This window comes from Actinoplanes sp. NPDC000266 (assembly GCF_042899005.1).
Taxonomy (GTDB): Bacteria; Actinomycetota; Actinomycetes; order Mycobacteriales; family Micromonosporaceae; genus Actinoplanes.
In genome coordinates, this window is the sequence record NZ_JBIAZI010000007.1 from 477,411 (window position 1) to 531,252 (window position 53,842).

General features: G+C 70.3%; 56 protein-coding genes and 3 tRNA genes (1 of these 59 running past the window's edge). 33 read left to right on the forward strand and 26 right to left on the reverse strand.

Annotated features, from left to right (window positions below; all coding sequences use genetic code 11):
• Positions 1 to 190: 190 nt before the first annotated feature.
• Positions 191 to 949: a GNAT family N-acetyltransferase gene (locus ACFY36_RS29765; protein WP_499749197.1), complete on the reverse strand. Its 759-nt coding sequence runs from the start codon at positions 947 to 949 to the stop codon at positions 191 to 193.
• A 181-nt stretch (positions 950 to 1,130) separates the two neighbouring features.
• Positions 1,131 to 1,526, reverse strand: coding sequence for a nuclear transport factor 2 family protein (locus ACFY36_RS29770; protein ID WP_499749198.1), 396 nt, complete (start codon positions 1,524 to 1,526; stop codon positions 1,131 to 1,133).
• Positions 1,527 to 1,573: 47 nt separating this feature from the next.
• On the opposite strand from ACFY36_RS29770, the gene ACFY36_RS29775 reads away from it, so the two are divergent.
• From ACFY36_RS29775 to ACFY36_RS29785, 3 genes are all read left to right on the forward strand, one after another.
• The gene (locus ACFY36_RS29775; protein WP_499749199.1) at positions 1,574 to 2,281 is read left to right on the forward strand and encodes a class I SAM-dependent methyltransferase; all 708 of its coding nucleotides are present in this window, start codon (positions 1,574 to 1,576) and stop codon (positions 2,279 to 2,281) included.
• A gap of 225 nt (positions 2,282 to 2,506) precedes the next feature.
• Positions 2,507 to 3,001 (forward strand): metalloregulator ArsR/SmtB family transcription factor, encoded by a 495-nt coding sequence (locus ACFY36_RS29780; RefSeq protein ID WP_499749200.1) that lies wholly within the window; start codon positions 2,507 to 2,509, stop codon positions 2,999 to 3,001.
• Entirely contained in the window at positions 2,998 to 3,477 is a 480-nt protein-coding gene (locus ACFY36_RS29785) for an SRPBCC family protein (RefSeq protein WP_499749201.1), read from the forward strand. Before ACFY36_RS29780 ends, ACFY36_RS29785 begins: the two co-directional genes overlap by 4 nt.
• On the opposite strand, the gene ACFY36_RS29790 is transcribed toward ACFY36_RS29785, so the two are convergent.
• Entirely contained in the window at positions 3,474 to 3,863 is a 390-nt protein-coding gene (locus ACFY36_RS29790; RefSeq protein ID WP_499749202.1) for a hypothetical protein, read from the reverse strand. The genes ACFY36_RS29785 and ACFY36_RS29790 overlap by 4 nt on opposite strands.
• A gap of 71 nt (positions 3,864 to 3,934) precedes the next feature.
• Here ACFY36_RS29790 and ACFY36_RS29795 point away from each other — a divergent pair, with 71 nt between their 5' ends.
• Entirely contained in the window at positions 3,935 to 5,713 is a 1,779-nt protein-coding gene (locus ACFY36_RS29795; RefSeq protein WP_499749203.1) for a penicillin acylase family protein, read from the forward strand.
• 4 nt (positions 5,714 to 5,717) lie between these two features.
• Positions 5,718 to 6,167 (forward strand): YdeI/OmpD-associated family protein, encoded by a 450-nt coding sequence (locus ACFY36_RS29800; protein ID WP_499749204.1) that lies wholly within the window; start codon positions 5,718 to 5,720, stop codon positions 6,165 to 6,167.
• Here ACFY36_RS29800 and ACFY36_RS29805 read toward each other — a convergent pair.
• Positions 6,164 to 7,375, reverse strand: a complete 1,212-nt coding sequence (locus ACFY36_RS29805; protein ID WP_499749205.1) for a hypothetical protein — start codon at positions 7,373 to 7,375, stop codon at positions 6,164 to 6,166. The two genes, ACFY36_RS29800 and ACFY36_RS29805, sit on opposite strands and share 4 nt — an antisense overlap.
• A gap of 153 nt (positions 7,376 to 7,528) precedes the next feature.
• Here ACFY36_RS29805 and ACFY36_RS29810 point away from each other — a divergent pair, with 153 nt between their 5' ends.
• From ACFY36_RS29810 to ACFY36_RS29835, 6 genes are all read left to right on the forward strand, one after another.
• Positions 7,529 to 9,196, forward strand: coding sequence for an alpha/beta hydrolase (locus ACFY36_RS29810; RefSeq protein ID WP_499749206.1), 1,668 nt, complete (start codon positions 7,529 to 7,531; stop codon positions 9,194 to 9,196).
• A 229-nt stretch (positions 9,197 to 9,425) separates the two neighbouring features.
• Complete coding sequence (locus ACFY36_RS29815; RefSeq protein WP_499749207.1) at positions 9,426 to 10,385, forward strand: GlxA family transcriptional regulator; 960 nt, start codon at positions 9,426 to 9,428, stop codon at positions 10,383 to 10,385.
• Between the two features lie 29 nt (positions 10,386 to 10,414).
• A complete protein-coding gene (locus tag ACFY36_RS29820) occupies positions 10,415 to 11,806 on the forward strand; it encodes a glucose-6-phosphate dehydrogenase (protein ID WP_499749208.1) in 1,392 nt (463 codons plus the stop codon).
• A 173-nt stretch (positions 11,807 to 11,979) separates the two neighbouring features.
• Positions 11,980 to 12,417, forward strand: coding sequence for a MarR family winged helix-turn-helix transcriptional regulator (locus ACFY36_RS29825; protein ID WP_499749209.1), 438 nt, complete (start codon positions 11,980 to 11,982; stop codon positions 12,415 to 12,417).
• The gene (locus ACFY36_RS29830; protein WP_499749210.1) at positions 12,414 to 13,790 is read left to right on the forward strand and encodes an MFS transporter; all 1,377 of its coding nucleotides are present in this window, start codon (positions 12,414 to 12,416) and stop codon (positions 13,788 to 13,790) included. Before ACFY36_RS29825 ends, ACFY36_RS29830 begins: the two co-directional genes overlap by 4 nt.
• A gap of 11 nt (positions 13,791 to 13,801) precedes the next feature.
• Entirely contained in the window at positions 13,802 to 14,374 is a 573-nt protein-coding gene (locus ACFY36_RS29835; protein WP_499749211.1) for a hydrolase, read from the forward strand.
• A 182-nt stretch (positions 14,375 to 14,556) separates the two neighbouring features.
• On the opposite strand, the gene ACFY36_RS29840 is transcribed toward ACFY36_RS29835, so the two are convergent.
• The 4 genes from ACFY36_RS29840 to cbiE are packed head-to-tail and all read right to left on the reverse strand — an operon-like array spanning position 14,557 to position 17,615.
• A complete protein-coding gene (locus ACFY36_RS29840; protein ID WP_499749212.1) occupies positions 14,557 to 14,802 on the reverse strand; it encodes a pentapeptide repeat-containing protein in 246 nt (81 codons plus the stop codon).
• Positions 14,803 to 14,836: 34 nt separating this feature from the next.
• Complete coding sequence (locus ACFY36_RS29845) at positions 14,837 to 15,562, reverse strand: cobalt-precorrin-6A reductase (RefSeq protein WP_499749213.1); 726 nt, start codon at positions 15,560 to 15,562, stop codon at positions 14,837 to 14,839.
• On the reverse strand, positions 15,547 to 16,332 hold the full coding sequence (gene cobM, locus ACFY36_RS29850; RefSeq protein WP_499749214.1) for a precorrin-4 C(11)-methyltransferase: 786 nt from the start codon (positions 16,330 to 16,332) through the stop codon (positions 15,547 to 15,549). Before cobM ends, ACFY36_RS29845 begins: the two co-directional genes overlap by 16 nt.
• Positions 16,287 to 17,615, reverse strand: a complete 1,329-nt coding sequence (cbiE, locus tag ACFY36_RS29855; RefSeq protein ID WP_499749215.1) for a precorrin-6y C5,15-methyltransferase (decarboxylating) subunit CbiE — start codon at positions 17,613 to 17,615, stop codon at positions 16,287 to 16,289. Before cbiE ends, cobM begins: the two co-directional genes overlap by 46 nt.
• A 117-nt stretch (positions 17,616 to 17,732) precedes the next feature.
• Here cbiE and ACFY36_RS29860 point away from each other — a divergent pair, with 117 nt between their 5' ends.
• Genes ACFY36_RS29860 through ACFY36_RS29870 form a run of 3 tightly spaced genes read left to right on the forward strand, consistent with a single transcriptional unit; the run spans position 17,733 to position 20,593 of the window.
• On the forward strand, positions 17,733 to 19,331 hold the full coding sequence (locus ACFY36_RS29860; protein WP_499749216.1) for a ferredoxin reductase family protein: 1,599 nt from the start codon (positions 17,733 to 17,735) through the stop codon (positions 19,329 to 19,331).
• A gap of 12 nt (positions 19,332 to 19,343) precedes the next feature.
• Positions 19,344 to 19,832, forward strand: a complete 489-nt coding sequence (locus tag ACFY36_RS29865) for an FMN-binding protein (protein WP_499749217.1) — start codon at positions 19,344 to 19,346, stop codon at positions 19,830 to 19,832.
• A 32-nt stretch (positions 19,833 to 19,864) separates the two neighbouring features.
• Complete coding sequence (locus ACFY36_RS29870) at positions 19,865 to 20,593, forward strand: FAD:protein FMN transferase (protein WP_499749330.1); 729 nt, start codon at positions 19,865 to 19,867, stop codon at positions 20,591 to 20,593.
• A 4-nt stretch (positions 20,594 to 20,597) separates the two neighbouring features.
• On the opposite strand, the gene ACFY36_RS29875 is transcribed toward ACFY36_RS29870, so the two are convergent.
• From ACFY36_RS29875 to ACFY36_RS29885, 3 genes are all read right to left on the reverse strand, one after another.
• On the reverse strand, positions 20,598 to 21,104 hold the full coding sequence (locus ACFY36_RS29875) for a Uma2 family endonuclease (protein ID WP_499749218.1): 507 nt from the start codon (positions 21,102 to 21,104) through the stop codon (positions 20,598 to 20,600).
• A gap of 126 nt (positions 21,105 to 21,230) precedes the next feature.
• The gene (locus tag ACFY36_RS29880; protein WP_499749219.1) at positions 21,231 to 22,076 is read right to left on the reverse strand and encodes an enoyl-CoA hydratase/isomerase family protein; all 846 of its coding nucleotides are present in this window, start codon (positions 22,074 to 22,076) and stop codon (positions 21,231 to 21,233) included.
• Between the two features lie 38 nt (positions 22,077 to 22,114).
• Positions 22,115 to 24,601 carry a helix-turn-helix transcriptional regulator gene (locus ACFY36_RS29885; RefSeq protein ID WP_499749220.1) on the reverse strand — a complete coding sequence of 829 codons (2,487 nt, stop codon included), beginning with the start codon at positions 24,599 to 24,601 and terminating at the stop codon, positions 22,115 to 22,117.
• A gap of 90 nt (positions 24,602 to 24,691) precedes the next feature.
• On the opposite strand from ACFY36_RS29885, the gene ACFY36_RS29890 reads away from it, so the two are divergent.
• Positions 24,692 to 25,576 (forward strand): NADP-dependent oxidoreductase, encoded by an 885-nt coding sequence (locus ACFY36_RS29890; protein WP_499749221.1) that lies wholly within the window; start codon positions 24,692 to 24,694, stop codon positions 25,574 to 25,576.
• Here ACFY36_RS29890 and ACFY36_RS29895 read toward each other — a convergent pair.
• Positions 25,573 to 26,169 carry a TetR/AcrR family transcriptional regulator gene (locus ACFY36_RS29895; protein WP_499749222.1) on the reverse strand — a complete coding sequence of 199 codons (597 nt, stop codon included), beginning with the start codon at positions 26,167 to 26,169 and terminating at the stop codon, positions 25,573 to 25,575. The genes ACFY36_RS29890 and ACFY36_RS29895 overlap by 4 nt on opposite strands.
• A gap of 84 nt (positions 26,170 to 26,253) precedes the next feature.
• Between ACFY36_RS29895 and ACFY36_RS29900 the strand changes: the two genes are divergently transcribed.
• The 3 genes from ACFY36_RS29900 to ACFY36_RS29910 all read left to right on the forward strand — a co-directional run bounded on the left by ACFY36_RS29900 (position 26,254) and on the right by ACFY36_RS29910 (position 28,540).
• Positions 26,254 to 27,039 carry a TIGR03620 family F420-dependent LLM class oxidoreductase gene (locus ACFY36_RS29900; protein ID WP_499749223.1) on the forward strand — a complete coding sequence of 262 codons (786 nt, stop codon included), beginning with the start codon at positions 26,254 to 26,256 and terminating at the stop codon, positions 27,037 to 27,039.
• Positions 27,040 to 27,041: 2 nt separating this feature from the next.
• Positions 27,042 to 27,779 carry an SDR family NAD(P)-dependent oxidoreductase gene (locus tag ACFY36_RS29905; RefSeq protein ID WP_499749224.1) on the forward strand — a complete coding sequence of 246 codons (738 nt, stop codon included), beginning with the start codon at positions 27,042 to 27,044 and terminating at the stop codon, positions 27,777 to 27,779.
• 221 nt (positions 27,780 to 28,000) lie between these two features.
• Complete coding sequence (locus ACFY36_RS29910; RefSeq protein WP_499749225.1) at positions 28,001 to 28,540, forward strand: DUF6232 family protein; 540 nt, start codon at positions 28,001 to 28,003, stop codon at positions 28,538 to 28,540.
• Here the strand turns inward: ACFY36_RS29910 and ACFY36_RS29915 are convergent.
• Positions 28,467 to 29,360 (reverse strand): helix-turn-helix domain-containing protein, encoded by an 894-nt coding sequence (locus tag ACFY36_RS29915; protein WP_499749226.1) that lies wholly within the window; start codon positions 29,358 to 29,360, stop codon positions 28,467 to 28,469. The two genes, ACFY36_RS29910 and ACFY36_RS29915, sit on opposite strands and share 74 nt — an antisense overlap.
• A 301-nt stretch (positions 29,361 to 29,661) precedes the next feature.
• On the opposite strand from ACFY36_RS29915, the gene ACFY36_RS29920 reads away from it, so the two are divergent.
• Positions 29,662 to 29,865 carry a DUF397 domain-containing protein gene (locus ACFY36_RS29920; protein ID WP_499749227.1) on the forward strand — a complete coding sequence of 68 codons (204 nt, stop codon included), beginning with the start codon at positions 29,662 to 29,664 and terminating at the stop codon, positions 29,863 to 29,865.
• Between the two features lie 8 nt (positions 29,866 to 29,873).
• On the opposite strand, the gene ACFY36_RS29925 is transcribed toward ACFY36_RS29920, so the two are convergent.
• From ACFY36_RS29925 to ACFY36_RS29945, 5 genes are all read right to left on the reverse strand, one after another.
• Positions 29,874 to 30,479: a DUF5753 domain-containing protein gene (locus ACFY36_RS29925; RefSeq protein ID WP_499749228.1), complete on the reverse strand. Its 606-nt coding sequence runs from the start codon at positions 30,477 to 30,479 to the stop codon at positions 29,874 to 29,876.
• Positions 30,480 to 30,701: 222 nt separating this feature from the next.
• A complete protein-coding gene (locus ACFY36_RS29930; RefSeq protein ID WP_499749229.1) occupies positions 30,702 to 31,322 on the reverse strand; it encodes a hypothetical protein in 621 nt (206 codons plus the stop codon).
• Between the two features lie 128 nt (positions 31,323 to 31,450).
• Positions 31,451 to 31,522 (reverse strand) — tRNA-Val (locus tag ACFY36_RS29935).
• Between the two features lie 20 nt (positions 31,523 to 31,542).
• A tRNA-Cys gene (locus ACFY36_RS29940) sits at positions 31,543 to 31,613 on the reverse strand.
• A gap of 37 nt (positions 31,614 to 31,650) precedes the next feature.
• Positions 31,651 to 31,723: transfer RNA gene (locus tag ACFY36_RS29945), tRNA-Gly, on the reverse strand.
• Positions 31,724 to 31,900: 177 nt separating this feature from the next.
• On the opposite strand from ACFY36_RS29945, the gene ACFY36_RS29950 reads away from it, so the two are divergent.
• From ACFY36_RS29950 to ACFY36_RS29960, 3 genes are all read left to right on the forward strand, one after another.
• A complete protein-coding gene (locus ACFY36_RS29950; protein WP_499749230.1) occupies positions 31,901 to 33,082 on the forward strand; it encodes a GNAT family N-acetyltransferase in 1,182 nt (393 codons plus the stop codon).
• A gap of 53 nt (positions 33,083 to 33,135) precedes the next feature.
• Complete coding sequence (locus ACFY36_RS29955; RefSeq protein ID WP_499749231.1) at positions 33,136 to 33,339, forward strand: hypothetical protein; 204 nt, start codon at positions 33,136 to 33,138, stop codon at positions 33,337 to 33,339.
• A 934-nt stretch (positions 33,340 to 34,273) separates the two neighbouring features.
• The gene (locus tag ACFY36_RS29960) at positions 34,274 to 34,846 is read left to right on the forward strand and encodes a TetR/AcrR family transcriptional regulator (RefSeq protein WP_499749232.1); all 573 of its coding nucleotides are present in this window, start codon (positions 34,274 to 34,276) and stop codon (positions 34,844 to 34,846) included.
• On the opposite strand, the gene ACFY36_RS29965 is transcribed toward ACFY36_RS29960, so the two are convergent.
• Positions 34,820 to 36,535 (reverse strand): ABC transporter ATP-binding protein, encoded by a 1,716-nt coding sequence (locus tag ACFY36_RS29965; RefSeq protein ID WP_499749233.1) that lies wholly within the window; start codon positions 36,533 to 36,535, stop codon positions 34,820 to 34,822. The genes ACFY36_RS29960 and ACFY36_RS29965 overlap by 27 nt on opposite strands.
• A complete protein-coding gene (locus ACFY36_RS29970) occupies positions 36,532 to 38,121 on the reverse strand; it encodes an ABC transporter transmembrane domain-containing protein (protein ID WP_499749331.1) in 1,590 nt (529 codons plus the stop codon). Before ACFY36_RS29970 ends, ACFY36_RS29965 begins: the two co-directional genes overlap by 4 nt.
• A 275-nt stretch (positions 38,122 to 38,396) precedes the next feature.
• Between ACFY36_RS29970 and ACFY36_RS29975 the strand changes: the two genes are divergently transcribed.
• The 3 genes from ACFY36_RS29975 to ybiA are packed head-to-tail and all read left to right on the forward strand — an operon-like array spanning position 38,397 to position 40,553.
• Positions 38,397 to 39,368, forward strand: coding sequence for an NAD-dependent epimerase/dehydratase family protein (locus ACFY36_RS29975; protein ID WP_499749234.1), 972 nt, complete (start codon positions 38,397 to 38,399; stop codon positions 39,366 to 39,368).
• Between the two features lie 2 nt (positions 39,369 to 39,370).
• On the forward strand, positions 39,371 to 39,973 hold the full coding sequence (locus tag ACFY36_RS29980; protein WP_499749235.1) for a YdcF family protein: 603 nt from the start codon (positions 39,371 to 39,373) through the stop codon (positions 39,971 to 39,973).
• A gap of 25 nt (positions 39,974 to 39,998) precedes the next feature.
• Entirely contained in the window at positions 39,999 to 40,553 is a 555-nt protein-coding gene (gene ybiA, locus ACFY36_RS29985) for a riboflavin biosynthesis intermediates N-glycosidase (RefSeq protein WP_499749236.1), read from the forward strand.
• Here the strand turns inward: ybiA and ACFY36_RS29990 are convergent.
• Positions 40,477 to 40,857 carry a DUF1801 domain-containing protein gene (locus tag ACFY36_RS29990; RefSeq protein ID WP_499749237.1) on the reverse strand — a complete coding sequence of 127 codons (381 nt, stop codon included), beginning with the start codon at positions 40,855 to 40,857 and terminating at the stop codon, positions 40,477 to 40,479. The genes ybiA and ACFY36_RS29990 overlap by 77 nt on opposite strands.
• Before the next feature lie 92 nt (positions 40,858 to 40,949).
• Here ACFY36_RS29990 and ACFY36_RS29995 point away from each other — a divergent pair, with 92 nt between their 5' ends.
• The 3 genes from ACFY36_RS29995 to ACFY36_RS30005 all read left to right on the forward strand — a co-directional run bounded on the left by ACFY36_RS29995 (position 40,950) and on the right by ACFY36_RS30005 (position 43,771).
• The gene (locus ACFY36_RS29995) at positions 40,950 to 41,480 is read left to right on the forward strand and encodes a hypothetical protein (protein WP_499749238.1); all 531 of its coding nucleotides are present in this window, start codon (positions 40,950 to 40,952) and stop codon (positions 41,478 to 41,480) included.
• Between the two features lie 38 nt (positions 41,481 to 41,518).
• Positions 41,519 to 42,130 carry an NADPH-dependent FMN reductase gene (locus ACFY36_RS30000; RefSeq protein ID WP_499749239.1) on the forward strand — a complete coding sequence of 204 codons (612 nt, stop codon included), beginning with the start codon at positions 41,519 to 41,521 and terminating at the stop codon, positions 42,128 to 42,130.
• A 141-nt stretch (positions 42,131 to 42,271) separates the two neighbouring features.
• Positions 42,272 to 43,771 (forward strand): protein kinase domain-containing protein, encoded by a 1,500-nt coding sequence (locus ACFY36_RS30005; RefSeq protein ID WP_499749240.1) that lies wholly within the window; start codon positions 42,272 to 42,274, stop codon positions 43,769 to 43,771.
• Here the strand turns inward: ACFY36_RS30005 and ACFY36_RS30010 are convergent.
• Positions 43,768 to 45,603, reverse strand: coding sequence for an alpha-keto acid decarboxylase family protein (locus tag ACFY36_RS30010; RefSeq protein ID WP_499749241.1), 1,836 nt, complete (start codon positions 45,601 to 45,603; stop codon positions 43,768 to 43,770). The genes ACFY36_RS30005 and ACFY36_RS30010 overlap by 4 nt on opposite strands.
• A gap of 103 nt (positions 45,604 to 45,706) precedes the next feature.
• Between ACFY36_RS30010 and ACFY36_RS30015 the strand changes: the two genes are divergently transcribed.
• Both ACFY36_RS30015 and ACFY36_RS30020 read left to right on the forward strand, forming a co-directional pair.
• Complete coding sequence (locus ACFY36_RS30015; RefSeq protein ID WP_499749242.1) at positions 45,707 to 46,189, forward strand: Lrp/AsnC family transcriptional regulator; 483 nt, start codon at positions 45,707 to 45,709, stop codon at positions 46,187 to 46,189.
• Between the two features lie 360 nt (positions 46,190 to 46,549).
• A complete protein-coding gene (locus ACFY36_RS30020) occupies positions 46,550 to 47,101 on the forward strand; it encodes a GNAT family N-acetyltransferase (protein WP_498654484.1) in 552 nt (183 codons plus the stop codon).
• 23 nt (positions 47,102 to 47,124) lie between these two features.
• On the opposite strand, the gene ACFY36_RS30025 is transcribed toward ACFY36_RS30020, so the two are convergent.
• The 3 genes from ACFY36_RS30025 to ACFY36_RS30035 all read right to left on the reverse strand — a co-directional run bounded on the left by ACFY36_RS30025 (position 47,125) and on the right by ACFY36_RS30035 (position 50,020).
• Positions 47,125 to 47,739 carry a GNAT family N-acetyltransferase gene (locus ACFY36_RS30025; RefSeq protein ID WP_499749243.1) on the reverse strand — a complete coding sequence of 205 codons (615 nt, stop codon included), beginning with the start codon at positions 47,737 to 47,739 and terminating at the stop codon, positions 47,125 to 47,127.
• Positions 47,740 to 47,780: 41 nt separating this feature from the next.
• Positions 47,781 to 49,319, reverse strand: coding sequence for an APC family permease (locus ACFY36_RS30030; RefSeq protein WP_499749244.1), 1,539 nt, complete (start codon positions 49,317 to 49,319; stop codon positions 47,781 to 47,783).
• Between the two features lie 62 nt (positions 49,320 to 49,381).
• On the reverse strand, positions 49,382 to 50,020 hold the full coding sequence (locus ACFY36_RS30035) for a GOLPH3/VPS74 family protein (protein WP_097322305.1): 639 nt from the start codon (positions 50,018 to 50,020) through the stop codon (positions 49,382 to 49,384).
• Positions 50,021 to 50,241: 221 nt separating this feature from the next.
• Here ACFY36_RS30035 and ACFY36_RS30040 point away from each other — a divergent pair, with 221 nt between their 5' ends.
• The 3 genes from ACFY36_RS30040 (at position 50,242) to ACFY36_RS30050 (ending at position 52,381) form a co-directional block, all read left to right on the forward strand.
• Complete coding sequence (locus ACFY36_RS30040; RefSeq protein ID WP_499749245.1) at positions 50,242 to 51,090, forward strand: helix-turn-helix domain-containing protein; 849 nt, start codon at positions 50,242 to 50,244, stop codon at positions 51,088 to 51,090.
• 42 nt (positions 51,091 to 51,132) lie between these two features.
• On the forward strand, positions 51,133 to 51,366 hold the full coding sequence (locus ACFY36_RS30045) for a DUF397 domain-containing protein (protein ID WP_498701172.1): 234 nt from the start codon (positions 51,133 to 51,135) through the stop codon (positions 51,364 to 51,366).
• An 859-nt stretch (positions 51,367 to 52,225) separates the two neighbouring features.
• On the forward strand, positions 52,226 to 52,381 hold the full coding sequence (locus ACFY36_RS30050; RefSeq protein WP_499749246.1) for a hypothetical protein: 156 nt from the start codon (positions 52,226 to 52,228) through the stop codon (positions 52,379 to 52,381).
• Between the two features lie 408 nt (positions 52,382 to 52,789).
• Here ACFY36_RS30050 and ACFY36_RS30055 read toward each other — a convergent pair whose 3' ends face one another.
• On the reverse strand, positions 52,790 to 53,842 hold the 3' end of the coding sequence (locus ACFY36_RS30055; protein WP_499749247.1) for a CLIPPER-2 domain-containing protein. 1,758 nt of this gene lie beyond the right edge of the window; only the last 1,053 of its 2,811 coding nucleotides appear in the window; its start codon lies off the right edge, out of view; it ends in the stop codon at positions 52,790 to 52,792.

Sequence of the window (53,842 nt, forward strand, 5' to 3'; positions counted from 1 at the left end):
CAGAGCCGGCCCACGGAGCCGGCCCACGGAGCCGGCCCACGGAGCCCGCCCACCCGGGGGAACCGCCCGGGAAGAATTCTTCCAAAGCGGCGAAGATCGTGTGGGCGGGCTGTGGACAACCCCGGCGATGTGGATAACCCGCGGCTGATCGGCGGCGAGTGCTAGCCGAGCGCTGTGGCGGCGGAAAGTGCTAGTCGAGCGCTATGTAAAGGCGCCGGCCCGTAGGCCGGTAGCCGACCCGCTCGTAGACGCGCCACGAATCCTCGCCCGAAGCCTCCAGCCAAGCGATCTCGACGCCGGCCGTGAAGAGGCGTCTGGTGATCTCGGCGGTCATGGCGCCGGCTATGCCCCGGCGGCGATGGTTCTTGGGCACGGCTATGCCCGCCACCTCGCTGACGCCGTCGTTCGGTGGGACCGCCACGCCGCCGCCGGCGCACGTGCCGTCGGGGGCCACCACCATGACGGCTATGCCGCCTCTGGACTGTAGGCCTTCGATCCGGGCTGTGTCGGCCTCGGTGACGATGGGGTCACCGCCGAAGGCGACGTTCTGGGCGGCGATCATCGCGGCCCGGTCGGCGTCCGTGATCGGCTCGTGCAGCGCGTAGCCGTCGGGTGCCGGCCGGGGCTGGATCGAGTCGGGGGTGCAGACCAGGTATTCGTGGCGTTCCTCGACGGTGAAGCCGGCGTCGAGCAGCAGCCGCTCCAGGCCGGGCGCCGTGGACACCACATATTCGAGGCGGGGCTTGCGGGCGTACGACCGGAAAGCCGCAACGAGCGCAGTGACATCAGCCCCGGAGATCTCCGCGCCGGGGAGCGGGGTCGCGTAGTTGATGCCCGTGCTGTCGGTGGACGGATCGACGCCGATCACGAACGGGCCGACCCGGACCGGGGTGGGCCGGGAGGAGAGGTTGGCGACGACGGAGTGCTGGATGCGTACATCCAAGGTCATTTCAAAGCCTCTGCAGAAGGGAGAAGGGAAACGAAGACAGGGTGAGATGGCCGCCGATCAGGCAGCTTGCCTCAGGCGGCCGTCGGGCCATCCGAGATCACAGGCTTCATTCCCTCGTGCAGAGTGCCCGCGCCGATCGCGCGGGAAGCCCCAGCAGCATGCCAGCCGCCGCGGTGAGCGGTCAACGATATTTGTCGCCGTGGCGGTGGGCGACCCGCCAGGCGCCCTGCTCGCGGCGGAAGATCGTGGTCGCGCGCAGGGCGTACGTGGCCGGTGCGCCGTGGGCCGTCGCGGTGATCCGCTCGATGGCGACCAGGTAGGCGAGGTCGCCGCTGACGCCGGCCGCGATCACCTCGTACTCCAGGGACTCGCAGGCCGAGAAGCGCGACGCCAGCCACTCGAAGGTGGGGCCGAGCTCCTCCCAGCCGGTGCGGTTGACCTCGGCGCCGAACAGGGTCACCGGATCGTCGTGCGACCACAGCGCGCTCCGCGGGCCGGGGTCACCGTTGTGCAACGCGATCTCAGCCGCCCGCAGCCCGGGCAGCACCTCGGCGAGGAAGTCGTCGACGTCACTCACACCGCCATTCTCGCCTCCACAGTGGAGGGGCGGAATAGCCTGCGGGTATGAAGCGGCCTCCAGGCAACTACGGCATCGACGCACCCAGGTTGATCGCCGTGCCGGTGATCCTGATGGTGGCCGGTCTGCTCCAGGCGGTGCTGCAACGCTCGATCTGGCCGCTGATCGGCGTCGTGCTGATCGCCGCGTGCTGCGCGCTCGGGTTCTACGCTTCGCGGGCCGGCAAGTTCGTGGTGTGGGCCCGCCTGCTCGACGGCCTGAACCTGCGCGGCGACGAGCGGGTCCTCGACCTGGGCTGCGGCCGCGGCGCCCTGCTGATCTCGGCCGCGCTCCGTGTGCCTGCCGGGCGTGCGGTGGGTGTCGATCTCTGGCGGGCCGACCAGTCGGGTAACGGCCCCGAGGCCACTATGAGTAACGCGGCCGCGGCCGGGGTCACCGACCGTGTCGAGCTGGAGACGGGCGACATCACTTCGCTGCCGTTCCCCGACGCCTGTTTCGACGTCGTCGTTTCCAACGTGGTCCTCCACAACATCAAGGCGCCCGGTGACAGGAAAAGGGCGATTGACGAGGCCGTACGGGTTCTCCGCCCGGGCGGCCGTCTCCTGCTGGCCGACTTGCGGCACACCCGCCAGTACCAACGTCACCTGGAGGACCGCGGCCTGACCGGCGTCGCCCGCCGCGATCTGGGCTGGCGCCAGTGGTGGAGCGGCCCATGGCTTCCGACCCATTTGGTCTCGGCCCGCAAGCCCGCGTGAAGGCGTGACGGTCTGGCGGCGTGACGGTCTGGCGGCGTGACGGTCTGGCGGCCTCGTCCGCCGTGCCCAGGTCGAAGGCGTCGCCACGTGATGGCGGTGTCGGTGACTCTCCGGGCACAGCCTGACTCGCCTTGGCTTGACCGCTCGCGCCGCCGCCATGGTCGCCGAAACTCGTCGATCGCAGGCCGCTGGCCGACGCGTAACCGATAGGTTACGCTTCTGGGCGTGGACGAAGTGGCCGCGGCGATTGCCGACCCGGTGCGGCGGGAGATCCTGCTGATGCTGCGCGACGAGCGGTTGTCGGCCGGTCAGATCGCCAGCCGGTTCGAGATCAGCCGTCCCGCCGTCAGCCGCCACCTGCGGGTTCTGCGCGAGGCCGGCCTCGTCGCCGACCGCGCCGACGGCCGCCACCGGGTCTACGAGCTGGTGACCGCGCCCCTCGGTGAACTGACCGGCTGGATCGAGCGCCTGACCCGCCCGTCCGGCTGGGCGCACCATTTGGACGCGCTGGAGACCGAGGTCTTCCGCACCCGCCGCGAGCGCCGCATCCCCGTCACGCCGCCGCCGACCGCAGCCCCAGCCGCCTCCCGAACCGCTGGTCGCGGTCTGCCGGACACCCGGGCGGCTGGTCCCGGTCTGCCGGACACCCGGGCGGCTGGTCCCGGTCTACCTGATTCCCGGGCCGCTGGTTCCGGGCTAGCTGAGGAGAGAACCGCATGAGCCCGACGCCCACCGGACGGCTGTTCGGCGAAGAACTGGTGCTGACCCGCGCCTTCCACGCGCCCGTCGACGATGTCTGGACCAGCCTCACCGATCCCGTCCGTACGGCTCGGTGGTTCGGCCCGTGGAAAGGTGACGCGGCGCCCGGCGCGGCCATCCAGGTGCAGTTGGTCCAGGAGGAAGGCCAGCCGTGGACGGACATGACGATCGACGCCTGTGAGCCGCCGCGCCGCCTCGCGCTCTCGTCCGTGGACGAGCACGGCAGCTGGCTGCTGGACATGGTGCTGACCGAGACCGAGGGGGTTACCGAGCTGCGCTTCACCCAGCGCCTGATCGACACCGGCAATGTGGGCGAGGTGGGGCCGGGCTGGGAGTTCTACCTGGACGCGCTGGTCGCCTCCCGTGACGGCACGCCGATGCCCGACTTCAACGACTACTACCCGTCGATGAAGGAGCACTTCGAAGCGCAGCGTTAGCCGGGTATGCGAGGCCGGCCGTACTGCTTGATGTCGGACGCCCATTGCCGCACCAGCACGTCGGCCTCCTTCCGGCTCGTGACGAGGCGATAACCCTCCTTGTCGCCGTTCACCACATAGGCCACCACCGGCCACCGGTCGGCGACCGTCCGGTACGGCAGGACCACCGCCGTCTTCAGTAGCGTCCAGAGGAACGCGCCCAGCAGCACGACGGCGACCAGCGCGACGACGCCGATCATCAGCAGGGATCCGAGATGCCCGCCATCCTCCAATCCGGAGAAATCGGGCACGGACCAGCCCTCTTCGAACGGTGTCCATGCCAGCCGCTGCCGTCCGACCCGCCACTTGACCCACTCGCCCGACGCTGCCCGGCTCAACACGATCACCCCGTTATGGTGATCCGTTCCCGCAAGGGCCGGGTCGCTCGGGTGGCGGCCAGCCGGTAAGCATGTGGGTCATGAAGGTCTTTCGTGACTCGTACGGCATTCCGCATCTGCGGGCGGCCTCCGTCGATGAGCTGGCGTTTCTGCAGGGGCGCGTCGCCGTCGCCGATCGTGGGCGGCAGCTCGACGTGGAGCGGCGCCGGGCCGAAGGGCTGCTGGCCGAGCTGGCCGGGGCCGGCGGGCTGGGCTGGGACCGGTTCGCGCGGCGGGCCCGGATCGGTGACACGGCACGGAAGGCTTACGACAAACTGGACACGCGGACGAAAAGCTGGCTCGGCGCGTACGGCGACGGGGTTCGAAGCCAGGGGCTCGCCTGGGAGGACTGGACGCCGCTGGGGGTTTTCCTGGCTCGGCACATCCTGTTCGCCAGCTTCACCGCGAAGATGTTCAACGCCCACGTCGCCCGGACGCTCGGTGAGGACAAGGTCGCCTGGTTCGACGCCGAAGGGCCCGGCGAGACCGGCAGCAACGCGTGGGCCGTCGACGGGGTGATCGCGGGTGACCCGCATCGGGCCATCGAGCTGCCCGGCGGCTATCAGCAGGTGCGGTTGAGCTGCCCCGATTTCGACGTCTTCGGGCTGACCTTCCCGGGCGTGCCCGGTGTTCAGCACTTCGGGCAGGCCGAGACCGTCGCCTGGGCCGTCACCAACGCGCAGGCCGATTACCAGGATCTCTACATCGAGGAGATCCACGGGGACCGGGCGCGCGGGCCCGAAGGCTGGGAGCCCGTCGCGCGTCATGTCGAGACCATTCCGGTCAGAGGCGGCGACGACGTCGAGGTCGAGGTGGTCGAGACGGCGCGGGGTCCGATCATCGATCAAAACCTTTCCCTCCGTACGCCGACACGGGCCGACCTGGAGCTCGGGTTCGGCTGCCTTCTGCCGTTGCTGCACGCGCGCACGGTCGATGACGTGGCCGGCGCCCTCCAAACCTGGGTCGAGCCGGTCAACAGCATCCTCACCGCCGACACCAGCGGGCGGATCCTTCAGCTCACCGTCGGGCGCGTGCCTCGGCGCGACGACCGGAACCGGCGCCTGCCTGTGCCGGCCTGGGAGAAGGCGTACACCTGGACGCCCGGTCATGTGCCGATGACCCGCCTGGAGAAGACGAGCGCGGTCAACGCGAACGACCGCCGGCCCGACACGGAGGCCTACGGCGTCTCGTTCGCGTCGAAGAAGCGGGCCGAGCGGATCCGTGAACTGCTCGACGCCGGTACGCCGCACGAGCGGATCCACATGGACACGAGCATGCCGGCCGACAGCGTCGAGGCCGGCCGGCGGGCGGCGTTCCGGGACCGGGTGGCGCGGCGGCTCTTCGACCATCCGGCGCTGGCCGGGCTGGGCGAGCCGACCGGGTTCGATCCGATCTTCGACGTGGATCCGCGGGCGAAGGTCGGACTCATGCAGGACAGCCTGCTGGCCGCGCTCGAGACGAAGCCGGAGGACCTGGCCGACCCGGCGGCGATCACCTCCGGCCGGTGGGGCGAGCGGCACCTGCTCGACCCCGTACAACTGCCGGGCCTCGACTTTGACTTTCCGCGCGTGGAGTTGTCGGGGGAGCGCGACACCGTCCTGTGCACGTCGAGCGCGCCCGGCGTCACCGATCTCTGCCGCAAGGGGCCCGTCGCCCGGTATATCTGGAACGTCAATGACCGTGGGCGGAGTCGCTGGGTCGTCCCGTTCGGCGCCTCCGGCGAGCCGGACAGCCCGCACTTTCGCGATCAACTGCCGCTCTGGACCCGTGGTGAGCTGATCCCGCTCGTCCTGGACTGGACCGAACTGATCGAGGAGTGACCCCATGAGGTTCCGCGCCGAACTGCAGCGCACCGGCGGCACGACCACCGGTTTCGCGGTGCCCGACGAGATCGTGACGGGGCTTGGCGGTGGCGGCCGGCCCAAGGTCGTGGCCACCTTCCACGGCTTCACCATGCGCTCGACCATCGCCAGGATGGGCGGCAGCTACTGGCTCGGGGTGAGCGCCGAGCGCCGTGCCGCCGCGGGAGTGGAGGGCGGCGAGGTCTTCGACGTCGACGTGGAGCTCGACACCGCGCCGCGCGAGATCGAGATGCCCGGTGATCTTCAGGCCGCGCTCGACGCCGAGCCGCGGGCCCGCGACTTCTGGTCGACGTTGTCGTTCAGCAACCAGCGCTGGCACGTCGACCAGCTCACCTCGGCCAAGACCGACGAGACCCGGGCCCGCCGGCTGGCGAAGTCCGTCGGGCTGCTGCGGGAGGGCAAGGCACGCTAGAGAGGCCGGTACGCCACCTCGGGGTCGAGCAGGCGTACCCATGCGGGCCGCCACGCCTGGCCGCGGGCGGCCATCTCCTCCTGGAGGTTCGTGCGCCAGGGGCCGGAGACGCCGTCGTCGGCCCACCACTTGGGCCACGAGTCGTAGCGGCGCTCGATCAGCACGTCGGTGGCCGTGGTCTGCACGCGCAGGAACAGCCAGCGGCCGTAGCGCGGGTCGGCCTCGGCGCGGCGCAGACGGCGTACGAGATCACCCAGCTCCTGAAAGGACGCGAAGCGTGCCTCGCCGGGGCGCTCCAGCGGCGGGTGCTTGCCGGGCTGCGCGCTGAGGCTGGTCGCGTCGGCGTAGACCAGGGCCGTGCACCGGCCGTCGCCGTGCGGGGAACGATCGCGCATCCACGCCGCCAGCGCCTCGAGCTCGTCCGTGGCTGGCGGCTCGGGGCGGGCCAGCTCGGTCGCGTCCTGCATGGCCGACCACACCAGGCGGTCGTGCTCGCCCTGGCTGAGCTTGCGGACCCGGCGCATCGGCGGCCGCTCGCCGGGAGCGATGCGCGGCGGCCGGTTGCCGGCGGTGATCCCGCCGCGGTCGGCGCAGGCCAGCGCGGCCCGCAGGTCGAGCGCGGGCTCGGTCAGGCGGCCGAGCAGCCGCTCGAAGGCCGGGCCGGTGACCTGGCCGCGGACCGCCGCCGACAGCAGATCCTCACCGGCGGCGCGGACGTCGTCGCGCTCGGCCGGGCTGCGCAGCTCGTACTGGCCCCACTCGGCGACGATCTCGGCCAGCTCGGTCAGCGTGTTCTCGTTGCTCAGCACGGCGCCGACCGTCTGCACGAGCCCGTCGCTCACCCCGTCGCGATAGCGGGTGCGCGACCAGCGGCCCTCGGCGTGCCACACCACGAAGCCGAGCGCGTCGGTCTCGGCCAGGGCGGCCAGGTCGTCCCAGGGCAGCCAGTCGGGGGCCCCGGTGAGCAGGTCGATCGGCGGATCGGCGTCGGCCGTGCCGCTGTGGTCGCGGTCGTAGCCGAACAGCACCGCGCGGGCGCCGTCGAGCAGCGCGAGCCGGGCCCAGCTGCCCCCGTGATCGTCGTGGTGGGCGCCCCGGTCGTCGACGAACCAGACGTCGTCGTACCCGATGCCGGTCAGGCCGGCGGCCAGGGTCGCCCATCGGGTCCAGAGCAATCCGGGCGCGGGCAGGTCCACGTCGGTCAGCATCCGTCCACTGTGCCAAACGTGGCCGAAGCGATGTCACCCCCCTTGCCCTATGCGAAAGGTTCCGGACCGGACGGTCTGCGCTGTGAAGATCACTTAGCGTGCATCGACCCTCTACTATGCCGGGGGTCATTCCCGTCAGAAGGGTCGTTCCGTATGCCTCTGAAGACGCACCGACTACTCACCGCCACGCTCGCGGGCGCCATGGCCGCGGGCACCATCGCGGCCCCCGCGCTGGCCGGCGGCCACAGGACCGGCGTGGACGCCGTGCCCACGCCCAAGCTCGGCTGGTACAAGTGCTACGACTACGCCGAGTGCGCGACCGTCCAGCTGCCGCTCGACTACGACAACCCGCGCGGCGCCACCACCGAGATCGCCGTGCTGCGGGTCAAGGCCAAGAACCAGTCGGCCAAGATCGGCAGCCTGTTCGTCAATCCGGGCGGGCCGGGCGGCTCGGCCACCCAGTTCGCGCTCGCCGCGCCGTACTGGCTCACCGATCCGCTGCTCCAGCGCTTCGACGTCGTCGGCGTCGATCCGCGGGGCATCGGCGCCAGCGAGAACGTGCGCTGCTTCAAGTCCGTGAAGGACCAGACCGCGGTCCTCGACCTCATGAACGTGCCGTTCCCGGTCACCGAGGCCGAGGAGAAGGCGTACGTCCAGGGGTCGAAGCTTCTCGGCAAAGCCTGCTCGACCACCGGACGGCCGCTCACCGGCGCCGCCTCCACGGCCGAGGTCGCCCGCGACATGGACGTCATCCGCCGCGCGGTCGGCGACAAGAAGCTGAACTACCTGGGCTTCAGCTACGGCAGCGCGCTCGGTCAGTACTACGCCAACATGTTCCCCGACCGGTTCCGGGCGCTGGTCGTCGACGGCGTGCTCGACCCGATCGCCTGGGTCGGCAACACCCGGCAGGTCATCGACGACCGGCTGCGCTCCAGCAACGGCTCGTACAAGGCGCTGATCGAGATCCTGAAGCGCTGCGACAAGGCGGGCGAGGCCAAGTGCGTCTTCGCCGAGGGTGATCCGGTCCGGCACTTCCGGCAGATCGCCGAGCACCTGAAGAAGGAGCCGCTGGCCCTGCCGGACGGCGAGGGCGGCACGATCCAGGTGACGTACGCGGTCTTCATCAGCGCGATCCTCGGCTCGCTCTATCAGTTCGACGCGGGCGAGCAGGTCACCGCGATCGCCGATCAGGTGGGCGACGCCATCGAGGGCGGATCACCGGCGGCGCTGGTCAAGCGGGTCAAGGACGCTCGAGCGTCGCGGCAGTACGACTTCCCGTACGACAACGGCGCGGAGGCCGGCACCACGGTCATCTGCACCGACGGCCGGTTCCCGGCGAACGCGGCCGACTGGCCGCGGTACGCCGACCGGCGTGAGGCCGCGGCGCCGTACTTCGGCCGGTCCTGGGGCTGGATCGACAGCCCGTGCGCCCACAAGACCTGGACCGTGCGGGACGAGGACGCGTACACCGGTCCCTTCACCCGCCGGACGGCGGCGCCGGTGCTGGTCGTCGGCAACTTCTGGGACCCGGCCACGAACTATCAGGGCGCGGTCTCGTCGAGCCGGCTGCTGCCGAACTCGGTGCTGCTGTCGAGCAACAACTGGGGACACACCGCGTACGGCTCGGGCGTCTGCGCCACCACGGCGATCGACACCTATCTGCTGACCGGCACGCCGCCGGCCCGCGGAACGGTGTGCACCGACGCGCCGCAGCCGTTCCAGACTCCGGTGGCCACCATGGCCGCCGGGCTGGCGGGGAAGACGCGGCCGCCGATCGCGGCGCCGCTGCCGGACTCGATCCTGATTCCGGCCAAGCTCTGATTTTCTCCACGTGATGGGGCGGCTCTCGGGCCGCCCCATTGCTAATGCCAGCCGCTTCGGTCGCGGGTGTCCGCGACCTTGCCGGCGATCGACGCGACGAGGATGACCAGGAAGAAGAGCGCCAAGAAGAGTTCCATGCATTGAGCATCTTCTTGTTCTCGGGCGGCCGACAGTGGCAGATATGCCATGCATCTTCAAAATCCTGCCAAGCGGCCGTATGCTGCGTCACATGCTGCGTAACGTGGCCGTGATCGCCCTCCCCGACGTCGCCCCGTTCGAGCTCGGCGTCCTCTGTGAACTGTTCGGCTACGACCGCTCGGCCGAGGGCCTGCCCACCTACGACTTCGCCGTCTGCTCGATCGACGGCAGTCCGGTGCCCAGCCGCTCCGGCTTCGACGTCGCGGTCAAACACGACCTTTCCCGTACGGCCGCGGCCGACCTGGTCGTCGTGGCGCCCTTCGACAACCCGTACTTCGCGCCGCCGCCGGCCGTCACCGACGCCCTCCGCGCCGCCCACGAGCGGGGCGCCTGGGTGATGAGCGTGTGCACGAGCGCGTTCGCGCTCGGCGCGGCCGGCCTGCTCGACGGCCGCCGCTGCACCACCCACTGGCTGCACACGGCCCGGCTGGCCCGGCAATATCCGTCCGCGATCGTCGACCCCGACGTGCTCTACGTGCAGGACGGGCGCATCCTCACCAGCGCCGGCACGGCCGCCAGCATCGACGCCGGCCTTCACCTGATCCGCCAGGAGCACGGCAGCGCGGTCGCCACCATGCTGGCCCGGCGCATGGTGGTGCCCCCACACCGCGAGGGCGGCCAGGCGCAGTACATCGAGACGCCGCTCAAGCCGGTCGAGTGCGCGACCATGCAGCCCGTGCTGACGGCGGTGATGGAGACCCTCGACCGGCCGCACACGGTCGACACCATGGCCGGGATGGCCCACATGGCCCCGCGGACCTTCGCCCGCAAGTTCCGGGAGGAGACCGGCGCCACCCCGCACGACTGGCTCACCGGCCAGCGCCTCCTGCTCGCCCGCCGCCTGCTCGAAGACTCCGACCTGGGCGTCGACGTGATCGCCGACCGGGCCGGCTTCGGCAGCGCGGCCACCCTGCGCCACCACTTCGCACAGCGGCTGAGCACGACGCCGCAGGCGTACCGGGGAACGTTCCGGTCGTCACAGCCGGTGTGAGCGGTTGCCGGCGCGGGCAAACGCGGGTCATGGCGAAGACTCCCGGCCCCACCCTGTTCGTGCTCTTCGGAGCCACCGGTGACCTGGCACGGCGGATGGTGCTGCCGGCCTTCTACACGCTCGCGATCGAGGGCCTGCTGCCCGACGACTGGATCCTGGTCGGCAACGGGCGCGGCGACGTCTCCCACGAGAACTTCCGGCAGCACGTCCACGACGCGCTGACCGAGTTCGGCCCGGCCCCGGCCAAGGGCCCGTGGAAGGAGTTCGCGTCCCGGCTGCGCTTCGCGGGCGGCGGCTTCAACTCGGACGACCCGGGCAGCCTGCTGGACGTCATCTCCGAGGCCCGTTCCGTCCTGGGGGCCTCCACGCAGATCGTCCACTATCTGGCGATCCCTCCGGTGGCGTTCCCGGACATCACGGAGGCGCTCGGGAAGCACGGTCTCGCCGGCGACGCGCGTGTGGTCTACGAGAAGCCGTACGGGACCTCGCCCTCGTCCTTCCGCTCCTTGAACCGGCTCGTGCACCGGGTGCTGAAGGAGGAGCAGGTCTACCGGATCGACCACTTCCTCGGCAAGGAGGCGACGCAGAACCTGCACGTGGCCCGCTTCGCGAACGAGGCGTTCGCCGCGATGTGGAGCCGCGAGCACATCGAGAGCGTGCAGATCGACGTGCCGGAGACGCTGGGCGTGGAGGATCGGGCGGCGTTCTACGACGCGACCGGGGCGGTGCTGGACATGCTGGTCACGCATCTGTTCCAGGTGGCGGCCGAGGTGGCGATGGAGCCGCCGGCGAGCCTGGGGGCGGCCGACCTGCAGGCGGCCCGCGAGAAGGTGATCCGGGCGTTCCGCCCGATCGACCCGGCCGAGGTGGTGCTGGGCCAGTACACGGGCTACAAGTCGATCAAGGGCATCAAGCGGGGCTCTCGTACGGACACCTACGTGGCGGCGAAGCTGTGGATCGACAACCCGCGCTGGCGAGGGGTGCCGTTCCTGCTGCGCACGGGAAAGAGGCTGGCCGAGAGCAGGCAGGTGGTGAGCCTGGTGCTGAAGAGGCCGCGGGGCCCGTTCAGCGAGTTGCCACCCCAGTCGAACGTGCTGACGTTCGATCTGGCGGGCGACGGCGCGATCGACTTGTCGCTGCTGGCCAAGAGGCCCGGGGTGGCGCTGGGAATCGAGCCGGGAAACGTGCGGCTGCCCTTGGCCGAGCTGCCGGACGCGGAGCCGCTGCCGCCGTACGTCCGCCTGATCCACGACGTGCTGACGGGGGACCGCTCCCTGTTCACGCGTCCGGACGGTCTGAGCGCGACGTGGAAGGCGGTCGGGCCGTTGCTGGAGTCGCCGCCCGCGCCGGCCGCCTACGCCCAGGGCTCGTGGGGCCCGGCCAAGGCGCGGAAGCTCGCCCCCTGGCTGCTCGGCGCCTGACCACCGCGCCGCCCGAACAGCGCCCGCCCTCCCAGGGGGACCCCCGTCCAACGGAGCCATCCTGCCGAAAACCGCGGGCTCGTGGGCACCCTGTGGACAACCCGCAGAAGCCCACCCGAAATGTCTTCAGGCTGAACTTGTCAGTCTGGACTGAAGACATTACGGTGGGAGTCATGACAGATATCCCGGACTCGGCCACTCACGCGGCCACCGAGGTGCGGGTGGTCTTCAGCCGGCTGCGGCGGCGGCTTCGGGAAGTGGCGAAACTCGATGAGCTCACGCCTTCGCAGACGTCGGTGCTGAGCCGGCTCGACAAGGGCGGCCCGGCCTCGTCGTCGGCGCTGGCCGCGGCCGAGCAGGTGCGTCCCCAGTCGATGGCGGCCACCATCGCGGCGATCGAGCAGGCCGGGCTCATCATCCGTACGCCGGATCCGGCCGACGGGCGCAAACAGCTGATCTCCCTGAGCGCGCTCGGGCGCGAGCGCATCGGCGTCTCGCGTCAAGCGCGCGAGGAGTGGATGGCTCGCGCGCTGGCCGACGACTTCACCGAGGACGAGCGCCGGACGATCATCGCGGCGCTCGCGCTGCTCGATCGTCTGGCCGATCGATGACCGTCGCTACTGTCGATAGATCCGAGACCGCTTTTGATCGGCGCCTGATCGTGCCGATGGTGCTCGGCTCGGTGCTCAACCCGATCAACTCGTCGATGATCGCGGTGGCGCTGGTGCCGATCGGGCTGGCCCTCGGCGCTCTTCCCTCCGAGACCGCCTGGCTCGTCTCGGCCCTTTACCTGGCCACCGCCACCGGGCAGCCGGTCGTCGGAAAGCTCGTCGATCGCTACGGGCCGCGCCATCTTTATCTGGCCGGCAGCGCCCTGGTCGGCATCGCCGGCGTTCTCGGTCTTCTCGCCCCGAATCTGGGCGTGCTCATCGTTTCGCGGGTTTTTCTCGGGCTCGGCACCTGCGCCGGATATCCGGCCGCCATGTATCTGATCAGGAGCGAGTCACGCCGTACGGGAAAGGACAGCCCCGGCGGAGTCCTCACCGCTCTCGCCGTCTCGGCTCAGACGATCATCGTCATCGGGCCGACCCTCGGCGGGCTGCTCATCGGCCTGGGCGGATGGCGCTCGATCTTCGCGGTCAACATTCCCCTGGCGCTCGCCTGTGTCGTCTTCGGCCTGCTGCGCATGCCGCGTTTCGCCGGTGCCGCGCCGGCCACCCGGCTCGACTTCCTGGGCATCGGGCTTTTCGCCGGGACATTGACGGCACTGATGCTCTACCTGATGGATCCGGCGCTGAACGACCTCTGGCTGCTGGCCGTCATGGCCGTGTGCGCGGGCGGTTTCGCCTGGCGGGAGCTGCGCGCCACCGACCCTTTCCTCGATCTGCGCGTCTTCGGCGGCAACGGGCCTTTGATCGCCACTTATGTACGGGCTCTGCTCGCTCAAACAGCCTCATACGCCATTTTGTACGGCTTCACGCAGTGGCTCGAAGCGGGACGCGGCCTGAGCGCCTCGCACGCCGGTCTGGTCCTGCTGCCGATGTCCCTGTTCGCCATCGTCATCTCGGGTGTCACGGGGCGACGGAAGGCGTACCGACCGAAATTGATCGTTGGTGGTCTGGGTCAGCTCGTGGTCAGCGTCCTGATGCTCACCCTGAACGCGGACAGCCCGCTGTGGCTGCCGGTCCTGGTGACGCTGATCTGCGGCCTTCCGCAGGGCCTGAACAACCTCGCGAACCAGAATGCCCTCTACTACCAGGCCGACCCGTCACGCATCGGCGCCGCGTCCGGCCTGCTGCGCACGTTCAGTTACCTCGGCGCGATGGTCTCGTCGGCCGCCACCGGCATCTACTTCAAGCACGGCGCCGACACGGCCGGCCTGCACGGGCTGGCGATCTTCCTGACCGTCGTGGCCGCGCTGATGCTGATCCTCGTCCTGGCCGACCGCTCCCTGTCGCGGGTCGGCTCCGGTTCCCCCTCCTGAAAGGCACCACCATGCCCGTCACCACCCTCGACCCGAAGACCGCGCTCGTCGTCGTCGACCTGCAGCGCGGCATCGTCGCGGCGCCGGTCACCCCGCACGCGGCGGCCGACGTGGTCGCCCGCACGGCCGCGCTGGCGTCGGCGTTCCGCGCGAAAGATCTTCCGGTCGTTCTCGTACGAGTGACCGGCCGCCCCGACGGCACCGACTCCCTGCGGGCCCGCACCGACGCCGCCCGCCCGGCCCGCCCTCGCCCCGAGGGCTGGGACCAGATCGTCGACGACCTCACGACCGGTGACGACATCATCGTCACCAAGCGCAACTGGGGTGCCTTCTACGGAACCGACCTGGACCTTCAGCTCCGCCGCCGCGGCATCACCCAGGTCGTCATCACCGGCATCGCCACCAGCATCGGCGTCGAGTCGACGGCCCGGGCCGCCCACGAGCACAACTACCAGGTCACCATCGCCATCGACGCGGTGAGCGACCTTGACCCCGACACCCACCGCAACAGCGTCGAGAAGATCTTCCCCCGCCTGGCCGAGACCGGCACCACGGCCGAGATCCTCGACCTGCTGGCGGCCTGAGACTCAGGGTTCCGCCGGCGGAGGCTCGAGCCGGATCTCCCCATCGAGGCGCCAGCCGCGCGGCCACACGTGAAGGGCGTCCGGCTGGCGAACCTGAGCGCCGGAGAAGATGGACGGCTCCTCGCGCGGGAAACGGGAATGCCGGAAGGTCACCTGCTCCTCGAACGCAGCCGTTCGGAATGTCACCCGCCCGCGAACGTCGCCTTCTTGAACGAGGCCGGCCCGCCGAACCGGGCATCGCGGAACGTGGCGTCGGCGAACTCCGCGCCCGGAAAGCTGGCCCAGCCCTCGAAAGAGGCGGACTGGAAGTCGGCGAATCCGGCGAAGGCCGCCTGGCTGAACTCGGCGCGAGAGGCGAAGGCGGCATCGGCGAACGAGGCCGATCCGGTCACCGAGATCCTCCGGAAATCCGCCTCGGCATCGAACATCGCGTCGGTGAACCCCCCGGCGACCCTCTGTCGGTCACAACCGCATAGTGACGTAGCGCCGCACCTCCTCGGCCGAGGCGGCGCTGGGCACCCCGGCCGGTAGTAGTGGGCGGTCCACCATCACGACCGGGATGCCGTGCTCGCGGGCGGCGGCGAGCTTGGCGTCGGGGCCGCCGCTGTCCTTGGTGACCAGGACGTCGATCCGGTGTTCGGTGAGCAGGCGGCGCTCGCTCTCCAACGTGAAGGGACCGCGGGCGAGGAGAGTTTCCAGGCGCGCGGGCATGGGCGGGGCCGGCGGCTCCACCGAGCGGGCCAGGAACCAGGCGTCCACGCCGGCGAAGGCGGCTATGCCCTGGCGGCCGGTGGTCAGGAAGACGCGGCGGCCCAGCCGGGGGAGCAGGGCGGCGGCGCCGGGGAGATCGGGTACGCGGTGCCAGTCGTCGCCCGGGCCTTCCGTCCAGCCGGGGCGGCGCAAGGCGATCAGTGGCACGCCGGTGGCCGCGGCGGCCGCGGCGGCGTTCGCGCTGATGCCGGCGGCGAAAGGGTGAGTGGCGTCGACCAGGACGTCGATCCTCGATGTCCGTAGATAAGCGATCAATCCGTCTACGCCGCCGAAGCCGCCGATCCGGACCTCGCCCGGAGGCAGGAGAGGGGCCGAGGTCCGCCCCGCCAGCGAGGTGATCACGGTGTGCGCGGGATGCAGGGTGGCGGCCAGGGCCCGGGCCTCGGTGGTGCCGCCGAGGATCAGGACTCTCGGCATCTTGTCGTGGAGTAGAGGTGGCTGTCGGGGAACTGGTCGGCGGTCAGGGCGGGACCCACGACGATCACCGCGGTGCGCTTGATGCCGGCCTCCTTCACCTGGGCCGCTATGCCGGACAGGGTGCCGCGCAGGATCTCCTCGTCGGGGCGGCTGGCCCGGGCCACCACCGCCACCGGGCAGTCGGGTCCATAGGAGGGGATCAGGTCGGCCACCACCGCCTCGATGCGCTGGACGGCCAGGTGCAGGACCATCGTGGAGCGGCTGGCGCTCAGCGTGCGCAGGTCCTCGCCCGGGGGCATGGCGGTGGCTCGTTCGGCCGTCCGGGTCAGGATGACGGTCTGCGCCACCGACGGGACCGTCAGCTCGCGGGCCAGCGAGGCCGCGGCCGCGGCGAAGGCGGGCACGCCCGGAATCACGTCGTACGGAATGCCGGCCGTGTCGAGGCGGCGCATCTGCTCGGCCACCGCGCTGAACACCGACGGGTCGCCCGAGTGCAGGCGGGCCACGTCCTGGCCGGCCGTGTGGGCGGTGACCATCTCCTCGATGATCTGGTCGAGGTTCAGGTTCGCCGTGTCGACCTTGCGGGCGCCCGGCGGGCACGCCTCCAGCAGCTCCGGCGGGACCAGGCTGCCCGCGTAAAGGCACACGGGCGAAGCCTCGATCAACCGCTGCCCTCGTACGGTGATGAGGTCGGCCGCGCCCGGACCGGCGCCGATGAAATGGATCATCGGGTCACCGACCAGATGGTCACCGGCATCATTGCTCTCCATCCCGTGAAGCCGCCCACCGGCGACGCCCGATTGATCGCCACCCGGGTCATCTCACCGCCGTGTTCGGCGTACGCCGCCGCCAGGAACGCCTCCGACTCGACGGTCACCGCGTTCGCCACCAGCCGCCCGCCCGGCCGAAGCACGGCCAGGCACGCGCCGAGCACCCCGTCGCGGGTCAGCCCGCCCCCGATGAAGATCGTGTCCGGCGCCGGCAGCCCTTCCAGCGCGGCCGGAGCGCTTCCGTGAACCACGCGCAGTCCAGGCACACCCAGCGAGGCGGCATTTGTCGCAATCGTCGACACCCGCGCGTCGTGCGACTCGATGGCGATGGCCCGGCACGACGGATGGCTCCGCATCCATTCGATCCCGATCGACCCCGATCCCGCTCCCACGTCCCAGAGCAGGCTGCCCGGGGCCGGCGCCAGGACCGACATGGTCACCGCCCGGATCTCGCGCTTGGTGAGCTGGCCATCCGAGACGTACGACGAATCCGGCAACCCAGGCGCAAGAGACGTCGCCGGCCCGTCACCGCAGTCGATCGCGACCACGTTCAACGCGTCGATACCGGAAATGTCGGGAATCCTCGGGATGGGGGCGCGGGGTTCGGGGCGCTGGGAGGGGGTGGCGCTGGATTCGAGCCGCCGGGAAGGGGCGAGGCTCGGCTCGGGCTGAGGGGGAGGGGTGGCGCTCAGCTCGGGTGGCTGAGGGAGCGTGACGATGGTTTCGGCGGGGCCGCCGAGTTGAGACAGCACGGTGAGTGTGGCCTCTGAAAATCCCGCGGATGACAGCAGCCCGGCCACGGCGGACGGGGTGGAGGCGTCCCTCGACAGGACCAGGATCTTCCGTCCGGGGTTCAGGGCCCGCCGCAAGACGTCCACCGAGTCCGTGACCAGGCTCACGACCTCCACCGCGGCCAGCGGCCACCCCATCCGGGCCGCCGCCAGCGACACCGACGACGGGTGGGGCAGAACGCGTACGCGGGAAGCCCCCAGCAATCGCACCAGCGTCGCCCCGATCCCGTGGAACATCGGGTCGCCGCTCGCCAGCACGCACACCCCCGGGCCCGTGTGCTCCTCGAACAGGCCCGGCAGGGCCGGTACCAGCGGAGACGGCCATGCGACACGGGTGGCCGCCACCTCGGAGGGGAGCAGGTCCAACTGGCGCGAGCTGCCCAGGATCACCTTGGCTCCGGTGAGCGCGCTCCGGGACGTACGGGAAAGGTCGTCCCACCCGCCGGCGCCGATGCCGACCACAGTGACCAGGTCGGGGTTGCCGTCGCGCATGCGCCGAACCTATCGCGGCGCCACCTGGCGAGATTTTCCGGATCCGGTTGAGCGATGGCCGCGCCGGGTGCGTACAACCCCCCGACGGCTTGTCGGACCGCTGAACGGGTGAGGACTATGGCGCAGGGACCCCCCACGTTCCAACAGCGCTACGCGCCGGACGAGGACGAGCAGTACTTCGCCGGTCTGCGTGGCGTGCCCGAGGCGGACGACCCGTGGGGCGCGCAGGACGACGATCCGCGCCTGTCCGGCGGCTACGGCGTGCGGGAGGTCGACAACTGGCTGCCCGACGACGAGTTCCGCCGCAGCGACATCCTGATCGAGTCGCAGACCGACCCCACCGGCTGGAAGACCAGCGGCTCGGTGCAGCCGCCGATGGACGACGAGCGCCCGCCGGCCGAGGCCGTCTCCGGCAACCGGCTGCTCACCGTCCTTCTCTTCTTCTCCGGGCTCGCCACCAGCGTCGCGCTCTGGGTCTTCGACACCCAGCCGGGCGCCGTCAACGACACGCCGACGCTGATGCTCGCGGCGGGCCGGATCACCGGGCTGATCGGCGGCTATCTGCTCTTCGTCCAGCTGCTCATGATGAGCCGCGTCTCCTGGCTCGAGGAGTGGGTCGGCGCGCGTGACCTGCTGCGCTGGCACCGCTGGCTCGGCACCTCGCTCGTGGTCTTCGTGCTGGCCCACGTCGTCTTCATCGTCTACGGCTACGCGCTCACCGGCGACGCCGGCGTCATCGACCAGGGCTGGACGATCATCACCACGTTCCCGGAGATGATCAGCGCCACGGTCGCGACCGGCCTGCTCGTGCTGATCAGCCTGATCTCGATCCGGGCGGCCCGCGCCAAGTTGCCGTACGAGCTGTGGCACTTGATCCATCTTTCCGGCTATCTGGTGCTGCTTCTGGGGTACGGGCATCAGGTGGCCACAGGCGCCGACCTGAGCGGCCGCTTCGCCTCGGTGTTCTGGCCCGGCCTGGGCGCTCTGGTCATCTCGGCGCTGGTCTGGGGCCGGCTGATCGAGCCGCTCTGGCTGAACGTGCGGCACCGCTTCGAGGTGGCCGAGGTGGTCGGCGAGGCCTCCGGCACGTTCTCGGTCTACATCGGCGGCAAGAACCTGGAGAAGCTGCCGGCGCAGGCCGGTCAGTTCATGCGGTGGCGCTTCCTGACCCGTAACGGCTGGTGGCAGTCGCACCCGTTCTCGCTGTCGGCCGCCCCGAACTCGCAGTGGCTGCGGCTCACCGTGACCGCCGTCGGCGGGCACACGTCGCGCCTGGCCACGATGAAGCCGGGCACGCCGATCTGGGCCGAGGGGCCGTTCGGGGTGTTCACGGCCCAGCGCCGTACGCGCCGCCGGGCCCTGCTGATCGCCGGCGGCAGCGGCATCGCGCCGATCCGGGCCCTGCTCGAGGACATGCCGCCGGACACCATCGTGATCTACCGGGCGTCGCGCCCGGACGAGCTCGTCTTCCGCGGCGAGCTGGAGGACCTGGCCGAGCAGCGCGACGCCTGGGTCCGCTACATCGTCGGCTCCCGCAACGATCCCGGCCCGAAGCGCCTGTTCACCCCGGACGGCCTGCTCGGCCTGGTGCCGGACGTGAGCCGTCGCGACGTCTACCTGTGCGGGCCGCCCGGCCTGGTCGGTGCGGCCGTGGCGACCCTACGCGAGCTGGACGTCCCCGACAGTCAGCTGCACCTGGACCCGTTCGAGTTCTGAGGAGTTCTTCCGATGCGACGTAGTACCGCGGCAGCCGTCGGCACCCTGACCGGTGCGGCACTGATCATCGGGGTCCGGTTGAGCGTGCAGCCGCCGGCGGCCCCGGTGGCCGCCCCGCCCGCCGTCGACCTGGCCGGTGGTACGCCCACGCCGGCCAAGCCGAAGCCGTCGGCCTCAGGAAATAAATCGGACAAAGCGGCCACACAGAAGCCGAAGTCGGGCCTGAAGGACGGCGTCTACAAGGGCAAGGGCGCCACCAACCCGTACGGCACGGTCCAGGTCTCCATCCGCATCGAGGACGGCGAGATCACCGGCGCCGACGCCACCTATCCGACCACCGCCGACAGCGCCACCATCAACCCGCCCGCGGTGGCCGCCCTCAAGCAGGAGACCCTCGGCGCCAAGACCGCGAAGGACGTGGCCGCCGTCTCCGGTGCCACCTACACGAGCAAGTCGTACGCCGAGTCCCTCCAGGCAGCGCTGGACGCCGCAAAGGCGTAGGGTCACGCTCTGTGCGCCACGTCGAGCATGTGATGGGTACGACGGTCAGCATCGAACTGACCCCCGATCGTCCCGACGACGAGCTCCGCGCCCTGATCGCGGACGTCTGCGGCTGGCTGCACGAGGTCAATGCCCGTTTTAGCACGTATAAAGCGGACAGTGAGGTGTGCCGCTTCCGCCGGAAAGAGATCACTCACGCCGAGCTGTCGCCCGACATGCGCCACGTCCTCGACGCCTGCGCCGACCTGTGGCGCGATACGGACGGTTACTTCGACGCGTACGCCACGGGACCGCTCGACCCGTCGGGCTACGTGAAGGGCTGGTCGGTCGAGGTCGCCTCGGCCCGCCTGCTGGCCAAGGGCTCGGCCAGCCACTACATCAACGCCGGGGGCGACATCCGGATGCGCGGCCACCACCCCGACGGCGGCCCGTGGCGGGTCGGCATCCGCCACCCGTGGGAGGCCGACAAGGTCAGCTGGGTGCTGGCCCTGACCGACGGCGCGGTGGCGACCTCAGGCACCTACGAGCGCGGCGACCACGTCGTCAACCCCCGCACCGGCAAGCCGGCCCGCGGCCTGCGCTCGGTCACGGTCGTCGGCCCGGATCTGGCGCTCGCCGACGCCTACGCCACCGCCGCCCTGGCCATGGGCGAGCCCGGCATCGCCTGGCTGGCCAGGCAGGCCCCCGCCGGCTACGACTCAGCCGTCGTCACCGACGACGGCCGCGCCTTCAGCTCGGCGAACCTCCCAGCCGCCGTCTGACCGCTTAGATGTCAGGGGCGGAGGCCAGGAGCCATGCGAGCGGTTGAGGTCCCGCGGGGTCAGGCTCATACTCCGCCGCTTCGTTGAGGACGTGCCGGTGCACGGTGGCTCCACCGTCACGCTCGACGATCCAGTACCGCGGGATGCCGGCCTTCGCGTATTCGGCCTTCTTGACGATTCGGTCGACGATCTCTGACCCGCTGGAGACCACTTCGACGGCTAGGAGAAGTCCGGACGTGCCGGCGTAGCTTGATCGGGCACGACGTGGTGGCATGCCCCTCGCCCACACCGTCAGGTCCGGTACGCGGCCACCGCCGACGTCGATGCCGCAGTCAGCAGCGATCTGTTCGGCTTCGTAGCCGTGGTTGGCGAGCCAGAGAATCATGCGCATCACCAGCAATGCATGTTCCGGGTCGGCGGGGGGCATGACCGACAGAACTCCCTCAGGACTCAACTCGTACCGATGGTTCTCGTCAGCAGCTGCCATACTCGCGACGTCGTTCAGGGTCACGTGCGTCGGCATACTCGCGCCGAAGGCTTGAGCGCTCACCTGTGCCCCCTCTGCGGTTCCGAAAGACTATGCACGGCCCGATTGTCGTCTCCAAGCTACCTGCCCACGCGCTTCGCAGGTAGCGCGTCAGCCCTGGCTGGGCGGATCCGCGGGCTGCTGTCTGAGGTCGCCGATCGCTGTGCCCAGGTCGCGTTCGACGCCGTCCGGCTGCTGTAGGCCGTTCTTGAACAGGAGCTGGACGAACGGGCGGTGTTCGGGGCGGCCGGCCGTCGCGAAGTACGACTTTAAACCCTCGGCCAGCTCGGCGTCGGGTGGCAGGGTGGCCACGTCGACCAGCTTCTTGATGCCGGTGACGGCGACCTTGTCGAAGGCGGCGATCCGGCGGGCGAAACGGTCGGTGAAGTCCTCGACTTCGGCGTCGGCGACCACCCGGTTGACGTAGCCGTAGTCGGCGGCCAGCGCGGCCGGGATGTCGTCGCCGCCGAGGAGGATCTCCAGGGCCCGGCCCCGGCCGGTCAGGCGGGCCAAACGAGCCATCGCACCGCCGCCGGGCACCGCGCCGACGCCGACCTCGAACTGGCCGAAGACCGCCTGGTCGGAGGCGAAGCGGATGTCGGTGGCCAGGACGAATTCGCTTCCCGCGCCTCGGGTGCGGCCCCGGATTTCCGAGATCGTGGCGATCGGGAGCCGGCTCAGCCGTACGAAATTGTCGAGGTAGGGGTGAAAGCCCGTGGGGCCGGGCTTCATGGCGACGACGCGGTGGGTGTCGGACAGGAAGTCCCAGTGGGCCATGAAGTAGCCGGGGGTCTCGCTGCGGAAGACGACGACCGTCAGCGCGGGGTCGTTCTCGATCTCCGTGATCAGCGCGGCCAGTTGCTCGACGGTGTCCGGATCGATCAGGTTCGTGGGCCCGTTTCCGAACGTGACCCGCCAGTACGAAGGTTGGACCTTGGTGACGCGGAACTGTTCCATGACCTCAGCTTGCTTGCGAAAAGACAAGCGAAGACCCGTCAGACTCCCTGGTCGTCCGTCTCCAGGGCGGTGCCCAGTTCGCCGCGCGAGGTGATGCCGAGCTTGGGGAAGATCCGGTACAGGTGGGTGCCGACCGTGCGCGGGGACAGGAACAGCCGCCCGCCGATCTCCTTGTTGGTCAGGCCCTGCGCGGCCAGGGCCGCGATCTGGGTCTCCTGGGCGGTGAGGCGGTCGTCCGTACGCCGTACGGTCTCGCCGGTCGCCCGAAGCTCCTGGCGTGACCGGTCGGCCCAGGCCGTCGCGCCCAGCGCCTCGAAGAGGCTAGCCGCCGCCCGCAGGTAGGGACGGGCGCGGACGTACTGGCGTTCGCGGCGCAGCGCCGCCCCGTACGCGTGGTCGGCCCGGGCCTTGTCGAAGGGATGCGCCGGCAGCACGGCCGCGATGTCGCCGGGCACGTAGTCGGCCGTCGAGTGCCGCAGCCGCAGCAGCGCCCTGGCGTAGACGAGCCCGCGCGTCAGCGCCGGCGACCCGGTGGCCGCCTCCTCGTCCTCGAGACCGCCCAGCAGGGCCTCGAACCGCTCGGCCCGCCCGGCCATGACCGCCGCCTCGGCCAGCGAGCCGGCCGCCCAGAACCGCACGGTCGGGTGATAGGCGATGTCGCCGATGTCGAACAGGCGCAGCAGGTGGTCGAAGGCGGCGGCGCCGTCGCCGGCGGCGAGCGCGGCGTGGCCCCGGACGAACTGGCAGAGGCAGATCATGCCGTGGGCGCCGCTGGGCAGCAGCGCCCGCACGGCGCCGTCGGCGATCTCCTCGGCCCGGGCCTGCTCGCCGCGCAGGGCGGCCGTCATGCCCTGGGCGAGCCGGGCCACGACGGCCCAGCGGGGCTGGCCGGTCTCGGCCGCGAGCCGGACGGCCTCGGCCGCGGCGCCCTCGATCAGGTGGGCGTCCTTGGCGAACACGCCGGCCCAGGCCTCGGTGACCAGGGCCTGGGTGAGCAGGCCGACCCGCCGCTGCGACCGGCTGGCGGTGACGGCGTCGGCGGCGAGCGTCTTGGCCGGGCCGAGCGCGCCCACGGCCAGCGCGGCCCACGCCAGCTGGTGGTCGGGGAGGGGAGCGGCCACGAACTGCGGCAGCGCGGCCACCACCTCCTTGCCGTACTCCAGCGGCACGGCCAGGGCCAGCAGCGCGGCGATCCGCGGATGGTCGGCGCCCAGGCCCGTACGCCCGACGAACTCGACGACCGCGGACCGCACCTCGGCCGACAGCGGCGTGAAGTAGAGCTGGAGCACGACCCCGCGCAGGACCTCGAAGGCGTCGTCGAGGTCGCCCCGCTCCAGCGACCGGCCGGCCGCCTCGAAGTGGGCGAGCAGGCGGATGTTGGTGACCTCGATGTCCCCGCCGGCCCCGGCGCCGGCCCAGTTCAGCCACAGCCGCTCGGCCCGGCTCAGCACCCGGTCGTCGATCAGGGGCGAGACGCGGTGCACGGTCGCGGTGTCGCCGGCGTCGAAGGCCGTGTTCACGGCCCGCAGATAGCGGTAGGCCCGCTTGCCCGGATCGGTGGTCAGCTCGGCCGCCCGCACCCAGGCCACCGCGGTCCCGCGCACCCGGGCCACGCGCTGCATGGCCGCCGCCAGCTCGTCGTCCGGCCCGGTCGCGGCGAAGGCGAGATGCCAGGTCCGCCGCTCGGGATCGTCGGCCACCGCGGCCAGCGCGGCGTGGGCGCCCCGCCGATCGGCCACGTCCACCGGGCGGGTCAGCCGCAGGGTGTGGCCCTCGAGCGTGGCCAGGCGCGCGTCGAGGGCCGGTCGCAAATCGCCGATCGACAGGCCGGTGGCCCGCAGGATCTCGTCGACGTCGTCGCGGTCGTCGACCGCCGCCACCTCCAGCAGCCGCCGGGCCGGCGGTGGCAGGTCGGACACCAGGACCCGGTAGGCCTCGGCCAGACGTGCGGGCTCCCGCAGCCCGAGCGGGTTGCCGGCCGCCTCGTCGATGACGCGGCCGCGCTCCGCCTCCGGCAGATCCGGCGCGACGATGCGGGCCGCGGCCCCGGGCGGCACCGGGCCGATCGGCAGCTCCCGCAGGCCGGCGCCGCGCAGGCGCCGCGCGGTCCCGGCGCCGTCGCGCATGCCCATCAGCAGGGCCAGCTCCTCGCCGGCGAGCCGGCGGCCCACATACGCCAGCGCCTGCCAGCTCTGTTCGTCGAGCCATTGCGCGTCGTCGGCCACCAGCAGCGTCCGGGGGCCGAGCCGGTCGAGGACGGCCAGGGCGACCCGGTAGGCGTCCCGATCGGCGAGCACCTCGGCGACCGGCATCACGCTGCGGAGCATCCGCTCCAGCCCGGCGAAGGGAATCCCGCTCTCGGCGGGCACGCCGGTCACGGTGAGCACCCGCCACCCGCTGGTCCGCGCCGCCCACGCCAGCAGCGCCGACTTGCCGATGCCGGGCGGGCCGGTCAGCACCAGAGCCTGACCGGTCAGGGTCGTGAGCTGAGCCAACTCGCCGTCGCGGCCGATCAGGTCTGACACGATCGAAAACTACCCGTCATGTGACTCAGGGATGACGCAACAGTGCCCGGACATCCGCCCGATCGTTCCCGGCCGACCTACGCTCGGCCCATGACCAGGGCAGTTGTGATGGATGACTACGGGCCGCCGGACGTGTTGCGGCTCGCCGAGACCGACGTGCCCGCGCCGGGCGACACGCAGATCCGGGTGACCGTGCGGTACGCCGCCGTCGGCCCGACCGACCTGGCCATCCGGGCCGGCCATCTCCAGGGGGTCTTTCCCGGCGGCCCGGGCACGGTCCTCGGCTTCGAGGCGGCCGGGGTGGTCGAGAGCGTCGGCCACAGCATCCAGGAAGTCGCGGTGGGTGACGAGGTCGCGGTCTTTCTGCCGCGTCTCGGCGGCTACGCCGCCCTTGCCGTGGCCGACTTCTGGGTGCCCAAGCCGGCCTCGGTGAGCTGGGCCGACGCCGCGGCGCTGCCGGCTTCGGGCGAGGCCGCCGTACGGGTTCTCGACCAGCTCGCCGTGAGCGCGGGGGAGACCCTGCTGGTGCTGGGCGCGGCCGGTTCGGTCGGGCGCGTCGCGACCCAGGTGGCGGTGGCCCGGGGCGTACAGGTTCTCGGCGCCGTTCGTGTCTCTGATTTCGATCTTGTACGCCACTTCGGGTCCACTCCGATCGATTATCAACATTTGTCGGGCAAGGTGGACGCGGTGCTCGACGCGTCGGGCCGTAGCGACCTGCCTACCGCCATCTCGCTCGCCGGCGGCCCGTCGCGGGTCATCACGCTCTCGGACCCGCGCGGTCCCGGGCTCGGCGTGAAGCTCTCCGACGTCGTCCCCGGCGGCGTCGTTCCCGCCCTGCGCGAGGCGATGAGCCGCCTGGCCTCCGGTGAGCTGTCGCTCCAGTCGCAGGTGGTGGTTCCGCTCGCCGAAGCCGCCGACGTGCACCGCAAGCTCGAATCGGGTTCGCTGCGGGCCAAGGCCCTGCTGGAGATCTAGCTCGGCACCGCCCTCATCGCCAGGTCGACCGTGGCGTACAGGCTCGCCCGGCCGACCCCGGCGGCGGCGTGCACGGCGTTGCCCTCGCTGACCGTCATGACATAGCGGGCCAGGGCCGCCGGATCGGTGCCGGCCGGCAGGTCGCCCTCCTCGACCGCGCGGGCCAGGCGCTCGGCCAGGGCGCGCTCGCCGCCCATCCGGCTCGTGGCCAGGAACTGCGCCACCTCGCCGTTGTCGCTGCCGCCGGCCAGGCCGCCCTGGATCGACAGACATCCGGCCGGGCGGTCGGCCCGGGTGAGCGCGTCGGCGTTCGCCCGGAGAAACTTCTCGATCACCTTGTACGCCGTGGGTTCGGCCAGGGCCTGTCTCGCGTACGCCATGTCGTGCTCCGCGTAGCGGGCGACGGCCCGGCGGAACAGCTCCTCCTTGTTGCCGTACGCGGCGTACATGCTCGGCCGGTTGATGCCCATCGCGGTCGTGAGGTCGGTGAGCGAGGCGCCCTCGTACCCGTGCTCCCAAAAGACCTCGATGGCGCGATCGAGCGCCTCGTCGGCGTCGAAGCCGCGCGGCCGTCCCTTTGTCTTCACCGTCACACCAGCCAGTCTACCGCTCGGTACAGAAGTGGGCTACTGTCATTTCATACCGAGCGATACAAAAGTACGAAGGAGGTGGCACCGATGAAGCAGGCAGGACTCTGGAGCATGAAGTTCCGGGACGTGGCGCAGCTCGAGAAGCTCGGCTGGGACACGTTCTGGACGCCCGGCCTCGACGGCTCCGGCGCCCTCGGCAACGTGGCCCGGCTGCTGGCCGCGGCGCCGGAGAGCACGGTCGCCACGGGCGTGCTGAACATCTGGGGCCAGACGCCCCGCGAGCTGTCCGACTTCTACGCCGCCCACAGCGACCGCCTGCTGGTCGGCCTCGGCATCGGCAACGCGGCCGGCGCCGCGGCTCGCGGACAGGACTACGGCAACCCGATCGCGTCGATGAGCCGCTACCTCGACCAGCTGGACATTCCGGCCGAGCGCCTGCTGCTGGGCGCCCTCGGCCCGAAGATGGTCGACCTGGCCGTGACCCGGACCGCCGGCTGGCACCCGTTCCTGGTCACGCCGTCCTATGTGGCCCGCGAACGTGCTCGCGTCGGCAACGGCCCGCTGATCGCCCCGCACCAGGCCGTGGTGGTGGGCCTGCCGCCGGCCGAGTCCCGTGCCCTGGCCCGCGCCCAGATCGGCATGTTCATCGGCTTCCCGGCGTATCGCAACAACCTGCGCCGCCTCGGCTTCACCGACGACGACCTCGTGCCCGGCGGCAGTGACCGCCTCATCGACGCCCTCGTCGCGCACGGCACGACGTCCGACATCGCCGATCGCGTCCTTTCGATGTTGGACGCCGGCGCCGATCACGTGGCTCTTCACGTGCTCGGATCACCGACCCCCACTTTCGCTTCCGTTCTGAAGGAGAACTGATCATGGGACAGCTCGACGGCAAGACCGCCCTCGTCACCGGAGCCACCGCCGGCATCGGCCTCGCCTCGGCCCGCCGCCTGGCCGCCGAAGGCGCACACGTCTTCGTGACCGGCCGCCGCAAGGAAGCCCTGGACGAGTTCGGCGACGGCTTCACCGCCATTCAGGCCGACGTCGCCAACCCCGACGACCTGGACCGCGTCTACGCCGCCATCGCCCAGCACGGCAAGGGCCTGGACGTTCTGTACGCCAACGCGGGCGGCGGCGAGTTCTCGGCGCTGGCCGACATCACGTGGGACCACTACGCCACCACGTTCAACACCAACGTGGGCGGCACCATCTTCACGGTCCAGAAGGCGCTGCCGCACCTGAACGAGGGCGCCTCGGTCATCATCACGAGCTCCAACATCGACGTGAAGGCGGCCCCCGCGTTCAGCGTCTACGCGGCGACGAAGGCGGCGCTGCGCTCCTTCACCCGCAGCTGGGCGGCCGAGCTGGTGGACCGCAAGATCCGGGTCAACGCCATCGCCCCCGGGCCGATCAACACCCCCGGCCTGTCCGGTCTGGCCGGCACGCCGGAGGATGCCGCCCAGCTCTTGAAGGGCCTGGCCTCCGGCGTCCCGATGGCCCGCCTCGGCACCCCCGACGAGATCGCCGACACCGTGCTGTTCCTGGCCTCGCCGGCCAGCGCCTACGTGACCGGCTCGGAGATCTACGTGGACGGCGGCGCCAGCCAGGTCTGACCTTTCTCTCCGCCGGTTGCACTACGCAGTCCATCCGCCCGGGCGGCGCGGTGCGGCTCGCGGAGAAAGCGACAAGGCCGTGTGAAAGGGTCGGGAAGTGCCTACAAACTGGTAGGTAGCGGGTATCTGCAATCCGCAGATTGGGGTACGCAGTCAGCTTCTATAAGTGTGGTGGTTGCTGACTGCGTATTGATCGGCGACCATGGCGGTAGGAGGTCGCCATGGCACATCAGTCCGTATCCCCGGCTTCCCGACCCGATCCGGAAGTCGTCTACTACCCCGGCCCCGGCATCGTTGTGACCAGCCGGCGCGTCGACACCGACCAGGGCCGTTTCCTCGTCCGCGACCTGGGCAACATCTATCGCGAGTACGAGGAGACCCATCTCGCCCGCAAGATCGCGCTGTTCTGCGGCGGCGTCGAGGTGGCGCTCGCCGTGCCGCTGTCCGTGGCCTTCGGCGCGGTCTCCCTGCTCGGCGCCGGCCTTCTCGCCGCCGGTGGCGTGGGCGTCGCGGCGGCGGTCGAGAGCAGGAGCCGTCCTTCGTGGATGGCGCTGGTGGCCGCGCATCGCGGCCGTGCCGTCACGCTCTACAGCACCAACGACCACCAGCGGTTCGATCAGGTGCGGCGGGCGGTGCTCCGGGCGGTCGAGGCGCAGGAGACGCCGACGTGGCCCGCCGTCACCGATCTCACGGCCGTGTCAGGTCGTCCCGCGCTGCCCGCAACATCGCGATCGCATCCTCGCCGGTCCGGCCGTAGGTGAGCATGTCCTGCACGATGTCGCGGAAGAGCGGGGTCCGGCTCATCTGCAACGACGACGCGCCCGCGGCGGCCTCGACGAAGAGAACGTCGTCGTGGTCGGGCGCGTCGAACTCCAGAAGCTCGAAGGTGCCGCCCAGCCCGGAATGGTGAACGAGGTCCAGCGGGGTGATGCCGATGGTGTAGGCGTCGGTGTTCTCCGCCAGCTCGAGCAGATGGTCGAGCTGCCGCCGCAGGCAATCGGGCCCGCCCACCGGCCGTTTCAGCACCGACTCGTCGATCACCGCGACGATGCGCGGAGGCTTCGGCCGGCCGAGTCGCTCACGGAAGGCCTGCTGCCGGTCCATCCGCAGGCGTACCCGGGAAAGCACTTCGTCGTGGTGCGGACTGCGCCGCATCGACAGGGCGGTGATCTCGCGGGCGTATTCCTCCGTCTGAAGCAGCCCCGGGAAGAACAGCAACTGCCAGATGTTGATGACGGAGGCTTCGTACTCGTAGGCGACGAAGCGCTGGAAAGCCCCGGTCAGGCGATGCTTGCTGTACCACTGACGGGCCCGCGACGCCTGTGACAGCCGGGCGAGCGCCGACACCTCCGTCTCGTCCTCGACGGCGTAGTACGACAGCAGGGCCCGCAGCTCGAACGGCTGAACGGTGACCTCGCCGTTCTCGATCCGGTTGAGTTTGGACACCGACCAGCCGGTGTGCTGAGCGACGGTGGCGGCGCTGAGCTCGCTCGCCTCACGCAGGTTTTTGAGGCGGGCCCGCACCAGTTCCCGGGCGACGAGCGGGCCGACCTCAGCCGACTCCGAACCGGACCTAGTCACCGCCACCCCGTTCGTCCTCTCCGAGCCAGCAAAGCGTTGGCCCGGCCCAGCAAAACGCTTGACGCAAACAGCGGAATGCACATTCAGGCGAGTCTATCGCAGTACTGTCGCCATTCCGCACCTGTCCCGCGCGCTTATCCACAAAGACGAATGTCGGGTACTGTAAGTGATCGGCTGGCTCCAACGATGGAGCCTTCGCCCACGAGCGCGGCAAACACCGGCAGCCGCGCTGCGGCCAAGACCTCGCGCACCTGGAGAGCGTCCTACGCGCGGGTTCTTGCTGGTCTACGCGGGAGGCGCGATGACTGACAAGCGCGAGCTCAACTGGCGAACGAGTTCCAGAAGCGGCGGCCCCGAATGTGTGGAGGTCGCCTTCGACGAAGAAACCGGCCAGGTCCACATGCGCGATTCCAAGGACCGCTCCGGCCCGGTGCTGACCTTCGACCGAGCGACGTTCCGTGACTTTATCGCCTCTCTCACGGAAGCCGGCCCACCGGAGCGGTGACACGGTAGTCACAGCTCGCGGCTGATCGTCTCCAGTAAGGATCGCGCGTCGTCGCCGGAGACGGCCGACGCCATCATCGACTCCATGAGCACGCGGCGGCGCTCGGCTTCGGCCTCGTCCAGCACGATCCGGCTCTCGCCGGCGCTCTCGAAGTAGACGGCTTCGTCGCCCCGCGCGTCGCGGTGCACCTCGAAGGGCCCGGCGAGCCCCGGATAGGCGCCGGCGCCGAACGGAACGATGCCCAGATCGACGGTGGGCAGCTTCGCGACGTCGCTCAGGTGGGCGAGCTGTTTGCGCATGGTCTCGCGGTCACCGACCAGGCGCCGGAGCGCCCCCTCGTCGATGAGCACCGAGATTTGCGGCGGCTCCTCGCCTTCCAGCCGCTCGGCCAGGCCCGCGGCTCGTTTCATCCGCTTGTGAACCCGGTCGGCGAGCTCCTGGTCGCCCGGCTCGAGCGAGAGGACCCCGCCGATCATTCCCGCCGCATATGCCTCGACCTGGAACAACCCCGGCACCCAGTTGGTCTGCATGAGGTGGATCTGAACCGAGCCGGCTTCCCGCTTCAGAAGCTCGTCAAAGGCGGCTTGCCCTCGAGCCTCAGGTGAAGTGGTCACGTCGCCGGTCCTCGTCATCGTCAGGCCCCTCATCCGAATCAGCCTAGACCGGTCTGCCGGTGGCTGTCTGCGGTTTGCAGATTACGTACAACGGAGTGGGACCTTAGCGACCCGCGCATCCGGAGTCGACCCCCAACCCACAGTTGTCCGATTTTTGTCCGTTTTCCCCCAAAACGATCACACCCGAGACGGACTACCACCGTCAATCCCTCAGACCCCCGGTCAGCATGGCGGCGGCTCGCCGGCCACAGCGTGCAAGGCGTTCTCGTACGCGCGCCCGACGTCGATCCTGGTGATCTTCCGCAGTGGCCACTCGGTGGGTTCACGATTCCAGGTCGCCTGCGGGCTCACCTCACGGATTCCGACGGTGCGCTTGCGGAACCCGGCGAGACGGCCGATGAAACAGGCATCCGGGATGGACTTCTCCAGATGCAGGGTGACCAGCGGGAAGTGCTCGGCGGTCGACGCGATGACCTTTCGGGCGTCAGTCAGGTCCACGTCCGGTGGTGCGGTGGGTGGCCAGGTGCCCTGCAGTGCGAGCGCCTTGCCGACGAAGCCGCCGGCCGAACCCGGCTTGACGGCAACGACGTCGGCGGATCGCAGCGCGGCGAAGCCGCTGAGCCGGATCCCGTCATCCACGAGGGCCATCAACAGCCACGAGTCGGCGAGTATCACGACATAGCCCTCGAGTTTGTCCGCCCGAGCGATCCCGCGCCGCAGTCGTACCAGCCGGCGTTCACGCAGCGCCCGATCGAGCCGAAAAGCCACCAGCGCTCGCGCCCGAACCTTGGACCCACCCATTGCTAGATCATCGCTCAAGCCATTTGCAAGACGCGGTCGCATCGGAAGCGTCCGTCGCGACCCAAGCGCATCCACCGCACCGTGGGGGTTTCAGGGGGCTCGGCCCCCTGAGCAGACATGACGAGGGCCCCCGGTCCGCGCTTTCTGCGGACAGGGGGCCCCGGCACTCGTGGGCGATACTGGGATCGAACCAGTGACCTCTTCCGTGTCAAGGAAGCGCGCTCCCGCTGCGCCAATCGCCCTTTGGGTACTGCGTACTGCGAGGTGGAGACGGGATTTGAACCCGTGTACACGGCTTTGCAGGCCGTTGCCTCGCCTCTCGGCCACTCCACCGAGCCAGCCCTGCACGTGTCCTGTGAAGGCCTCTCCGAGCGGACGACGGGATTCGAACCCGCGACCCTCACCTTGGCAAGGTGATGCGCTACCAGCTGCGCTACGTCCGCTTGTCTGTCCGGGCCGTTGTCCCGGCGACGGATGAAACATTAGCGGGTCTGCGGGCGCCTTGCCAAACCGGGGTACCCCGGCGCGTCGCGGCACCCCGTTCACCAGGTGTTTCCGGGTTATCCACAGGCCGGGAAACAGGGCAGCGGACGTACGGCCCTCCGGTGTTGGATGGGTCCATGGACTTCCGGCAGATCAGCGCGGCGGAGCGCACGGCGACCATGTTCCCTCTCCAGACTTATGCGTTCATGCCGTCGCCGTGGCCGGAGGAGGAGGTGGCCGCCTATCGGAGGCGCATGCCGTTCTTCGAGTCCACGATCAACATGATCGCCGAGGAGGACGGCGAGGCGCTGGCCTGCGCGGCGGCTCTGCGCATGCGGCAGAACGTGCGCGGGCGGGTGCTCGACATGGCCGGCGTCGCGTCGGTGGCGTCCCATCCGTCGGCTCGGCGGCGCGGCATCGTCCGCGAGCTGCTGACGAGGCTGTTGCGGCAGTCGCGGCAGGAGGGGTTCGCGGTCAGCGCGCTCTATCCGTTCCGTCCCAGCTTCTACGCGCGGTTCGGGTTCGTCGGGATTCCCCGTCACCGCACGGCCAGCTTCGCCCCGGAAGGGCTTTCCCATCTGGTGCGGGCCGATCTGCCGGGCGAGGTCGAGCGGGTGCCGATGTGGGACGGCCATGAGGCGTACGAGGAACTCAGTCGCCGTTTGCTCGGAGAGCGTCACGGGTTCTCGGTCTTCGACGCGGTGCGCAGCGCGGAATTTCGCGAGGAGAAGCAGTGGGTGGCGGTCGCGCGCGTGGGCGGCGAGGTGGTGGGCGCCGTGAAATACCGGATCGATCGGTACGGCGGTGAGCTGAGCGGGTCCGACCTGCTGGCCACGGGGCCGCTCGGGCGGGCGCTGCTGCTTCAGTACTTCAGCCGGCATGTCGACCAGGTGTCGCGGATCGTGGTGCGGGTCGGCGCCGACGACGTGCCGGAGTTGTGGGGGACCGACTTCTCGGTGACCACCGAGGGCCAGGTGAATCATCCGCGCCGGGGCGGGGCGATGGTGCGGGTCCTCGACATGGAGGCGCTGACCGGCGCGGCGGCCGGTGACGGCGATGTGACGGTCGAGATCCCCGAGGACGAGCATGTGGGCGGCGTCTGGCGCCTGACCGGCGAGGGCGGCCGGTTGTCGGTGACGAAAGGCACGTCGGAGCCGTCGGCCACGTTGACGGTGGGTGGTTTCAGTGGGCTGCTCTACGGCGTGCTCGACCCGGTTGAGGTGGCGGTTCGTGGCCTGGGGCGCGTCGACGGGGCGGCGATCGGGTCGCTGAGCAGTCTGTTCCCGCGGCAGATGCCGTACATCTGCGCGGACTTCTGAGAGGGGTGGCTGTGCGGAAGGGTTCGATCCTGTCCTACAAGTCCGAAGACTCGGTGCTGAGCATCTATTCGAAGGGTTCGGTGCTGTCGATCGGCTCCACCGGCTCGGCGTTGTCGGTGGGTTCGGTCGGCTCCTTCGGCTCGATCCTGTCGATCGGCTCCTGGTTGTCGGTCGGTTCGGTGCTGTCCGCTTTGTCAGTCGGCTCGGTCTTGGCGTGGCGCGCTCGAAAGGCGGTCATGAAAGCGGGCGAGCACTGACAGCCGGCCATGAGAGTGGGCGCGCTAAGAGCAGCCGCGCGGGGGCGTGCCCGCCGGGTAGGCGGCGTGCGGGCAGCAGCCGCGCGGGGTGGCGCCCGGTCGAGCGGCGTGCGGGCGGCAGCCGCGCGGGGTCGCGCCCGGTCGAGCGGCGGGCGGGCGGCAGCCGCGCGAACGGCAGCCGCGCGCTGAGAGCGGGCGCGCGCTGAGAGCGGGCGCGGGCTGAGAGCGGGCGCGGGCTGAGAGCGGGCGCGGGCTGAGAGCGGGCGCGGGCTGAGAGCGGCCGCGGGCGGCAGGCGCGCGCCGAGAGCGGCCGGCCGGGGTCGTCCCCGCCGGGGTCGTCCCCGCCGGGGGCGGCGCGCGGGCAGCAGGCGCGCGCTGGGAGTGTGCGCGGGCAGCGGCGCGCAGGGTTGTGCCCGCTGGCGGCGCGGGAGCAGGAGGCGCGCGCGGAGAGCGTGCGCGCGGGCGGTGGCGTGCGGGCGGGCGACAGGCGCGCGGGCGCGCGGGCTCTGAGAGACGGGCGTGCGGGCGCGCGGGCGCTGTGAGCGGGCGTGCGGGCGGCGGGCGCTGTGAGCGGGCGTGCGGGCGGCGGGCGCTGTGAGCGGGCGTGCGGGCGGCGGGCGCTGAGAGCGGGCGTGCGGGCGGCGGGCGGCGGGCGTGCGGGCGGCGGGCGCTGAGAGCGGGCGTGCGGGCGGCGGGCGGCGGGCGTGCGGGCGGCGGGCGGGCGTGCTCTGAAAGCCGGCGGGAACGGCTGAGGGTGGGGGTGGATTCCGGGGGCCGCGTCAAGCGGCGTCCCGCGATGTCGGCTGGGCTGGGCCGGGTCCGGGGGAACACCGTTGCCTGGGCGCCTCGCTTGTGGGCTGTTCCGAGAAATTGAACTTCATGACATTATCGTTACTTGCCAGTAACGTAGGTCACGTCGGAGAGGGGGCGGGCCTTGATCTATGGGGTGCAGGCGCCGCGCCGCCGCGATGCGCAGCGGAACCGTCAGGCGATCCTCGAAGCGGCCAGTGATCTCATGACCGGGCGGCGTGATGCCGTCGGTATGCCGGAGATCGCTCGGCGGGCCGGGATCGGTCAGGCCACTCTCTATCGGCATTTTCCCGATCGGTATGCGCTGACCTCGGGTGTCATCGCCTTTCAAGTCGAGCGCCTCGAAGTGTGTGTTGACGCCAACCGGCAGCAGCCGGGTGCGTTTCGGCCGCTGCTCGGTGCTGTTCTGAGCTCCCAGGTCGCCATGCGGCCGCTCGTTCATCTGGCCCGGCGGCTCGAACCGGCCGTGCAAGGGCGGTATCTGCGCCAGATCGTCGGGCTGCTCGCCGGGCCTTTGCAGCGGGCCCAGGAACAGGGCTTTGTGCGGCGTGACCTCGTACCGGCCGATCTGCTCCTGCTCTTCGGAATGGTCGAAGGGGTGGCCGAAGGCATGATCACCGACGAGCGGGGCGGGGTCGGCGATCATGCCGCGAAGGCGATCGAGCTGGCTTTAGACGGCCTCATGCCCGTGCCATGAGCGCCATAGCGCCGCGTACGGGCCGCCGGCCGCGACCAGCTCGTCGTGCGTGCCCACCTCGATGATGCGGCCGTCGTCCATCACCACCACCCGGTCGGCGTCGTGTGCCGTCTGGAGGCGGTGGGCGATTGCTATGACCGTACGTTCGTGCAGCACCGCCGCCAGCGCCCGCTCCGCCGTGCGGGCCGCCGTCGGGTCCAGCAGGGCCGTCGCCTCGTCCAGGATCACCGTGTGCGGGTCGGCCAGCACCACCCTGGCCAGCGCCAGCTGTTGCGCCTGCGCTCCGTCCGGCGGCTCCTCGCCCAGGTCGCGGTCCAGGTCGTCGGCCCAGTCGGCGCCCACCGTCTTCAGCGCCCGGCGCAACTCCTCGTCCGGCGCCGCCACCATCAAGTTGTCGCGCAGCGTCTCCCGGAAGACGTGATGTTCCTGCGTCACCAGCACCACCTGGCGGCGCAACTCGTCCGGCGGCAACTCCGCCACCGCCACCCCGCCCACCGTCACCGAGCCCGCGCCCGGGCGGTCCACCCCGGCGATCAAGCGGCCCAGCGTCGACTTGCCCGCGCCCGACAGACCCACGATCGCGAGCCGCTCGCCCGGCAGCACCGTCAGGTCGACGTCGTGCAGGACGTCACGACCCTTGTCGTACGCGTACCGGACGTTCCGGACCTCGATGCGGTCGCCCTCGGGCAGTCGCGTCTCGAAGCGGGGCGCCGGGATCTCGGCCAGGCCCTCGACCCGGGCGAACGACGCGCTGCTGCTCTGCAACTGCTCGATCCAGATCGTGATCGCGTCCAGTGGCCCGACCAGCTGCCTCAGGAACAGCACCGCCGCGCTCACCGTTCCCAGGCTGACGTGGCCGTCGATGTAGAGCAGCCCGCCCACCAGAAGCACGAGCACGCTCGGCAGCGCGTACGAGATCTCGACCGACGGGAAGAAGAAACTCCGCAGGCCCAGCGTGGCCAAGCGGGTGCGGCGCGTCTCGGCGATCGCCGCACGGCCCGCCGCGAGGCGGCGTTCCGCCAGGTCAAAGGCTTCGATGGTACGGGCTCCGGCCGTCGTCGCCGCGAGTTCCTCGGCCAGCTGCGAGTTGGCTTCGCCCTCCCGGAGATAGGCCGGGCGGGCCCGCCGCAGATACCAGCGGGTCGAGAACCAGATGCCGGACAGCCCGATCAGGCCGATCACCCCGAGCAGCGGGTTGAGCAGCAGCAGCGCGGCCACCAGGAAGACGATCTGGACAAAGCTGATCAGCAGGGTCGGCAGGATGTCGCGCAGTGTCGTGGCGACCGCGTCCACGTCGGTGGTGCCGCGGGCCGCGATGTCACCGGCCGGCACCCGCTCCACCACCGAGGCCGGCAGGGCCAGCGAGCGGCGCAGGAAGTTCTCGCGGATGCGGGCCGCGGTGCGTTCGCCGAAGCGGTATGCGATCGCCAGGGCGTACCGGGAAAGAATGGTCTGAAAGATCGCGCAGGCCAGGACCGCCGCGGCCAGCTTGTCGACCGAGCCGGCCCCGCCGCCGCGGGTGACCTCGTCGATGATGCGGCCGAGCAGCCACGGACCGGCCACGCCGGCCAGCGCGACCAGCGAGTTGAGGGCGAGGATGACCACGACGGACCGCCGGTCGAGCGCGATCAGGCGCAGCGCCGCCCGCGCCACCGTCCGCTGATCGGCGACGGGGAGCACCGAGCTCATTCGTCGTCCTCCTCGCCGAAGACGCGGGTCACCAGCGCGCGATATCCGGGTTCGCCGGCCAGCAGGTCGCGATGGGTGCCGGAGGCGGCGACCCGGCCGTCGACCAGGTAGTGCACGACGTCGGCCCGGTCGAGCAGCACCGGTGACGTGGTGGCGACGACCGTGCCCCTGCCCCCGCGCGCCTCGGCGAGACGTTCGGCGATGGCCGCCTCGGTGTGCGCGTCGACGGCGGAGGTCGGCTCGGCCGCGAGCAGCATTTCCGGATCGGCGTGGACCGCGCGGGCCAGGCGCACCCGCTGACGCTGCCCGCCGGACAGGTTGCGGCCGGCCCACTCGACCGGACGCCCGAGATCGTCGGCGACGTCGTGGGCGACGGCGGTGTCGATCGCGGCCCGCACCTTCGCGTCGTGCGGCTCGTGGCGACCGGCGACCACCTCGCGCAACTGGCCCGCGAACAGGTCGGCGTTCGGCTCGGTGACCAGGATCCGCTGCCTGATCAACGGCTGGGAGATCTCGTCGAGCCGTACGCCACCCCAGGTCGCCGCGGTCGGCCCGTAACGCCCGAGCCGGTCGATGACCGCGGCCGCGTCGGCCGGACGGGAACCGGCGAGCGCGGTGAACCGCCCCGGATCGGCGACCACACCGGACTCCGGATCGTGCAGCACGGCCGGCCCTTCGGGCGTCGCCTGCCCGGCCGGGTCGTCGACCGGGATCCGCAGGAAGTTGACCACCCGCCGGGCCGCGACCAGCCCCCGCGTGACGTCGAACGAGCAGAAGATCAGCACGTTGACCGGGATCACGAGCATGGCCGTATATCCGTACACCGCGACGAGTTGCCCCGCGGTCAGCTGCCCCTCGGCCGCGAGCCGGGCCGCGAGCCAGACGACGACGGCGAGGAACACGACCGGCAGCCCGTCGCCGAGCGCCCCGATCCAGCTCGACGGGCCACCGACCCGGTAACCCTGCTGTCGCAGACGGCCGGACTCACGCTCGTACCTCCGCAAATGGGTTTCCTTGCCGCCGAGACCGTTGAGGATCCGCAGGCCGCCAAGCACGTCGACCAGGCGGGCGTTGAGCTCACCCTGCCGTTGCCGATATCCCTGCGAGGCGCGCTGGCTGCGTTGCAGCAGCGGCCCGACGAACAGCGCCAGCACCGGCACCCCGGCCAGCACGACGATCGCCAGTGACGGCGCGGTCCGGGACAGGAGAATTGCGACCACGATGTACGCCAAGGTGGCCGCGACCCCGACACCGCCGACGTTCATGGCCCGCCCGATGGTCCACACATCCGAGATGCCGATCGTGACCACCTCGCCGGCGGTGACCCGTCGCGGCAGCGCCGACCCGAGCCGCGTCGCATGCGTCATGACGAGATCGGCGGTCCGCAGCGCCGCCGCCATCCGCAGTTTCGACATGCTGCGGTGCCGCATGATCCCCAGCACCGCGCTGGCCACACCGACGACCAGAACGGCCGCCACCCACCCGATCAGCACGCCCGGCTGACGTGCCCCGAGCCCACGGTCGATGGCTTGCGAGATGAGGTACGGAGTGGTCGCCAGGCTGACGAACCACAGCGACCCGAACATCGCCCCCAACCCGACCCGTCCCTTGTGCTCCCGCCCCAGCCACCACAAAAACCGTCCCGGTCCCCGTATCTCCACGTCGGCCACTCTGCCCCAGAGCGACCCTCGATCGCTGCCCGTTTTCAGTCGATGTGACAGGTGCCGCGCGTTCCCACCCGGCCCGCCTGGACCGAGATGTCGCTCGATTAAGGTGGTCCCAGGGGATCCGAAGGCGCGACGTGGATGCCCGGAAGTCCCTGTGCATCGTCAAGGGGCGTCCGGGGACTTATGGTGACGGCATGCGGATCGTTGTCATCGGTGGCAGTGGGCACATCGGCACGTTTCTCGTGCCGCGGCTGGTGCGGGCCGGGCATGAGGTGGTCAATATCAGCCGGGGGCAGCGGAGCCGCTATGTGGACGACCCGGCCTGGGCGCAGGTGCGTCATGTGGCCGCCGACCGGGAGGCCGAGGACCGGGACGGCACTTTCGCCGAGCGGGTCGTGGGGCTGCGGCCCGATGTGGTCGTCGATCTCATCTGCTTCACGCTCGAGTCGGCCACGGCGCTGGTCGAGCGGCTTCGCGGTGAGACCGGGCACCTCGTGCACTGCGGGTCGATCTGGCGGTTCGGGCCGAGCCTGAAGATTCCGATCACCGAGGAGAACGGGGCGCCGCCGATCGGGGAGTACGGGGTCGGCAAGGCCGCCATCGCGCGGATGCTCCAGGAGGAGTCGCGCCGGGGCGGGCTGGTCACGACGTCGCTGCATCCGGGGCACATCGTGGGGCCGGGCTGGCATCCGGTCGGGCCGCTCGGCAACCTCGACCCGGACGTGTGGCGCAAGCTGTCGAGCGGGGAGCCGCTGGAGATTCCGGGCATCGGCGCCGAGTTCATGCACCACGTGCACGCCGACGATGTGGCGCAGGCCTTCGAGGCCGCCGTCGCGCGGCGGGAGGCGGCCGCCGGCGAGGACTTCAACGTGGTCGCGCCCTCGGCCCTGAACGTGCGCGGCTTCGCTCAGATCGCCGCGTCGTGGTTCGGTCAGACGGCGGAGCTTCGCACCGTGACGTGGGAGGCGTTCCGGCGTACCACCGAAGCCGAAGCCGCACAGGCCAGCTGGGAACATCTCGTGCGGAACCACTACTTCAGCATCGACAAGGCGCACGCGCTGCTCGGCTACGCGCCGCAGCACGAGCCCGAGGACGCGGTGCTGGAATCGGTGCGCTGGCTGATAGAGCACGGGCAGCTGGACGTCGCCGGCCCGCTCAAGATCTGACCATGGACCGGGTGATCGAGACCGACGACCGCCTGCTCGACCTGATGGCCTCGGTCATCGCCATCCTGACCTCGCCCGCCCCGCGGGAGCCGGACGCTCTCGCGGTGCCGATCGGGCAAGGTGAGGAGTGGCGCCTCCGGCACGCGATCCACCTCTGGGAGACGTCGCCGCGGACCCGCCACCTGCTCATCGCCAACGGGAACCCGGCCGAGCAGACGTACACCGAACTCTCTTCCGATTATCTGCGGACCCTGGGCCTGCGCCGCCTCGAGGGGGTGCGCGTCCAGGCCGAACCCGCCCCCGACACGGGACTGCAGGCCGCCTGGATCGCGACCCGGGCCGCCGAACTGGGCATCGGGGATCTCGGGCTCGTGGTCACGCCGTACCACCTGCCCCGGGTCTTTCTGACCGTCCTGAAGGCCTTGAGGACTCCGATCCCGTTGCATCCCGTCCCGGTGCCTGTGCCGCCGCACGAGCGGATTCCCGAGACCGGCGCCACCTCGTACGACCTCGTCCCGGGCGAGATGCTGCGCATCCTCGAGTACGCGGACAGAGGCTGGCTCGCCGGCCCGGCCGAGCTGCGCGAATACTTGATGGCGCGGTGATCGGCCGACCGGCAGACTGCTGGCCATGGCGAAGTACCTGTTCTTCTGGGGGCACCAGCCCGAGGCCGACGGCCGTCCCGGCGCGGGGTGCCTGAGCCAGTGGTGGCCGTCGCCGTTCGAGGTGGACGGGGTGCGGTTCGCCACGGCCGAGCACTACATGATGTGGAGCAAGGCCGTTCTCTTCGGCGACCAGGAGATGGCCGGGCGGATCCTCGCCGCCGACCATCCGCACGCGGCGAAGAAGCTCGGCGGGCGCGTCACCGGCTTCGAGCAGCAGACCTGGAACGACCAGCGTCTGCCGATCGTCGTCGCCGGCAACCTCGCCAAGTTCGGCGCCCACGACGACCTGCGCGACTTCCTGCTCACCACCGGCGACCGGGTGCTGGTCGAGGCCAGCCCGCTCGACCGCGTCTGGGGCATCGGCCTGAGCCGCGACGACCCGCGGGCGCGGGACCCGAAGCAGTGGCGCGGCCTCAACCTGCTCGGCGTCGCCCTGACGCGGGTCAGGGACGAGCTTGCTCGTACGAGCGGGCCACGATCTGCCGCAACGACTCCTGGTCGGCCTGGTCGACCCGCTTGAGATAGAGACAGCCCTTGCCGGTCTTGTGAGGGCCCAACTTCTCGAGCAGGTCCTCGTACGCCTCCAGATAGCCGGTCAGGTAGATCGAGGTCTGCCCCTTCCGCGGCGAGAAGCCGATCGCGGCCACGTCGCCCTCCCGGCCCGAGTCGTAGCGGTAGTGGCGTGAGCCGAAGCCGATGATGGCCGAGCCCCACATGGCCGGCGGTTCGCCGGTCACCTCGGCCATCAGGGCGACGAGCAGGCGGGCGTCGCGTTGGCGCTGGTCGTCGTCGATCGTGTCGAGGAACGTCGCCACGTCGGTCATCGCCGGTCTCCTTCGGGTCGGTGGAAGTGCTCAGATTCTCGCTCCGGCGGCCGAACCCAGTCACTACCGAACGCCCTCCGGAAGGACCCCCCATGAAGCGCCGACTTGCCGCCGTCACGGTTGTTGCCTCGATGACGGCCCTGTCGATGTCCGGTACGGCCCTGGCCGCCCCGAGTCACAAGGCCAAGCCCCCGGCGGTCCAGGCCGCCAAGGACACGGACCGGGACGCGATGCCGGACGCGTACGAGAAGGCCAACGGGCTCAACACCCGTAAGAAGGACGCGGCCGGTGACAAGGACGCGGACGGGCTGACCAACCTGGCCGAGTACAAGGCCGGCACCAGCGCGGACGACGCCGACACGGACGGGGACACGCTGCCCGACGGTTACGAGGTCAGCAAGAAGCTCAACCCGAGGAGCAACGACGCCAAGTCGGATCCGGACGCCGACGGGCTGATCAACAAGACCGAGCGGATGCTGGGCCTCAACCCGCGGTCGGCCGACACCGACGGCGACGGGATCAAGGACGGCGACGAGGACGCCGACGGCGACGGCGTGGTCAACAGCAAGGACGCCAAGCCCAAGGTGTACGACCGTCCGGCCCGCGGCAAGAAATCAGCCTGATCTTCGTGGCGTAACCCGCAAGCTCTATCGTCTGCGGCATGACGCGCATCCTGCTGATCTCGGGCAGCACCCGCGATGAGTCCCTGCACAACGCCGCGCTGCGTACCGCCGCTCATCTCGCCCCGGAGGACATCAACGCCGGCCTGTTCGAGGGTCTGCGCGGCCTGCCGGCGTTCGTGGAGGGCGAGCAGACCCCGCACGACACCGTCGTCCTGCTGCGTCACCAGGTGCGCATCGCCGACGCGGTGCTGTTCAGCACGCCCGAGTACGCGGGGTCGATCCCCGGCAGTCTGAAGAACCTGCTCGACTGGCTGGTCGACGAGAACCTCCTCGACGGCAAGCCGGCCGCCTGGCTCTCGGTGGCCCACGCGGGCGAGGACGACCTCGCCCGCGCCACCCTGGAGGCCGTGCTCACCCACGCCAACGCCAAGATCCTGCGGGCGGCCTGCATCCGCATCCCGCTCGCCCCCGAGGCGGTCGACCGCTACGGCTTCGTGGCCGATCCGCTGCTGCACCAGGCCCTGAGGGACGCCCTTCAGGGCCTGGCCCGGGTGCTGGCGATGAGCGCGAAGCCGGCCCGGCCGTCCTGGCAGACGTACTCGAGCGTCTTTCCGGTCATCGAGCGCCGCGACGGCCCGCTCACTTTCTGACCCCTCTTACTTTTGGGGGAATCAAGTGACGGGCATTTGACCGTACGGGGTGTCAGCTCCCGATCAGCACCCACCCTGGGGTGTCCCCATCGCCCTTCGCGAAGGCGCACCCATGTTTCCTTCACTTTCCCGTGGCCCGGCATGAGCGATTTCGAGCGTGCCCACCCGCGGCAGGCGCTCGCCGACTTCGAGCTCGGGGCGAAGCTGGGCGAGTCGGCGGCGGCCGAGGTGTTCCGCGCCCGCAACCGCACGTTCGGCATCGTGGTGGCCCTGAAGAGGTGGCGGCGGCCGTTCGCGCCGGCCACCCAGAGGGCGTTCGACGAGACGTGCCGGGTGCACTACGAACTGTCCGAACACCCGAACGTCGTCCGCCTCCTCTGGGCCGACCTGGCCGGCGACCCGCCGTGGCTGGCGACAGAGTTGCAGCAGGGGTCGCTGGCGGAGCTGTTGAGGCGGGGCCCGATCCCGCCGGCCCGGGCGTGGCGGATCGCGGTGGATGTGCTGAGGGCGCTGACCGCGGTGCACCATCGGAGGCGGCCGCACGGAGCGCTCAAACCGGCGAACGTCCTGGTGTCGGCGGAGGGGCGGGCGATGCTCCGCGACCTGGCGCCGGCGACGTCAGCGGTGCCGGACGTCGGATTTCCGGTGGCGGTGCCGGACATGCAGGCGGTGGGCGCGCTGATCGCGGTGTTGTTCCCGGACCCGCCGCCGGCGGTGCGGGCGTTGCTGTCCCGGCCGCCGCGCACGGCGGAGGCGTTTCTGGCCGCGGTGGAGAGCGCGAGGGGCGACGGCCGCGAGCCGTACGTCGAGAACGCCGGCCCGTTCCGAACAGGCCCGGCGGCACAGACGAGCCGGGCGGGTGCGGCTGTGGGGGAGGGCAGCGCGGGCGCGCAGAACACCGGCGCCTATGACGCTCCGCGCCCGGCCGAGCCAAGCGACCTGCCCGCGAACTTGCACACGCCGGCACCGGCCTCGCGCCGCGAGAACGCCCGGCCTTATCCAGAAAAGTCACCTCAAACGGGCGTGGGGCCGGCGTCGGGGGATGGCGCTGGCGCGGCGGGCGCTTCCGCCTCGGGGGGTGGGGTTCCCAGGCAGAGCGGCGGCCCAGGTGGCGCGTCCGGGCTGGGTGGTGTTGCGGTGCCGGGCGACTTGTCCGCGCACGGCGACGTTCCCGCGCAAGGCGACATTTCTCCGCAAGGCGACAATTCGGCGCAGGGTCGCGCTGCCGCTCGGGGGAGTGCATCCGGGCATGGTGGTGGTTCGGGGCGGGGCGGTGTTGCTTCGCCGGATGGCGTTCCGACGCAAGAAGGTGCGACTGCGCAGCGGGGCGGCTCCGGGCACGGGAGTGGTTCCGGCTGGGCAGGTTCTCCCGCTTCGGGAGCCGCGACGGATGCCGGAGAAGCCGCAGCTTGGGGGACGCCTCCGGTGGGTGCGGGCTCGGCGGGGACGGCCGTTGAGGCTTATCGGGGGCCGGAAGGGGCTCGGCGTAGGCGCCGGTGGGTGCGTGTTCTGGTTGTCGCGGCCGGGGCTCTGGTGGTTGCGGCCCTGGTGGCGGTCGTGATGGCGTACGGGAAAAGGAATGAAAGACTGCCGGGGCCGGCGCCTTCGGTCGAGCCGGCCCCCAGTCTGGTCCGGTCCTAGGCGGCGCCCTTCGCGGCGGCCGTTGCCCGTTCGGCCAGGCGGCGCAGGAGCGGGGGAGTGTCGTACGCGTCGAGCTGCACCTCGATGAAAGCCAGCCGGTCCGGGTGGTCGGCCGCGCCGCGCAGGGCCTTGTCGAGCTCGGTCGGCGTCGCCGCGTGGTGATAGTCGGTCTCCGGGCCGGTCAGGCCGGCGACCAGGGCGCGCCAGTTCCACGGCGTCACGTCGTTGTAGGCGGCCTGCGGGCTCTGCAACGCGCGCTCGATCGTGTAGCCGCGGTTGTTCAGCAGCAGGATCACCGGGCGAAGGCCGGCGGCGGCGATCGTGCCCAGCTCCTGAATGGTCATCTGGGCCGCGCCGTCGCCGATCACCAGCACGGGGCGGCGGTCCGGGTCGGCCAGGCCCTGGCCGAGCACGGCGGGCAGGGCCCAGCCGATGGAGTTCCAGATCGGCTGTCCCACGAACGTCGTGTCGGCCGGCAGTCGCAGCGACAGGGCGCCCCAATAGGCGGTGCCGGTGTCCGCGATCAGCGCCATGTGCTCGGGCAGCCACTCCTCCAGCGCCCGCCACAGCCCAGCCTGCGTCAGCTCATCGCCGACCGCGTCAGTGAGACCGGCCCCATCAGTGAGACCGGCCGCGTCAGCGAGACCGGCCGCGCCAGGGACAGTGCCCGCGCCAGGGACAGTGCCCGCGCCAGGGACAGTGCCCGCGCCAGGGACAGTGCCCGCGCCAGGGACAGTGCCCGCGCCGGGGACAGCGCCCCCGTCAGGGAGGCCGGCCGCGCTCGGGACGCTGCCGTCGGTGGAGATGATCCGCGAGGGCAGAGACGCGGCGGCGAGTGCTGCCACGACGGCTTCCACCGCGTCCGGGAACAGGACGTTCTCGAAGCGATGGCCGCCCACCCCGGAGGCGGTGGCCGAGGTCCACACCGTTCGGTCGTCGATCGGGCGGGCCGAGAAGAAGCCGGTCAGCTCGGCCGTCTGTACCGAGCCCAGGTGCACCACCACGTCCGCCTCGTCGACGGCCGCGGCCGGGGCCGCGTCGAGCATCGTGCCCGCGTAGTCGCCGCGGTGAAGCGGTGTTCCCTCGTCGATCACGCCCTTGGCCGCCAGCTGGGTGACCATCGGCAGGCCGAGCCCGGCGATCCGCGGACCGAGCCGGTAGCGCGCCGCCAGCTGGCCGACGACCAGCACCGGTCGCTCGGCCCCGGTCACCACCTCTTCGACGGCCGCGCTGAACGCCCGTACGGCAATCGGATCTGAAATGATCTTGAGAGGCTCGCGCAGGGGCGCCGCCGCAATTCGGTGGAGCGCCAGATCCTGCGGCACGCTCAGATAGGCCGGCTTGCGTTCGCGGCGCGCCGCCATGACGACCGCGTCGATCTGTTCGCCCGCGCGGTCCGCCGTCAGCACCTCGGTGGTCACGCTCATTTCGGCGTACGCCCGGTGGAAGTGCCCGAAATCCCCGTCGGCCAGTGTGTGGTGGACCAGCGCGCCGGCCGCGACCGTGCCGGTGCGCGGCGAACCGACGATGTGCAGCACGGGCGCGTCCTCGGCGGCGCTGCCGGCCACCGCGTTGATCGCGCTCAGCTCGCCCACCCCGTACGTGGTGATGAGCGCGGCCAGGCCGCGGCTACGGGCGTACGCGTCGGCGGCGTATCCGGCGCCGAGCTCGTTGGGCGACCCGGTCCAGCGCAGCCCGGGCACCTCGGCCAGGCCGTCGAGCAGGTTGAGGTTGAAGTCGCCGGGCACGCCGAACAGGTGGGACACGCCGGCCTGACGGAGCCGCTCGCCCAGGTACGCGGCGACGGTCACCGTGGAGGCATAGTCGATCATGAGGACGAGCCTTGTGCCTGTTGCGCATCCTGCACAATGTGATGTCTCCTGCTTGTGCGTTCTGCTCAGCCCGAGCGGCCGACATGGGGAAGGATTGCGCACGATGCGAATCTTGGACGCCACCGACGCGCGGATCCTGCTCGCCCTGGACGAGGATCCCGACGCCACCGTCGTGGCCCTGGCCGACCGGCTGAACATGTCCCGCAACACCGTCCAGGCCCGGCTGCGCCGGATGCGCGAGTCGGGCGCGCTGGGCGCCTACTCCCGGCGGCTCGACCCGGCCGCCCTGGGCTATCCGCTGATGGCCTTCATGACCCTGTCGCTGAGCCAGCGCGAGGGTGACCGGGCGGCGCAGCAGGTGGCCCGCATCCCCGAGGTGGTCGAGATCCTGGCCACCACCGGCGACGGCGACCTGCTGGTGCGGGTCGTGGCCCGGGACACGGCCGACCTCTACCGCATCACCAATCTGATCGTCGCGACGCCGGGCGTGGTGCGGACCTCGACGTCGATCGTGCTCCACGAGGTGGCGCCGAGCAGTCTCGACGGCCTTCTCCTAACGGTACGTAATGTGGACCGTGGCGCGTAGAGTGGGTCCTTGTGGCCGTTGATCTCCAATGACGGAGATCAATGACCTTTCCGCATCGGAGAATTGAACAGCGTGGTTTTCGAGCGGTAATCGGGGCCTGGACCAGGAGTAATGCGCAACGTGCGTAGTACTCGAAGGCCATAACCGCCTGCTGGATCGAGGGCGATTTCGTGCCGGTGATTGCAAGTTGCACACCAAAACGGGCACGGAGGGCATCCGGTAGATGAATTGGCACATTCAATCGGCGCACACGCATTGTCATGACGCGCTCACTCTTCGTACAGTGATGAGCACAGATCATCGATCAAGATGAGTGCGACAAGCGGGCCGACCTGGCGGCGGCCTGCGGGGGAGCCGAACATGCTTATCAAAGTCATCGACCAGATCACCGATGCAGAGCAGAACCAGGCGATGTGGACCATGTACACGGACGCCTTCGAGGAGTTGAATCACCTCGCAGTCCAGCGTCACCTGATGTACAAGTCGGAGTTCGACGAGGTAATGGCGGACGCACGCGTGGGCAAGTATCTGGCCCTCGACGACGATGGCACGATGTGCGGCGTCGCCACCTACACGAACGATCTCAACGCGGTTCCGTTGATCGCTCCCCAGTACTTCGAACGGCATTGGCCGGAGCACTACGCGGCCCGGAAGATCTGGTACATCGGATTCGTCGCCGTGAGTCCGCATGCCCAGGGTCGTGAAGCCTTTTCCCAACTGGTCGAGCAGATGTACCACATCGCCTCGGCCCAGAACGGGCTCGTGTGCTTGGACATCTGCAACCACAACGACGAGGTTCGCCGCATGTCCCGAGTGTTCCGGATGATGGTCAGCCGGCTCTCGGACAACATGAAGTTCACCCGGATCGACCAGCAGTCGTACTGGCTCTACGAGTTTCCGGCAGCCGCGTAGCAGCTCGGCAGGGGGCACCACTGTCAGTTCATAGGCAACCTCCACATGGACCACAGCGGTGGTCCGCCGGGAAGCTCGATGACTGACCGGATCCGGTATCCGTGCCGGAGGTAAAGGTCCCGGTTACGCGGGTCGTTCGCCTCCAGATACGCGGGAATGCCGGCCTCGTCGAGTCTGGCGTGATGGCGGTCGAGGAGCGCACTGCCGATCCCACGGCCCTGGTTCTCCGGATGGACGGCCAGGAAAGCCAGATAGTGGTGGGGATCGGTGGGATGGCGCGCCTCGATCGCCGCGTCCAATTCACAGCTTCGGTCGTACGCCGGTCCGGTCACCTCCTTCATACGCTGCTCATAGTCGAGCGGCGGCGGGATCATGGCGGTCAGGGGAAACCACAGCGCCACTCCGGAGACGCGGCCGGTGTCGTAGTCCGAGGTGGCGTACACCTCGCCGTACCGGACGGCGTGCTCGACGAAGATCTCGAAGTAGCGCGGGCTGTCGCGCCGGCGCACCTCGGCGCCGGGGTGCAGCCAGCGGGCCACCGGCCCGTCCCACATCGCCGCGGCGACGAGGCCGGTGATCTCCTCGACGTCCACGGGTGCGACGTCGCGGATCACCAGTTCCTGAATCGCGTAGGTCATGACTTCCTCTCGTTTGTTTCAGGGGAAGGGCCGGTGGCTGTTCAGTAGGGGTAGCCGCCGCGGGCGCCGACCGGGTCGGCGTGCAGCGAGCGCATGAGGGCCTGGGTCTCGGCGGCCACACTGGACCGGTTGTCGGAGCCGCGGCCGATCGCCGCGTACACCTCGGGGCGGGCCGCCCGCATGATCAGGGCCCAGACGATGCCGACGAGGCCCACGGCCAGGTAGCAGACCGGGATGAGCCACTGGAACGGCGAGTCGCCGGAGACCTGCAGAAGCTCACCGAAGCCGATGCAGGTTGCCGCCAGCACGACCGTGAGCAGCAGGAACGCCAGTCCGGGGGCGAAGTATGCGCGCCAGATGTTCTCCCCTCGCCGCTTGTGCACGAAGAACGCGATGACCGCGGCCGACGCGGCCCACATGAGGATGAGGACGCCGAGCCCGCCGATCGTCGTGAGCCACGCGAACACGTAGACCAGCGGGTCGGCGCCGGCCAGGGCGTACGCGCTGAGCACGATGATCGCCAGCACGCTCTGGGTGATGGAGCCGAGGAGCGGAGCGCCCGTACGCGGGTGGGTGCGACCCCACGCCGCCGGAAGGACGCCCTCGCGGCCGAGTGCGAACTGATAGCGCGACACGGCGGCGTGGAAGGCCAGCAGAGCCGCGAAGACACTGGTCAGGAAGAGGATGTAGCCGAGGTCGACCATGACCTTGGGCAGATGGGGCCCGACCAGGGTGAAGACCAGGTCGGTGCGGTGCTCGGCGGCCTTGGCCGCGATCTGATCGGGGCCGGTGTTCACCGACATGGCCCAGGCCGAGATGGCGCACAGGATGCCGGCCAGCAGCACCGCGATGTGGGTGGCGCGGGCGATCGTGCGCTTCGGGTCCTTGGCCTCCTCGGAGAGCACCACGGTCGCCTCGAAGCCGACGAAGCCGGCGATGGCCAGCACCAGCAGCACGCCGACGACCGGGGTGGCCAGCGGCGCCGGCGAGAACTGCGAGAAGGTGATCTCGCCGTTCGCCGGGTTGCCGACCATCACGAGGTCGTAGATGAGCACGATGCCGATCTCCAGCACCAGCAGGACCGCCAGGACCCTGCCGCTCAGGTCGACCCACAGGAGGCCGAGCACGGTCACCGCGGCCCAGGCTCCGACCGCGCAGGCGTACCAGGGAACGGAGAATCCCAGAGCCGCGAGGATGCCGGAGGCAGCCGAGCCGAAGAGCCCGAAGAGGCCGATCTGCATGAGTGAGTAGGCGGGCAGGGCGACGAAGGCGGCGCCGACGCCGACCATCCTGCCTAAACCGTGACTGATGTACGAGTAGAAGGCGCCCGTGTTCACGATGTGCCGGCTCATGGCGACGAATCCGACGGTGAACAGGGACAGCAGCCCCGCCACCACCACGTACGCGATCGGGACGGCGGTGCTCCCGATGATCGCGTAGATCGTGGTGATGGACCCGATGATCACGGTGAGCGGTGCGGCTCCCGCGACGCCGAAGAACACCACAGACGGAATGCCCAACCGGTTCTTGGCCAGCGCCTGTGTGACGATGTCCGGCTCTGCGGGTTTCGTACGCTCCATCAACATCCTCCCGGCCCAATGGTCGTGATTGTTAGGCCGGAGGTGATGGCGCCCGACGCCGCTCACCGTCGGCCGACGGTCAGCACCGAGCCCACGGAGGTCTCGGTGATCTCAACGAGCTCCCGAAGGTCGCCCGGCAGTGACCCGACCGCACTCGGCAGCGAATGGAACGCGTGCCGGTGCATCTCGAAGTCGTAGAGCACGTGTCTGGTGAGGCCGGTGGCCGCCACCAGTCCGATGAGCACCCGGTCGCTGGTGCTCATGCCGATGCCGCGCACGAGCAGGTTGGCCAGCCGGGCCGGAGCCCAGGCGGCCGCGTTGCGCTGGGCCGCGGTGTTCGGCATGTACAAGGTCTCGGTGGAGAGCATGCGGCGACGGGTCACGGCTTCGACCGCGCCGAGGCGCGACAGCCGCTCGCCGACCCGGATGGCCGCGTCCTGCGAGAGGAAGGCCAGCCACACGCGTACGTCCCGGTGTTGTGGTTGTGCGATGAGAAGGTCGAGGATGTCGTGTGCGAGCGCGTCCGTCGGAGGATGCCGGTCGAGGATGACCAGATCTCCGTCGGTGATGCCGATCCGTCCTTCGAGGACCAGCTCGCCGAGAAGAGCGGCGGCCAGGCCCAGGCCGGTTGCGCGTGGATGGAGACGGGACCGGCCGGTGCGGTCCTCGTGTGCGATCAGGAAGTACTGGTCAGCCAACACGCCGCCACGCCCCTTAGACAACGTCTTGATGTGTGGGTCTTGTCTGCTTTTGCTCGTGAAGATCACTCTGTGTGCAGAAAGGTATGACTCGATGTGCTCCGCATCATGTACCCGACAGCAAGGTCATGACAAGAAGTACTAGACTTTTTGTGGAGTCCTCCTTGTTTGGATCACCAGCACGGCGGCCGTACTATCGGCTCATCAGGACCGAGGGAGTCCAGGTGTCCGTTGATGAAGGACCCACGCTGCGCCGTCGTCGTCTGGGGGCGGAGCTGAAACGGTGCCGCGAGGCCGCCGGATTGACGCAAGAAAATGTGTCGCGTCATTTCGAGTGGCACGCCGCCAAGGTGACGCGGATCGAGACCGCGCGCGTCGCCGTGACCCCGCGCGACGTGAAGGACCTCCTGACGCTGTACGGCGTGGGCGACCAGGAGTACCGCGACGCGATGGTGGAGCTGGCCCGCCTCTCGCGCGAGCGCACGTGGTGGACGGACTACCGGGACATCATGCGCCCCGGCAACTTCGTCGGCCTGGAGGCCGCGGCCGCCTCGATGCGCTGCTGGGAGCCGGTGCTGGTGCCCGGGCTGCTGCAGACCGAGTCGTACATGCGCTCACTGATGGAGGCCGGCCGCACCAACGACACACCCCAGCACATCGACCGCCGTGTGAAGTTGCGCCTGACCCGGCAGGGCCGGCTGCGGGCCGACCGCCCGCTGGAGCTCGAGGTCGTCATCGACGAGTCGGTGGTCCGCCGCATGGTCGGCGGCCCTCGCGTCATGAATGAGCAGCTTCGGCACCTAATCGAGGCCGCTCAATTACCGAATGTGACGTTGAGGATTCTGCCGTTCCACGCCGGCGAACACACGTTCCTCGGCGGATCAGCAGCCCTTTTGGAGTTCCGGGAGACCACCCATTTGGATGTTGTCTATCTTGAAGGTCTTGCGGGAGACTACTACGAAGAGCAACCATCCGAGGTTGCCCGTTACCGACAAGAGTTCGAGCGATTGAGCGCTATGGCGCTCGACCATCGCATGACCATCAAGATGATCGAGAGCCTGCTCGTCGCCTAGGGCTCCCCGAGACAACCGCATATCCGAAGGGGGGTGCTTGAATTGCTCACGCACCAGCTCGCCGATGCCGCCCAGCTCGCCCACGCCACCTGGCGCAAGGCCAGCCGTAGTAATGGCAACGGTGGCAACAACTGTGTCGAAGTCGCCTTCCTCGACACGAGCGTCGCCGTCAGGGACAGCAAGGACCGCTCCGGTCCTGCGCTCCTGTTCACCCAGGCGGAGTGGACCGCCTTTGTGGACTCAGCCAAGGAAGGCGAGTTCGACATCAATTCCTGAGGCTAGAGACTAACCATAGGCACGGACCGATGGGAAGTGCCTACGCAAAGTCAACTTCTCAGCAATGGGGCCCGCGGCTCCGCTCACCGGGAGTCGCGGCGCCCTTACTCTGCACAGTTGCTATTTCGATCCAGCAAACGCGAAGCTCCTTCGGGTGAATCCCCTCGTCGGATCCGCGACATAGAACGGCCCGCCCCCGCCTGGATCCGTCCGGCCCGCCGTTTCGTTCCGGCCCTTTTGGCCCATCAAGCCTCGCGCCGGCAGGTCGCGCTTCGGCCCCGCCCGGCCCGCTCCGATTCCGCCCGGCTGCTTCGGTTCCGCTCGGCCTGCTCCGATTCCGCCCGGCTGCTTCGGTCCCGCTCGGCCTGCTTCGGTCCCGTCCGGCCTCCTTCGGTCCCGCCGCGCCCAACCTCTGCTGCTTCCGCCGAGCCCAAGCCGGCTCCTTCCACGTGGGCGGCCGTGCCCGCCAGGCTGCTCGCTTCTGGCCCGCAGCGCCGTGAACCGACTGCTTAACCAGCCCGACGGGCCTGAACCGGCTACTCCCGCCGACCCGATGGGCCTGAATCGACCGCTCCCATCCGGTTCGGCGCGCAACGAACCGACCGGATCCATCGGGCGTGCTGAGCTTGGCCTGCTGGGCTGGCCCTACCCGGCCTGGCCCGCCCGACTCGGCCCAGCCCGCCCGACTCGGCCCAGCCCCACTTCGCCCGGCGTTGCCCGCAGTCGTTGGCCGACTCGGTTCTGTCCGCCCGCTCGGTTCTGTCCGGCCCGCTTAGCCCGCTTGGCCGCTGTCGGTGGCGTGCTGCTCGGTCGTTGTTGGTTCGGGTCGGTCGTTGGCTTGGGGCGTACCTTTGCACGGGTGACTGATCTTGAGGGCATCCTCCTGTTCGCCGGCATTCCGCTCGCCGTCGTGGGCCTGATCTTCGCGCTCGTCTTTCTGACCAGTGCCAAGCCGAGCCGCGAGCCGATCACCAAGCCGGTCATGGACGAGGACTCCGGCGAACCGCAAGCCTAGGCCGTTGCCGCTTGATCGCGGGGGTTGTCCACAGGCCGCGGGACTGTCCACAGGGGCCGTCTGACCTCGCGTTTTTGCGCCACATTTGGTGGTAGAACGGAGGCCCGTAGGGAGGTACCCCAGGGTTGGGCGTAGTGAGTGCTGGCTTTGCGGAGCCGCGCGGGATTCCGACGAGTCCGTTGGCGTAGGGCGGCGTTGTTGCTGGTAGTCGGCGTGGGAGCCGGGTGATGGGGTGCGTCGGCGACCACGGTCGGTTGCCGGAGTTGTTCGCCGCGCAGCGCTTGCCGGATCGCGGTGGCCTTTTGTGCCGCAGCTGTTGCGGGGCCGCGTGTCGCTTTCGGCTCCGGAGAGCCCGAGACGTTCGCGATGCCGGGCCGCCTCCGACGGATTGACCGCGAACACCGTGTATCAGCTTTTTCCGGGCCTTCGGGGCCACCAGCGGCCTCGCAGTGAGGCTAGGACGATCAAGCCGCCTGCCAGTAGAGCCAAGCCCAGGACGCTGGCGGTGGCCAATGGGCTGCCGCTGAACGGGACCGGGTCGGGGATGGGGTCGGCCCAGTACTGCTCGCGGGTGGGGACTATGGCCGGTGGCGGGGTGATGACCGTTGGGGTTGGGTTCGGCACTGAAGGGTCCGGGGTCGCTGGGGTGCTGAGCTGTGGGAGCGCGCCTCGGGCGGGGACGGCTGTGGTCGCCAATGGCGCGGGGACGGCCGGACCTGCGGGAGGCGGCTGGGTGACGCCCAAGCCGGTGGCGCCCAGCTGCGCGGTGCTGGGACCGGGAGCGTTCTGCCGCGCGGTGGTGTTCTGCGGGGTAGCGCCTGGTCCGGCGGCGTTGGGCTGCGTGGTGCCGGAATTGGTGGCGTCCGACTGTGCGGAGCCGCTCCCGTTGCCGGGGCTGCCGGCGTTTGGCTGGGCGGGACCGGGCTGGGCGGGACCGGGCTGGGCGGGACCGGGCTGGGCGGGACCGGGCTGGGCGGGACCGGGCTGGGCGGGACCGGGCTGAGCGGGACCGGGCTGAGCGGGACCGGGCTGAGCGGGACCGGGCTGAGCGGGACCGGGCTGAGCGGGACCGGGCTGAGCGGGACCGGGCTGTGTGGTGTCGGGCTGTGTCGTGTCGGGCTGTGTCGTGTCAGGCCGGGCTGCGAGGGTGAACGGGCCGAAAGCTGTCGCGGTGATGGCGCCGGGGGCGGTGCCGTAGGCGTACACGCGCTCGGTGGATGTGGAGGGAGCGCAGGTCGTGGAAGCGCCGGGGGCCAACGTGGTGACGCCACAGAGGGCTCTTCCCAGGCGGATGTCGCTCAGGGTTTGGTTGCCGCTGTTACGGATGCGGTAGGCGGTGGCCTCTGCGGTCACGGTCAGCGATGGGGCGGCGGTCACGATGGGTAGGTCGGCGGTGATCGGACCGAAGAACAAAGGCTCGGTGGCGTACGCCTCGGCGGTCACGATGTTGGTCAGGGGGGC

Excerpts from the sequence above, each read along its gene's own strand:
- ACFY36_RS29905 (WP_499749224.1), top strand. The coding sequence starts at position 27,042 with ATGGGACAGCTCGACGGCAAGACCGCCCTCGTCACCGGAGCCACCGCC.
- ACFY36_RS30015 (WP_499749242.1), top strand. The coding sequence starts at position 45,707 with ATGCGAATCTTGGACGCCACCGACGCGCGGATCCTGCTCGCCCTGGAC.
- ACFY36_RS29900 (WP_499749223.1), top strand. The coding sequence starts at position 26,254 with ATGAAGCAGGCAGGACTCTGGAGCATGAAGTTCCGGGACGTGGCGCAG.
- ACFY36_RS29990 (WP_499749237.1), bottom strand. The coding sequence starts at position 40,857 with ATGACCGACGTGGCGACGTTCCTCGACACGATCGACGACGACCAGCGC.
- ACFY36_RS29880 (WP_499749219.1), bottom strand. The coding sequence starts at position 22,076 with ATGGAACAGTTCCGCGTCACCAAGGTCCAACCTTCGTACTGGCGGGTC.
- ACFY36_RS29845 (WP_499749213.1), bottom strand. The coding sequence starts at position 15,562 with ATGCCGAGAGTCCTGATCCTCGGCGGCACCACCGAGGCCCGGGCCCTG.
- ACFY36_RS29950 (WP_499749230.1), top strand. The coding sequence starts at position 31,901 with ATGGACTTCCGGCAGATCAGCGCGGCGGAGCGCACGGCGACCATGTTC.
- ACFY36_RS29920 (WP_499749227.1), top strand. The coding sequence starts at position 29,662 with ATGACTGACAAGCGCGAGCTCAACTGGCGAACGAGTTCCAGAAGCGGC.
- ACFY36_RS29840 (WP_499749212.1), bottom strand. The coding sequence starts at position 14,802 with ATGTTCGATGCCGAGGCGGATTTCCGGAGGATCTCGGTGACCGGATCG.
- ACFY36_RS29870 (WP_499749330.1), top strand. The coding sequence starts at position 19,865 with ATGGGTACGACGGTCAGCATCGAACTGACCCCCGATCGTCCCGACGAC.
- ACFY36_RS30000 (WP_499749239.1), top strand. The coding sequence starts at position 41,519 with ATGACGCGCATCCTGCTGATCTCGGGCAGCACCCGCGATGAGTCCCTG.
- ybiA (WP_499749236.1), top strand. The coding sequence starts at position 39,999 with ATGGCGAAGTACCTGTTCTTCTGGGGGCACCAGCCCGAGGCCGACGGC.
- ACFY36_RS29795 (WP_499749203.1), top strand. The coding sequence starts at position 3,935 with ATGAAGGTCTTTCGTGACTCGTACGGCATTCCGCATCTGCGGGCGGCC.
- ACFY36_RS29830 (WP_499749210.1), top strand. The coding sequence starts at position 12,414 with ATGACCGTCGCTACTGTCGATAGATCCGAGACCGCTTTTGATCGGCGC.
- ACFY36_RS29815 (WP_499749207.1), top strand. The coding sequence starts at position 9,426 with ATGCTGCGTAACGTGGCCGTGATCGCCCTCCCCGACGTCGCCCCGTTC.
- ACFY36_RS29820 (WP_499749208.1), top strand. The coding sequence starts at position 10,415 with ATGGCGAAGACTCCCGGCCCCACCCTGTTCGTGCTCTTCGGAGCCACC.
- ACFY36_RS29995 (WP_499749238.1), top strand. The coding sequence starts at position 40,950 with ATGAAGCGCCGACTTGCCGCCGTCACGGTTGTTGCCTCGATGACGGCC.
- ACFY36_RS29965 (WP_499749233.1), bottom strand. The coding sequence starts at position 36,535 with ATGAGCTCGGTGCTCCCCGTCGCCGATCAGCGGACGGTGGCGCGGGCG.
- ACFY36_RS29835 (WP_499749211.1), top strand. The coding sequence starts at position 13,802 with ATGCCCGTCACCACCCTCGACCCGAAGACCGCGCTCGTCGTCGTCGAC.
- cobM (WP_499749214.1), bottom strand. The coding sequence starts at position 16,332 with ATGGAGAGCAATGATGCCGGTGACCATCTGGTCGGTGACCCGATGATC.
- ACFY36_RS30005 (WP_499749240.1), top strand. The coding sequence starts at position 42,272 with ATGAGCGATTTCGAGCGTGCCCACCCGCGGCAGGCGCTCGCCGACTTC.
- ACFY36_RS29970 (WP_499749331.1), bottom strand. The coding sequence starts at position 38,121 with ATGTTCGGGTCGCTGTGGTTCGTCAGCCTGGCGACCACTCCGTACCTC.
- ACFY36_RS29810 (WP_499749206.1), top strand. The coding sequence starts at position 7,529 with ATGCCTCTGAAGACGCACCGACTACTCACCGCCACGCTCGCGGGCGCC.
- ACFY36_RS29975 (WP_499749234.1), top strand. The coding sequence starts at position 38,397 with ATGCGGATCGTTGTCATCGGTGGCAGTGGGCACATCGGCACGTTTCTC.
- ACFY36_RS29775 (WP_499749199.1), top strand. The coding sequence starts at position 1,574 with ATGAAGCGGCCTCCAGGCAACTACGGCATCGACGCACCCAGGTTGATC.
- ACFY36_RS30010 (WP_499749241.1), bottom strand. The coding sequence starts at position 45,603 with ATGATCGACTATGCCTCCACGGTGACCGTCGCCGCGTACCTGGGCGAG.
- ACFY36_RS29785 (WP_499749201.1), top strand. The coding sequence starts at position 2,998 with ATGAGCCCGACGCCCACCGGACGGCTGTTCGGCGAAGAACTGGTGCTG.
- ACFY36_RS29890 (WP_499749221.1), top strand. The coding sequence starts at position 24,692 with ATGACCAGGGCAGTTGTGATGGATGACTACGGGCCGCCGGACGTGTTG.
- ACFY36_RS29910 (WP_499749225.1), top strand. The coding sequence starts at position 28,001 with ATGGCACATCAGTCCGTATCCCCGGCTTCCCGACCCGATCCGGAAGTC.
- ACFY36_RS29765 (WP_499749197.1), bottom strand. The coding sequence starts at position 949 with ATGACCTTGGATGTACGCATCCAGCACTCCGTCGTCGCCAACCTCTCC.
- cbiE (WP_499749215.1), bottom strand. The coding sequence starts at position 17,615 with ATGCGCGACGGCAACCCCGACCTGGTCACTGTGGTCGGCATCGGCGCC.
- ACFY36_RS29825 (WP_499749209.1), top strand. The coding sequence starts at position 11,980 with ATGACAGATATCCCGGACTCGGCCACTCACGCGGCCACCGAGGTGCGG.
- ACFY36_RS30020 (WP_498654484.1), top strand. The coding sequence starts at position 46,550 with ATGCTTATCAAAGTCATCGACCAGATCACCGATGCAGAGCAGAACCAG.
- ACFY36_RS30030 (WP_499749244.1), bottom strand. The coding sequence starts at position 49,319 with ATGGAGCGTACGAAACCCGCAGAGCCGGACATCGTCACACAGGCGCTG.
- ACFY36_RS29800 (WP_499749204.1), top strand. The coding sequence starts at position 5,718 with ATGAGGTTCCGCGCCGAACTGCAGCGCACCGGCGGCACGACCACCGGT.
- ACFY36_RS29860 (WP_499749216.1), top strand. The coding sequence starts at position 17,733 with ATGGCGCAGGGACCCCCCACGTTCCAACAGCGCTACGCGCCGGACGAG.
- ACFY36_RS29805 (WP_499749205.1), bottom strand. The coding sequence starts at position 7,375 with ATGCTGACCGACGTGGACCTGCCCGCGCCCGGATTGCTCTGGACCCGA.
- ACFY36_RS30025 (WP_499749243.1), bottom strand. The coding sequence starts at position 47,739 with ATGACCTACGCGATTCAGGAACTGGTGATCCGCGACGTCGCACCCGTG.
- ACFY36_RS29980 (WP_499749235.1), top strand. The coding sequence starts at position 39,371 with ATGGACCGGGTGATCGAGACCGACGACCGCCTGCTCGACCTGATGGCC.
- ACFY36_RS29930 (WP_499749229.1), bottom strand. The coding sequence starts at position 31,322 with ATGCGACCGCGTCTTGCAAATGGCTTGAGCGATGATCTAGCAATGGGT.
- ACFY36_RS29865 (WP_499749217.1), top strand. The coding sequence starts at position 19,344 with ATGCGACGTAGTACCGCGGCAGCCGTCGGCACCCTGACCGGTGCGGCA.